Origin of the sequence: Clostridium polyendosporum (assembly GCF_018332455.1) — a bacterium.
Taxonomy (GTDB): Bacteria; Bacillota; Clostridia; order Clostridiales; family Clostridiaceae; genus Clostridium_AY; species Clostridium_AY polyendosporum.
In genome coordinates this window covers 1-43,767 of record NZ_BOPZ01000028.1, presented here as the reverse complement: position 1 = coordinate 43,767, position 43,767 = coordinate 1, and the positions used below count along the sequence as shown (strand labels likewise).

The 43,767-nt window shown below is 31.3% G+C and carries 39 protein-coding genes, 1 tRNA gene and 2 rRNA genes; 36 read left to right on the top strand and 6 right to left on the bottom strand.

The annotated features are described in order from the left end of the window. The 4 genes from CPJCM30710_RS14245 to CPJCM30710_RS14230 form a co-directional block, all read left to right on the top strand. A 23S ribosomal RNA gene (locus tag CPJCM30710_RS14245) occupies positions 1-105 on the top strand; the annotation flags it as partial. Positions 106-157: 52 nt separating this feature from the next. Next, positions 158-275 (top strand): 5S ribosomal RNA (gene rrf / locus CPJCM30710_RS14240). Positions 276-281: 6 nt separating this feature from the next. Next, positions 282-358 (top strand) — tRNA-Ile (locus tag CPJCM30710_RS14235). A gap of 464 nt (positions 359-822) precedes the next feature. Then, positions 823-1,896, top strand: a complete 1,074-nt coding sequence (locus tag CPJCM30710_RS14230) for an acyltransferase family protein (protein ID WP_212904842.1) — start codon at positions 823-825, stop codon at positions 1,894-1,896. A 197-nt stretch (positions 1,897-2,093) separates the two neighbouring features. On the opposite strand, the gene CPJCM30710_RS14225 is transcribed toward CPJCM30710_RS14230, so the two are convergent. Continuing rightward, positions 2,094-2,669 (bottom strand): DJ-1/PfpI family protein, encoded by a 576-nt coding sequence (locus CPJCM30710_RS14225; RefSeq protein WP_212904841.1) that lies wholly within the window; start codon positions 2,667-2,669, stop codon positions 2,094-2,096. A 280-nt stretch (positions 2,670-2,949) separates the two neighbouring features. Here CPJCM30710_RS14225 and CPJCM30710_RS14220 point away from each other — a divergent pair, with 280 nt between their 5' ends. The 4 genes from CPJCM30710_RS14220 to CPJCM30710_RS14205 all read left to right on the top strand — a co-directional run bounded on the left by CPJCM30710_RS14220 (position 2,950) and on the right by CPJCM30710_RS14205 (position 6,092). Next, complete coding sequence (locus CPJCM30710_RS14220; RefSeq protein ID WP_212904840.1) at positions 2,950-3,162, top strand: hypothetical protein; 213 nt, start codon at positions 2,950-2,952, stop codon at positions 3,160-3,162. 397 nt (positions 3,163-3,559) lie between these two features. Next, positions 3,560-4,093, top strand: coding sequence for a hypothetical protein (locus CPJCM30710_RS14215; RefSeq protein WP_212904839.1), 534 nt, complete (start codon positions 3,560-3,562; stop codon positions 4,091-4,093). Between the two features lie 392 nt (positions 4,094-4,485). Beyond that, positions 4,486-5,664, top strand: coding sequence for a trans-sulfuration enzyme family protein (locus CPJCM30710_RS14210; RefSeq protein WP_212904838.1), 1,179 nt, complete (start codon positions 4,486-4,488; stop codon positions 5,662-5,664). A 263-nt stretch (positions 5,665-5,927) separates the two neighbouring features. Next, the gene (locus CPJCM30710_RS14205; protein ID WP_212904837.1) at positions 5,928-6,092 is read left to right on the top strand and encodes a zinc-ribbon domain-containing protein; all 165 of its coding nucleotides are present in this window, start codon (positions 5,928-5,930) and stop codon (positions 6,090-6,092) included. Positions 6,093-6,249: 157 nt separating this feature from the next. On the opposite strand, the gene CPJCM30710_RS14200 is transcribed toward CPJCM30710_RS14205, so the two are convergent. Beyond that, entirely contained in the window at positions 6,250-6,804 is a 555-nt protein-coding gene (locus CPJCM30710_RS14200) for a helix-turn-helix domain-containing protein (RefSeq protein WP_212904836.1), read from the bottom strand. A gap of 259 nt (positions 6,805-7,063) precedes the next feature. Between CPJCM30710_RS14200 and CPJCM30710_RS14195 the strand changes: the two genes are divergently transcribed. The 19 genes from CPJCM30710_RS14195 to CPJCM30710_RS14105 all read left to right on the top strand — a co-directional run bounded on the left by CPJCM30710_RS14195 (position 7,064) and on the right by CPJCM30710_RS14105 (position 26,474). Further along, on the top strand, positions 7,064-8,005 hold the full coding sequence (locus tag CPJCM30710_RS14195) for a DMT family transporter (protein ID WP_212904835.1): 942 nt from the start codon (positions 7,064-7,066) through the stop codon (positions 8,003-8,005). A 96-nt stretch (positions 8,006-8,101) separates the two neighbouring features. Beyond that, entirely contained in the window at positions 8,102-8,650 is a 549-nt protein-coding gene (locus tag CPJCM30710_RS14190; protein ID WP_212904834.1) for a pyruvate kinase alpha/beta domain-containing protein, read from the top strand. Positions 8,651-8,820: 170 nt separating this feature from the next. Then, on the top strand, positions 8,821-10,776 hold the full coding sequence (locus CPJCM30710_RS14185; protein WP_212904833.1) for a GTP-binding protein: 1,956 nt from the start codon (positions 8,821-8,823) through the stop codon (positions 10,774-10,776). A gap of 336 nt (positions 10,777-11,112) precedes the next feature. Beyond that, a complete protein-coding gene (gene cysK / locus CPJCM30710_RS14180) occupies positions 11,113-12,051 on the top strand; it encodes a cysteine synthase A (protein ID WP_212904832.1) in 939 nt (312 codons plus the stop codon). A 50-nt stretch (positions 12,052-12,101) separates the two neighbouring features. Then, on the top strand, positions 12,102-12,755 hold the full coding sequence (locus CPJCM30710_RS14175; protein ID WP_212904831.1) for a corrinoid protein: 654 nt from the start codon (positions 12,102-12,104) through the stop codon (positions 12,753-12,755). Continuing rightward, on the top strand, positions 12,755-13,810 hold the full coding sequence (locus CPJCM30710_RS14170) for a uroporphyrinogen decarboxylase family protein (protein ID WP_212904830.1): 1,056 nt from the start codon (positions 12,755-12,757) through the stop codon (positions 13,808-13,810). The genes CPJCM30710_RS14175 and CPJCM30710_RS14170 overlap by 1 nt, the downstream gene beginning before the upstream one ends. A 13-nt stretch (positions 13,811-13,823) precedes the next feature. Continuing rightward, positions 13,824-14,855: a uroporphyrinogen decarboxylase family protein gene (locus tag CPJCM30710_RS14165; RefSeq protein ID WP_212904829.1), complete on the top strand. Its 1,032-nt coding sequence runs from the start codon at positions 13,824-13,826 to the stop codon at positions 14,853-14,855. Next, a complete protein-coding gene (locus CPJCM30710_RS14160; RefSeq protein WP_212904828.1) occupies positions 14,848-16,521 on the top strand; it encodes an ASKHA domain-containing protein in 1,674 nt (557 codons plus the stop codon). Before CPJCM30710_RS14165 ends, CPJCM30710_RS14160 begins: the two co-directional genes overlap by 8 nt. A 12-nt stretch (positions 16,522-16,533) precedes the next feature. Continuing rightward, a complete protein-coding gene (locus CPJCM30710_RS14155) occupies positions 16,534-17,184 on the top strand; it encodes a DUF1847 domain-containing protein (RefSeq protein ID WP_212904827.1) in 651 nt (216 codons plus the stop codon). A 46-nt stretch (positions 17,185-17,230) separates the two neighbouring features. Continuing rightward, positions 17,231-18,253: an ABC transporter permease gene (locus tag CPJCM30710_RS14150; RefSeq protein WP_212904826.1), complete on the top strand. Its 1,023-nt coding sequence runs from the start codon at positions 17,231-17,233 to the stop codon at positions 18,251-18,253. Continuing rightward, the gene (locus tag CPJCM30710_RS14145; RefSeq protein ID WP_212904825.1) at positions 18,247-19,047 is read left to right on the top strand and encodes an ABC transporter ATP-binding protein; all 801 of its coding nucleotides are present in this window, start codon (positions 18,247-18,249) and stop codon (positions 19,045-19,047) included. The genes CPJCM30710_RS14150 and CPJCM30710_RS14145 overlap by 7 nt, the downstream gene beginning before the upstream one ends. Positions 19,048-19,061: 14 nt before the next feature. Beyond that, the gene (locus CPJCM30710_RS14140; RefSeq protein WP_212904824.1) at positions 19,062-19,271 is read left to right on the top strand and encodes a hypothetical protein; all 210 of its coding nucleotides are present in this window, start codon (positions 19,062-19,064) and stop codon (positions 19,269-19,271) included. Positions 19,272-19,297: 26 nt separating this feature from the next. Continuing rightward, complete coding sequence (locus CPJCM30710_RS14135; protein ID WP_212904823.1) at positions 19,298-20,194, top strand: radical SAM protein; 897 nt, start codon at positions 19,298-19,300, stop codon at positions 20,192-20,194. A gap of 18 nt (positions 20,195-20,212) precedes the next feature. Next, positions 20,213-20,581, top strand: a complete 369-nt coding sequence (locus CPJCM30710_RS14130; RefSeq protein WP_212904822.1) for a NifB/NifX family molybdenum-iron cluster-binding protein — start codon at positions 20,213-20,215, stop codon at positions 20,579-20,581. Between the two features lie 80 nt (positions 20,582-20,661). Next, the gene (gene nifH, locus CPJCM30710_RS14125; RefSeq protein ID WP_212904821.1) at positions 20,662-21,540 is read left to right on the top strand and encodes a nitrogenase iron protein; all 879 of its coding nucleotides are present in this window, start codon (positions 20,662-20,664) and stop codon (positions 21,538-21,540) included. A gap of 31 nt (positions 21,541-21,571) precedes the next feature. Then, positions 21,572-22,573: an ABC transporter substrate-binding protein gene (locus tag CPJCM30710_RS14120; protein WP_212904820.1), complete on the top strand. Its 1,002-nt coding sequence runs from the start codon at positions 21,572-21,574 to the stop codon at positions 22,571-22,573. Between the two features lie 17 nt (positions 22,574-22,590). Next, complete coding sequence (locus tag CPJCM30710_RS14115) at positions 22,591-23,625, top strand: uroporphyrinogen decarboxylase family protein (RefSeq protein WP_212904819.1); 1,035 nt, start codon at positions 22,591-22,593, stop codon at positions 23,623-23,625. Positions 23,626-23,629: 4 nt separating this feature from the next. Then, positions 23,630-25,141 carry a nitrogenase component 1 gene (locus CPJCM30710_RS14110; protein WP_212904818.1) on the top strand — a complete coding sequence of 504 codons (1,512 nt, stop codon included), beginning with the start codon at positions 23,630-23,632 and terminating at the stop codon, positions 25,139-25,141. Next, the gene (locus tag CPJCM30710_RS14105) at positions 25,134-26,474 is read left to right on the top strand and encodes a nitrogenase component 1 (protein WP_212904817.1); all 1,341 of its coding nucleotides are present in this window, start codon (positions 25,134-25,136) and stop codon (positions 26,472-26,474) included. The genes CPJCM30710_RS14110 and CPJCM30710_RS14105 overlap by 8 nt, the downstream gene beginning before the upstream one ends. A 127-nt stretch (positions 26,475-26,601) precedes the next feature. Here the strand turns inward: CPJCM30710_RS14105 and CPJCM30710_RS14100 are convergent, their stop codons facing one another. From CPJCM30710_RS14100 to CPJCM30710_RS14090, 3 genes are read right to left on the bottom strand one after another with little or no spacing between them, the layout of a single operon-like run. Beyond that, positions 26,602-26,841: a hypothetical protein gene (locus CPJCM30710_RS14100; RefSeq protein WP_212904816.1), complete on the bottom strand. Its 240-nt coding sequence runs from the start codon at positions 26,839-26,841 to the stop codon at positions 26,602-26,604. 31 nt (positions 26,842-26,872) lie between these two features. Further along, positions 26,873-27,763 carry a 4Fe-4S binding protein gene (locus CPJCM30710_RS14095; protein ID WP_212904815.1) on the bottom strand — a complete coding sequence of 297 codons (891 nt, stop codon included), beginning with the start codon at positions 27,761-27,763 and terminating at the stop codon, positions 26,873-26,875. Between the two features lie 26 nt (positions 27,764-27,789). Next, a complete protein-coding gene (locus tag CPJCM30710_RS14090; RefSeq protein WP_212904814.1) occupies positions 27,790-28,344 on the bottom strand; it encodes a hypothetical protein in 555 nt (184 codons plus the stop codon). A gap of 433 nt (positions 28,345-28,777) precedes the next feature. Here CPJCM30710_RS14090 and CPJCM30710_RS14085 point away from each other — a divergent pair, with 433 nt between their 5' ends. The 9 genes from CPJCM30710_RS14085 to CPJCM30710_RS14045 all read left to right on the top strand — a co-directional run bounded on the left by CPJCM30710_RS14085 (position 28,778) and on the right by CPJCM30710_RS14045 (position 42,488). After that, the gene (locus CPJCM30710_RS14085; RefSeq protein WP_212904813.1) at positions 28,778-29,932 is read left to right on the top strand and encodes a pyridoxal phosphate-dependent aminotransferase; all 1,155 of its coding nucleotides are present in this window, start codon (positions 28,778-28,780) and stop codon (positions 29,930-29,932) included. Positions 29,933-29,955: 23 nt separating this feature from the next. After that, entirely contained in the window at positions 29,956-30,795 is an 840-nt protein-coding gene (locus tag CPJCM30710_RS14080) for a MetQ/NlpA family ABC transporter substrate-binding protein (protein WP_212904812.1), read from the top strand. A gap of 31 nt (positions 30,796-30,826) precedes the next feature. After that, complete coding sequence (locus tag CPJCM30710_RS14075; protein ID WP_212904811.1) at positions 30,827-31,864, top strand: methionine ABC transporter ATP-binding protein; 1,038 nt, start codon at positions 30,827-30,829, stop codon at positions 31,862-31,864. Beyond that, complete coding sequence (locus CPJCM30710_RS14070; RefSeq protein WP_212904810.1) at positions 31,857-32,519, top strand: methionine ABC transporter permease; 663 nt, start codon at positions 31,857-31,859, stop codon at positions 32,517-32,519. Before CPJCM30710_RS14075 ends, CPJCM30710_RS14070 begins: the two co-directional genes overlap by 8 nt. A gap of 102 nt (positions 32,520-32,621) precedes the next feature. Then, positions 32,622-33,995: an FAD-binding oxidoreductase gene (locus CPJCM30710_RS14065; RefSeq protein WP_212904809.1), complete on the top strand. Its 1,374-nt coding sequence runs from the start codon at positions 32,622-32,624 to the stop codon at positions 33,993-33,995. A 408-nt stretch (positions 33,996-34,403) separates the two neighbouring features. Continuing rightward, a complete protein-coding gene (gene pulA, locus CPJCM30710_RS14060; RefSeq protein ID WP_212904808.1) occupies positions 34,404-37,985 on the top strand; it encodes a type I pullulanase in 3,582 nt (1,193 codons plus the stop codon). A gap of 800 nt (positions 37,986-38,785) precedes the next feature. Further along, positions 38,786-39,310, top strand: coding sequence for a DUF6241 domain-containing protein (locus tag CPJCM30710_RS14055; RefSeq protein WP_212904807.1), 525 nt, complete (start codon positions 38,786-38,788; stop codon positions 39,308-39,310). Between the two features lie 347 nt (positions 39,311-39,657). Next, positions 39,658-40,800, top strand: a complete 1,143-nt coding sequence (locus CPJCM30710_RS14050; protein WP_212904806.1) for a hypothetical protein — start codon at positions 39,658-39,660, stop codon at positions 40,798-40,800. A 701-nt stretch (positions 40,801-41,501) separates the two neighbouring features. Beyond that, positions 41,502-42,488 carry a tyrosine recombinase XerC gene (locus CPJCM30710_RS14045; protein WP_212904805.1) on the top strand — a complete coding sequence of 329 codons (987 nt, stop codon included), beginning with the start codon at positions 41,502-41,504 and terminating at the stop codon, positions 42,486-42,488. A 65-nt stretch (positions 42,489-42,553) separates the two neighbouring features. Here CPJCM30710_RS14045 and CPJCM30710_RS14040 read toward each other — a convergent pair whose 3' ends face one another. Then, complete coding sequence (locus CPJCM30710_RS14040; protein ID WP_212904804.1) at positions 42,554-43,465, bottom strand: coiled-coil domain-containing protein; 912 nt, start codon at positions 43,463-43,465, stop codon at positions 42,554-42,556. Positions 43,466-43,767 lie beyond the last annotated feature (302 nt).

Genomic DNA, 43,767 nt, shown 5'->3' with positions numbered 1-43,767 from the left:
ATAAGCTAGTAAGACCCCTTGAAGAACACAAGGTTGATAGGTCAGAGGTGTAAGCATGGTAACATGTTGAGCTGACTGATACTAATAGGTCGAGGGCTTGACCAATAAAAAAGCTAAAACTTATGTGCAATTTTGATGGAATAAAATTCATCAACAATCTGGTGATGATGCTTTTAGAGGATACACCCGTTCCCATACCGAACACGATGGTTAAGCTCTAAGAGGCCGATGGTACTGCACGGGCGACTGTGTGGGAGAGTAGGAGGTTGCCAGGTTTATATGGATCTTTAGCTCAGTTGGTTAGAGCAACCGGCTCATAACCGGTTGGTCCGGGGTTCGAGTCCCTGAAGGTCCACCATTTAAGATTACGAAATAAGGAAGCCAAAATTTTGGCTTCCTTATTTTTTTATTGAAGGGCTACATACTATTAATTATAAACATTTACTGCCTTCACCCTTACACTTAAAGAATGTAAAGTATTATTCTCAATAGAAATTCCAGTTAATTTCCTTTTTCTTATTGGCTTGTTTCATTCTATGCATTTTTTGAAAAATATAAGTCTCACAGTCTTATTAAATTTTATTTTTAATAGGTATATGGTATAATTATTAATATAAAAAATTATGTAAATTTTAAGCAGAACTAGATTTAAATTGTTGAAAATTAACATTGAATTTCATGTGTGTCAAATTTTTCATCAACAAGTAAACGTTTAATTTAGAAGATATAGCTTTTTTCTTATAGAAATAGTTTACGCTGTAATATAAGAAATACATAAGTTTTAGTAGCAGAAATAATTTATATAGAATAAGGGGAAAGATTATGCAGACACAAAGATTAGACTGGATAGATATGGCCAAGGGTTTAGGCATGATACTAGTAATGATTACTCATGCTCCAATTCCAGATCAATTTAAACAAATAATATATACTTTTCATATGCCACTATTTTTCTTTTTATCAGGTTATTTATTTTCGATATCAAAGTATAATAGTTTTTTAGCTTTTTTCAAAAGAAAATTTAAATCATTAGTTATACCTTACTTTACATTATCATTTATAAATTATATGTATTGGATAAGTACAAATGGTCCCTATAATTATAGTACTAGTATATACAAACCTTTTGTTGGAACTTTTTACGCTTTAAGACGTAGTGAGTGGAGTTTGCATAATGGAACAATGTGGTTTGTTACATGTTTGTTTATTACAGAGATATTATTCTATATTATTATAAAGTCCAGTAAAAATAATAATATTATTATTACAATTTGTTTAATTATAAGCTCAGTTGCAGGGCATTTATATAGCGCGTATATAGGACAGGCATTTCCTTGGAGTATTGATGTTTCTATAACTGCAGTTGTATTCTTTGGTGCAGCATATTTAATTAGATGTAAAGGTATTCTATTAAATGTGAATGTTGGGTACTTAGTACTGTTTATAGTTGTTAATGCAGTTGCAGGATATTTAAATTTTAAGCATATTGGAAAACCTACAGATATGTTTTTTAATAGATATGGAAATTATTTTTTATTTTATATAGGTGCGTTTAGTGGGGTTTTAGCTTATATAATGTTAATTAAATTGCTGCCTAAAATAAATTTCTTAGAGTATATTGGTAAAAATAGCATTATATTTTTAGCTTTTCATCAGTTTATACTATTTCCAAACATAGAAATAGTACTTAAGCATATAAATATATTTAGTGGCAAAGATTACTACAGTTATATTTTATTGGGGACAACCTATGCTTTAGTTTCATCAGTAATTTTAATTCCAGTATCATTTATAATAACAAAATATATGCCTTACTTATTAGGTAAAGCATATCAAATTAATGGAACTGCTGAAAGGAGAATTAAAGTATTTGAGGTAAAAATACGAGAGCTATAACAATTTTTTATTTCTTAGAAGGTAATACTATATTAATGGAGAAACAATAAAGATTAAATCTTAAAAATCAAATACCTAATAGTGGATTAACCAACTTAAAATAATAAGTAGAAAAAGACTATATTTTGATTTTTTACACAAATCAAAATATAGTCTTTTAAAGTATGAGATTATATAAATCTATTGTTATTTTAAAGTTAAACACTCTTTCTTAATACTTCTAATAATTTATTTAACCAATCCGGGTGTGCTGGCCAAGCTGGTGCAGTTACTAGATTGCCATCTACATAGGCCTTATCCATTGGTATATCTACGTAACTTCCACCGACACAGTTAATATCTGGTGCTATAGCAGGATATGCAGAACATTTTCTTTCTTTTAATATGTCAGCAGTTATTAACACTTGAATGCCATGACAAATTGAAGCAATCGGTTTATTTTTAGTATCAAAGTATTTTACAATTTCTAGGACACGTTTATTTAAACGAATGTATTCAGGTGCTCTTCCACCAGGAATTATCAAAGCATCATAATCCTCTGGAGTTATATCTTCAAATGTACTGTTTAATTGAAAATTATGACCTCTTTTCTCACTATAGGTTTGATCACCTTCAAAATCATGAATTGCTGTTCTAATAAATTCACCAGATTTCTTATCAGGGCAAGCAGCATGAACAGTATATCCAACTACTTGTAAACACTGAAAAGGTACCATTACTTCGTAGTCTTCCACATAATCTCCAACAAGCATCAATACTTTTTTTTGAGACATATTTAACAACTCCTTTTAAAAGATCTATTTATTTGAAACACGATTTATATCTATTAAATCTAATATTATTTTATTCCGTTATCTTTAAAAATTATGAAAGAATGAAGTCAAACGTTAGTAAGTGAGTATTATAATTTTAAATGACTCAGATATATAGATGAAAAACAACAATATATATCCCTAGCTTTTCTTATGTAACAGAAAAGAATTTTAATTAGGCCAAAGTATAACATAAATTTATTTCTTTTTGCGAATAATTATAAGAAAAGGAGTGACAGTTATGGACGACCGTTCAATACAAAAAGTAGCTGATATTATGAGTATATACTCTTATAAAGTTGACGCTTTAATAAGGTTACTTACTGAGAAGAATCTTTTTTCAAAGGATGAACTTAATCATATGCTAAATGAAGTTATGAATGAAGCAGAAGAAGAACCTATTACAGATGAATATGTAATAGAAGCATTAAAAGATAAAGTACTACTAAAATAATTAGTATATTCTACGAGTTGTCCTAAAAGTTTATAGGACAGCTCTCTTTTTTATAACTAAAAAGAGGCGGTAGATGATACTTTCAGTCACTCTATGATAAATATGAAAAACATAAAGAGTAGAAATTATTTATTTTATATGAAAATTTTACGTGTAGGATTAAATAAAAATTAATGCAGAATCAATTGTACTTACTATCAGATGTAGAGAAAGAATTAGAAGAGTAATAATGATATCAGGAAGGAGGCCTGCAGGCATTATGACTACAATGCTGATAAAATGCAGGTACTAGTACAACTGTTAGCTATGTCTCTAGAATTAATCTAAACAATAAACTAATGTCATTTTGTAATAGCAAGCATATTATGTAAGTATAGATTTTTTTGGAGAGAAGTAAATGCAAAATAATAACAGATTCTATCAATGCCCATATACAACGTGGTTATATTACAATTATCCTATTATAGCTCAAGATTCATATAGATATCATCAGCGAGTATATAACGATTTTTATAACCAGCCAGAAGATTATGAGGAAGAAACTAACTTATTTGAAGAACCAATAGATGAGGATACAGTTAAAGAAGATATTGTTAGAGTAATCAGGTTAATAGAAGAGAGATTACAAGATGAATATACCGAAATTATATCAACTGGTTTAGATAAAAGGGTTCTAAGATATATAGCGGAAACCATAGTAGAATATATTGATAAAAATTATGATAAATATGAAGGAGCAGGTACTGCAGATGAGAAAACGGCAGCTGCAATTCGTGACTTAAGGAAAGAACTTCCATGGATATTCAAAGTTATGGACATGTTTGGTGTTTTACCAGCAACAGTTACTAGGTTTATAAGTCGTTCTATACTGATTGCTTTTGGAAATCTTAGACCACAAGTATCAACTTTAACTCCACCAATTCGCAGATAATGTTACAAAAATGAGAATATTGAACTATCTCTACATTTATTTGTTGTCATCTCATAGTGAAATATATAGGCTAAAACTGAGTAGACATCTATCCTGCTCAGTTTTAGCCTATATATTTAAGTATACATATCTACAATATTAGATTATCTTATTATTACTAGAATTAAGAAAAGATACTAGTTTTATGTAATCTATACAATTCTGCAGATCTATATCTTAAATAAGATTATTGTAAATAAAGAAAATCATTAAAAATAACATAATAAAATTTTAAATGAACATAATTATGCTTCAGATAAAGCTATTTAGGTTCATATTCACAATATTTTCATATAAACGTATAATTTTTATAAAGTAATTTCTATTAAACCTATAGGAAAAAGGTGATTTGAATGATTAATAAAACAAAGATAGGTTTTTCAACTAAATGTATCCATGTGGGGAATGACATTGATAAAGAAACAGGTGCAATAAGGCGTCCTATTACTATGGCAAATAGCTATAGGCTTCCTGAAGATTCATCTGAACTTAATTGGAGTGACCCAAATCAGTTAATTTATACTAGAACTACCTCAGCTAATCAGATATATCTTCAGGAAAAATTGGCTTCTCTTGAAGGCGGAGAAGACTGCGTAGTGTTAAGTAGTGGTGTTTCAGCACTAGCTGGTGTGTTTTTCACATTTTTAAATCAAGATGCTCATATCATTTGCTCTAACGTCTCATACATAGCAGTTTACAGACTGTTAAATGAATATTTTCCCGAGAAATATGGAATAGAGACAAGTCTTGTAGATACTTCAAATTTAGATGAGATAAAGAAAGCACTAAGACCAAACACTAAGCTTATTCATATTGAAACACCTGGAAATCCTACTACAAGAATAAGTGATATTGCTGAAATATCTAAAATTGCAAAATCTGTTGGAGCTCTACTTAGTGTTGATAGTACTTTTGCCTCTCCATTTTTACAACAACCTCTTTCATTAGGAGCAGATCTGGTTATTCATAGTTTAACAAAGTATATAAATGGACATGGAGATTCAATGGGGGGAGCTGTAATTGGCAAGAAAGAACTTATTGATAAGATAAAGAGTCAAGCAATGGTCAATATTGGAGGAGTCATAAGTCCATTTAATGCATGGTTAATTATGCGTGGCGTTGTAACACTTAATCTTAGGATGAAGCAGCATAGTGAAAATGGGCTTAAAGTTGCTCAGTTTCTTGAAGAATATCCATCAGTAGAATTTGTTGCATACCCAGGTCTTAAAAGCCATCCTCAGCATGAGATTGCAAAGAAACAGATGACTATGTTCTCAGGAGTAATGTCTTTTGGTCTAAAGGCTGACGTAGACACTCATAATAAGTTTGTTAACTCACTTGAACTAATAGTTCCTGCAGTTTCAATTGGTCATGATGAAAGCTTAATTGTTTATACTGGCCCAAATGATGAACGAAATCATTTTTATCCACCAGAATTTAAAAATGGTCATCTTAGATTTAGCGTAGGACTAGAAGATGCTGAGGATATAATTGCTGATTTGAAACAGGCATTTAAAAAGTGTAGTCTATAGTAATTATGAATAAAGTTTTGGTTATGTTTAGCACTAAGGAAGAAGTTGAAAAAATAAAAGATAGCATGATTAATTAATTTTTATTAAAAAAAGTTTTAAAATACTATTGCATATTAATTAAGAGTATGTTATGCTTAATAAGCGTTAGAGGTTAAAGAACATTTAATGCTAAGATTTAATTAGATAAACAACATATCCTCTTTTTGAAGATTATTGTTAGTTGACTCTTAGATCTTAAAATTTTAAAAAGGAGGAATGTTTAAATGGCAGATAAAACTTTAGTTTGTAAAGACTGTGGAAAAGAATTCGTATTCACTGAAGGTGAACAAGCGTTCTACAAGGAAAAAGGATTCGATAACGAACCACAAAGATGTGTTGATTGCAGAAGAGCAAGAAAACAACAAAACAATAGAGACTTCAGAAGATAGTTAATTGTTAACTATAAAACCTATAGATTTTAAATCTATAGGTTTTTTTATTACTGTCATTTCACAAAGTGAAGTCTAACTAAACCTGTATAATTCACTAGAAGTAAACTGCCACTTATATAAGCAACAGTAACTTTGTGAGAGGTTTGATATTAAATTACTTGTAATATAAAATTATATTTTGAAAAACTGATTTGCTTTGATTTGCGTTTTTGTAGGAATGGGGCTTATTACCCTTAAATTTGATTGAATTACCCTTTTGTAACATAAAGATTTTATCATTTATACATAGCTCTATTTGACCTTCAGTAACTATAACATATTCTTCAACACCATCATCATGAGGAGTAGATATGTGATTGCAGTTTGGTTCTAATTCTATAGTGAATATTTCAAAACCCTTCTGGGCATCGAATGGGAATATCGGATATAATCTCATTTTATCATTATCTTCTAATATTGGAGTAATATTATCTTGATCCATTATCTTCAAATTTTCATCCTCTTCATCGATAAAAGATGAAAAAGACACCTTTAATCCAGTTGCAATTTTCCATAGTGTAGATACTGTTGGATTTGATTCTCCTCTTTCTATTTGACCTAACATTGCTTTACTTACGTTTGTTAACTTAGCTACATCGTCTAAACTTAAACTTCTTTTAATTCTTATATCTTTTAAATTTTTACCAATGATTGGTGTTAAATTTTTCATGAATTTATCTCCTTCTTAATTTAGAAAGTTTTGTATGTTATAACATATACTATTTTATGCTACGTTCTCTATTAAGTAAATAAATAATAAGAATGAAAGGTTATCGACCCAATTCATTTTTAGTCAGATTTCACATGATGAAAAAAACAACACATAAACTTTCTCTTGTGCAATTTAACGCATAAATTTATAATATAATATACATATGTGTGTTCATTGTTTTAATTTAGTAGATTAGAAAGACATGAAGGAGGACAAAATGAAAAAATCAATTTTTTTAGGGATAGGGGCATCATTTTTTTTCGCATTTACTTTTATACTCAACCGTCAGATGAATCTTTCAGGCGGCAGTTGGATTTGGAGTGCATCTTTGAGATATATTTTTATGTTACCAATTTTATTTATAATTGTAGCATTAAAAAATGATTTGAAAGATGTTATAACTGATATAATAAAACAACCTATTAAATGGATTGCCTGGAGTACTATTGGATTTGGACTTTTTTATGCTCCATTAAGCTTTTCGTCTGTATATGGTGCATCGTGGATTGTTGCCGGTACTTGGCAAATTACAATTGTTGCAGGTGCACTTTTGTCTCCTCTATTTTATAAAACTATAGAAACTGAAAATGGTATTTTGAAAAAGAGAAATGAGATACCTAAAAAATCTTTATTTATGTCATTAATAATTTTAATAGGTATATTTTTAATTCAATTTCAACAAGCAAAAAGTATGTCTATTTTAACAATATTAATGGGAGTAACTCCTGTGATTATTGCTTCCTTCGCCTATCCTCTTGGAAATCGTAAGATGATGGAAATTTGTGATGGTAAATTTAGTACATTTCAAAGAGTATTTGGTATGACCTTATCAAGTATGCCATTTTGGATAATTTTATCATTAATAGGGATATCAAAAGTTGGACTACCAGATAAAGATCAGATTTTTCAATCAATGATTGTAGCTATTTTTTCTGGTATAATTGCTACAATATTGTTTTTTAAGGCTACGGAGATGGTTAAAGGTGATTCTTATAAGTTAGCAGTTGTAGAATCAACTCAATCTGGCGAGGTGATATTTACTTTAATAGGAGGAATTCTAATATCATATGATAAAATACCTACACTAGTTGGATTAATAGGAATATTACTTGTAGTATTAGGAATGATTCTAAATAGTCTAGCATCTTATAATAAATAAATAAATTAATATGTAGCGAAGCGTACGACGTAATGGTTGAGGTATATTTTTTTATGTTATAATTATGTAAAATTGATTTTATAGAGGGGAATTGTCATGTATTTTAATGAAAAAGGAAAGATCAATACAAAAAAATGTGTGGAGCTTGCAATTAAAGCAGCAAAAGATAGAAATATAAAGCATATAGTTGTTGCTACTAGCAGTGGGAATACTGCTAAGCTATTTAAGGATGTTAAAGACATAAATATTGTTTGTGTTACTCATGCCTATGGTTTTGGAAATCCTGGGGAAAATGAAATTTCTGCTGAAACAATAGACGAGCTTAAGAGTGCAGGATTTAAAGTTGTTACAACTACTCATGTATTAAGTGGTGCTGAGAGAGGGATAAGTAGAAAATTTGGAGGAGTAAATCCTGTTGAAATTATGGCTCATACCTTAAGAATGTTTGGACAAGGAACTAAGGTATGTGTGGAAATAGCTGTTATGGCTTTAGATTCAGGGTGTATACCTTATGGCGAAGAGATAATAGCAGTTGGGGGAAGTGCAGAGGGAGTAGATACTGCTGTGGTTATAAGACCAGCTCATGCAAATAACATATTAGATACAAAAGTAAATGAGATAATATGTAAACCTAGGAACTTTTAAATAAGGGGTCAGCCACTGAATAAAAGTAGTGATTTTAAAGACCAGTATACTAGTCTTTATTTGCTGTCATTTTACAAAGTGAAATCTGACTTAAACTGAGCAAGCTTAATACCTGCTCAGTTTAATTTTGTGCTCATAAACAATATAATTATTTTGCAGAGGTGCTCAAGATGAATAAGACAATTGGGATATTAGCTCATGTGGATGCTGGTAAGACTACATTTGCTGAGCAAATACTGTATCATACAAAAAGTATCAGAAATAGAGGTAGGGTGGATCATAAGAATTCTTTTTTAGATAGTCATAGTATAGAGAAGGAAAGAGGAATTACAGTATTTTCAGATCAGGGTATTTTTCATTATAACTCTTCAGTTTATTATTTAATAGATACTCCTGGACATATAGATTTTTCTCCAGAAATGGAGAGATCAATTCAAGTGATGGATTACGCTATTATTATAATAAGCGGAGTTGAAGGGGTTCAAGGGCATACAGAAACAGTATGGCAGCTGCTTAGAAAATATGGAATACCAACATTTTTCTTTATTAATAAAACTGATAGAGTTGGTGCAAGTATTGAAGACACACTTAATGAAATTCGATTGAATTTAACTAAAGATGTTTGTTTTATTACAGAGTCTTTTGATAAGGGGAGTATGAGTCAGGAACTTATAGAGTTTATAGCAGAGCGAGATGATGTACTCTTTGAAAAATACATAGAAGAGGGCTATGAAAAAGATATATGGCTAAATTATATGAAGAACATGATTAAAGAAAATAAAGTCTTTCCATGCCTTAGCGGTTCAGCATTACAGGATATTGGTATAGATAGCTTTTTAGAAAAGTTAGATATACTAACTTATACGAAATATTGTGATGAAGAAGAATTTAGTGGACGTGTATATAAAATACGTTATGATGAGCAAGGAAGTAGAGTAACTTATATAAAGGCACTAAGTGGTACTTTAAAGGTTAGAGAAGAAATATGCCTAGAAATCGATAAAAATAGTTGTTATGAAAAAGTTAGTCAAATAAGAATTTATAACGGAAGTAAATTTAAAACTGTAGATAAGGCTTCAGCAGGGGAGCTTTTTGCAGTAACAGGATTATCAAGTGCAGCTATAGGAGATGGAATTGGAGCTTTAAGGGAAAAAGTTAATTATGAAATGGTTCCAATATTAAAATCAAAAGTTATATTTGATAAGACTTTGAATTCAAAAGACGTTTTAAGATGTTTTAAGATTTTAGAATCAGAAGACCCTGCTTTAAATATAATTTGGGATGAAAAGCTTCAGGAAATACAGGTTCATATTATGGGAATTATCCAACTAGAGGTTTTAAAACAATTAGTGAAAGAAAGGTTTGATTTATCAGTAGACTTTGGCCCTTGTGAAATTCTTTATAAAGAGACTATTTTGACAGGAGTAAATGGATACGGTCATTTTGAACCTTTAGGTCATTATGCAGAGGTACATCTTAGATTAGAACCAGCAGAAAGAAATAGCGGGATTATATTTGAGAATGTATGTCATACTGATGATTTAACAATTGGTAATCAAAACTTAGTTCGTACACACATTTTTGAAAGAGAGCATCATGGCATAGTAACAGGCTCTTCCATAACTGATTTAAAGATTACTCTATTAACAGGAAGGGCACATAATAAGCACACTAGCGGAGGAGATTTTAGAGAGGCAACTCTTAGAGCATTAAGACAAGGGTTAGAAAAGGCAAAAAATGTGTTACTAGAACCATATTATCGTTTTAAAATGGAAGTGGAGCTAGATTATATGGGAAGAGTTTTATCAGATATACAAAAATTAAATGGTTCTTTTGAATCACCACAGACATTTTATAATAAAGCTGTTATAACAGGAAGAGGACCTGTTGCTACCTTTATGGACTATGGTATCGAATTTATTTCATTAACAAGAGGTAAGGGGAAAATTAATTTCATATTCGATGGATATGATATCTGTCATAATGAAGAAGAGGTTATTAAAAAAAGAGGGTACGATAAAAATGCTGATGTTCAGTATACATCTACTTCAATTTTCTGTTCAAAAGGGCAAGCGTTTTTAGTAAATGGAGATGAGGCAAAGGCTTATATGCATTGCTTAAGATAAATGAAACATACTTTGATTAAGGCACCTGCAATTATGTAGGTGTTTTTTATCAATTTAAATTTAATATATTTTTACATATTAACCCAAATATCTTTAAAACAATTAATTGTACACGTATACATTTAATTGTTTGTTTTTAATGAAAAAAATAATATAAAAAATATAAAAACATATATTGACATATTTGGAGAACAGAATTAATATATTAATCATATAATAAATTATAGTAAACATACATGATTACTTGGTTATTAAAAACCTTATTTAAAAATTATTAAATTAACTTTATATAAGACTTGATAATAATATATGAAAAATGTAAGGGGGATTTTTATTATGACAAAGATAGCTACAAATTTAACAGAACTTATAGGGAATACTCCATTATTAGAGTTAAAAAATTTTAATGAGAGTAATAAATTAGAAGCAAGGGTCATAGCAAAACTTGAGTACTTTAATCCAGGCGGTAGTGTTAAAGATAGAATAGGATATTCAATGATTAAGGATGCAGAAGAAAAAGGTCTTTTATCAAAGGATAGTGTTATTATAGAACCAACCAGTGGGAATACGGGCATCGCATTAGCTTTCATTGCAGCAGCAAAAGGATACAAGATTATACTCACAATGCCAGATACAATGAGTATAGAAAGAAGGAATCTACTAAAGGCACTAGGTGCACAATTAGTTTTAACTCCTGGATCACAGGGTATGAAGGGTGCAATAATAAAAGCACAAGAGTTAGCTGAGGAAATTGGGAATGCAGTAATACTTCAGCAATTTAAAAATCCGGCTAATCCAAAAATTCATAGAGAAACAACTGCTGAAGAGATATGGAGAGATACAGATGGAAAAATAGATATTTTTGTAGGCGGAGTTGGAACTGGAGGAACAATTACTGGAGTAGGAGAAGCGTTAAAAGTGAAAAATCCTAATATCAAAATAGTTGCTGTTGAACCAAATGATTCACCGGTACTATCAGGAGGTAATCCAGGCCCACATAAAATTCAAGGTATAGGTGCAGGGTTTGTTCCAGATATTTTAAATAAAGACGTTATTGATGAGGTATTTAGGGTTAAAAATGAAGACGCTTTTGAAACTTCAAGAGCTTTGGCAAGAATAGAAGGTTTGATAGTTGGAATTTCTGCTGGTGCAGCAGTTTTTGCAGCAAAGGAAATAGCAAAAAGACCCGAAAATAAAGGTAAAAATATAGTTGTATTATTACCTGATACAGGTGAAAGATACCTATCAACTGTTTTATATCAATTTGAAGAATAATATTATAGGTAAACCTATTTTTCATATATGTTTAGTTGGAGGATGAAAAAATGGCAAGTGAACAGGAATTATACAGTAATTTATCTCAAGCTGTTGTAGATATGGATGAGGATTTAGTTATTGAACTTTCAAATCAGGTTGTAGAGGAAAAACATGATGCCTATGAGGCTATTGATAAGGGGCTTTCTGATGGTATGGAAAGAGCTGGACAGCTTTTTGAAGAAGAGGAGTATTTTATACCAGAGCTGCTAATGTGCTCTGATGCTATGTATGCCGGTATGGAGGTTTTAAAGCCTAATATAAAAGTTGATAATCATACAGAAAAGCACAAGGTAGTCATTGGAGTAGTTGAAGGGGATACCCATGATATAGGAAAGAACTTAGTAAAAATAATGCTTGAAACCTCTGGTTTTGATGTTGTCGATTTAGGAAGAGATGTACCACCTATAACTTTCGTAGAGGAGGCCATTAATAATAAAGCTGATATAATAGCTCTCTCCACTCTTATGACAACAACTATGGATGGTATGGATAAAGTTATAAAAATATTAAATGAATTAGGTGTTAGAGATAAGTTTAAGGTGATGATAGGCGGAGGCCCTATTTCTCAGAGTTTTGCAGATAAAATTGGTGCAGATGGCTATTCTGTAAATGCAGCTGAAGCAGTAAGATTAGCAAGAAATTTGGTGGGAGTTGAAAAATAATGAGCCATGATAAAATGACAGCTTTAGAAAGAATAAAAGCTTACAATAAAGGAGAAGAAATAGATAGACTTCCATGTGTTCCAATAGTAGGCAACACAGCTGCTAGGGTCATAGGGGTTAAGGTTTCAGACTTTAGAGGGAATGGAAAGTTGTTAGCAAAAGCTCAAATAGAAGCCTATAAGTTATTTAAGTATGACTCAATAAGAATATTTACAGACCTTTATACTCAAGCAGAAGCTATGGGAGCTAAAATCTTTTATCCTTATGACGAAACTGCCTATTTAGAGGAACCTGCTTTAAGTGGTATCAATGAAATAGATACATTACAGCCTTTAAACCCTTATAAGGATGGAAATATACCTCAACATCTAGAGGCAATGAAAATAGCTTTAGATAATGTAGGAAAAGAAGTTTCTATAACAGGAGCATTAGTAGGCCCGTTCACTAATGCCTCCTTTCTTATAGGAGCGGAAAGTTTAGTTAGATTAACTATAAGAAATCCGGAGGTGGTACATAAGCTTTGTGAGGTTTCGTTAGAATCTGCCTTAAGATATGCGAAAGCCATTATTGATATTGGATGTACTCCAAGTCTTACGGATGCTATGTCCTCCTGTACAGTAATAAGCCCGAGACAATTTAAAGAATTCTCCTTACCTTATTTAAAAAAGCTTATTGAATATATTCATTCAAGGGGAAAATCGGTAACCCTTCATATATGCGGTAAAACAAATAAGATATGGGACTACATGGTTGAAGCAGGTGCCGATTGTATAAGTATTGATAATGATGCAAGTTTATTAGAAGCAAAACTAAAGGTTGGTGATAAGGTAAGACTTATGGGGAATGTTAGACCTTCTGAGGTAATGCTTCAGGGTACTCCTGAGGATGTAAAAAAGGCTAGTATTGATTGTATAAAGGAAGCCTATGACAATCCAAAGGGATTTATACTTGCTTCAGGGTGCAGCTTACCAACAGAAACACCACTGGAGAATATTAAAGCAATGATGGATACGGTAAGAGAAATAGGTTATCCAATTAATATACAAAATCTTTAAAGGAGGATTTGAAATGAGTATATTTACTCCGAAGGAAAGACTGTTACGAGTATTAAATAAAGAAAAGGTGGAGCGTCCTCCTGTAATATGTCCTGGCGGAATGATGAATGCAGCAATAGTTGATATTATGAAGAAAACTGGAAACACCCTTCCTGAAGCACATTTTGATTATAATTTAATGGCAAGTCTATCAAAAGATGTTCAAGAAAATACTGGTTTTGAAAACTTTGGTATACCTTTTTGTATGACAGTTGAGGCAGAAGTCCTTGGTAGTGATATTAACTTTGGTTCATTATCTTGCGAACCTAAGATAGAAAAAGAACTATTTCCATCTGTATCAAAGGTAATATATAAGGATATAAATACAATGATAAATTCTGGTCGTATAGGGACAGTGATAGAAGCGGGAAATTTAATCTCAAAGAAATATCCAGATGTTCCCTTAATAGGTAATCTAACAGGGCCTATTAGTACTGCTGCTTCAATAGTTGATCCAATGACTTTTTTAAAGGAACTAAGAAAAGATAAAGAAAATTCTCATATGCTTTTAGATTATGTCACTGATTTTCTTATAGAGTATGCTGCTTATATGATTGATAATGGTGCTACAGCAATATCTATTGGAGATCCAACAGCAACAGGAGAAATACTAGGACCAAAGCTATTTCAAGAATATGCACTTTTCTACTTAAACAAATTAATTGATGGAATTCACGCCTTAAAGGTACCTGCAATTGTTCATATTTGTGGAAAAATGAATGCAGTTAGGCACTTAATACCTAACATAAAATCTGATGCAATAAGCACTGATGCTGTAGTAAATTTAAAATTATTAAAAGAAGACTATCCTTTTTTAACTACAATGGGTAATTTAAGCACTTTTTTATTAGAATTTGGGACTCCAGACAAGGTTGCTCAGCAAAGTGAAAGACTAGTTAAGGATGGAATAGACATAATTTCCCCAGCGTGTGGGTTAAGTACCTCTTCTTCTCTAGCAAATATTACAGCAATGACCAATGGGGTAAAAGAGGTGCAAAATGTATAAGGTAATTTTTTATCCTAATAATGTATCTGTTTTTATAGAAGAGGGAGCAACAATTTTAGAAGCCGCACGAAAGGTAAAGGTTGAAATAGAGGCGCCTTGTAATGGGGCTACAGTTTGCGGAAAGTGCAAAGTTAAATTAGATAGTTCTTCATTAAAAAAGGTTCAGTATAATAATTCATCTCATATTTCAAGAGAAGAAATAGAGCATGGAATAGTATTATCCTGCGAAACTAGAGTTTTGGGTGATATAAATGTATTTTTGCAAGCTCCAAACAAAGAAGAAGATTTAAAGATTTTAAGTCAAGGTAAAGCTCTAGACGTAGAAATACATCCATATATAAAGAAAAAATATTATGAAGATAGGAATATAACAGAGGTCTTAGCGGGTTCTGATATATTATTTTACGAGTCAGGTGATACCAGGAATCAGGCCTTTGGAATAGTAATCGATATTGGAACTACTACCTTAGTAGCTTCTTTAATAAATCTTACTAATGGAAAAGAGTTGGGAAATACTTCAGAACTTAACCCTCAAGCAATTCATGGTCAAGATGTATTATCAAGAATAAAGATTGCATCAGAGAAAGAGGGAAGAGAGCTAATGCATTCTCTAATAATAAATAAGATTAATAATATGATCGATGAGCTTTTGGCTGTGACGCAGGTTAATAGAGAAAAAATATATGAGATTATATTTAGTGGCAACACCTGTATGCTACATCTAGCTGGAAATGTAAACCCGTATTCCTTGGGTAAATATCCATATATACCAGAACTTTCAGGACATTTGCATATGAAGGCTAAGACCCTAGGATTAACCATTGCACAGGAGGGGGTTGTTTATTTTCCACCTATAATCTCTGCTTATGTAGGTGCAGATATTACTTCTGGTATATTGGCAGCAGAGCTTTATAAAAGCAAAGGAACAATACTTTTTGTTGACATTGGTACTAATGGGGAAATGGTGATAGCTCGTGATGGAAGATTATCTGCTACCTCTACAGCAGCAGGACCAGCCTTTGAGGGAATGAATATAACGTGCGGAATGAGAGCAGCCAAAGGTGCTATAGAGTACTTTAATGTAGAAGAAAATAAGGAAGTCACTACAAAAACTATTGGAGATGAAGAACCTATTGGAATATGTGGAAGTGGATTATTAGATATTGTAGGAGAATTGGTGTATCACAAAGTAATAGATAAAAATGGTAAGTTCTCAAATAAAATAATTGATAATGAATCAACTGTTTTAAGAGAAAGGTTAGTTGATTTGAATGGTAAAAAAGTATTTCAATTATCTGAAAAGGTACATTTAACTCAAAAAGATATTAGGCAAGTTCAACTTGCTAAGGGAGCAGTAAGAGCAGGAATAGAATTTTTACTAAAAAGTAAAGAAATAGAGGCTAAAGATGTAGATACTGTTTTGATTGCAGGGTCCTTTGGATACCATTTAAGAGCTAAGAGTTTGATTAATATTGGATTACTTCCAAAGGAATTTGAAGGTAAGATTCAGTTTGTTGGAAATACCTCAAAGACTGGTGGAAAAGCAATATTATTAAATAATGACTCAAGAAATGAAATTTATGAAGTTGTGAATCAAGTAGAGGTTGTCGAGTTATCAAAGTATAAAGATTTCGATAAGGTATTTGTGAAACATCTTGTGTTTTAAGGAGGATTTTATATGAGTAATGAATGCAAAGCTTTAAGTTGCACTAATTGTGGAGTTTTTAATTGCTACAGAAGGGAAAAAGATTATCCCTACTTTTGCTTAACAACTAGACTAAGTCAAGAAGAACTAGAAGATGTAAAAGAGCTTTATAAAAATGATGAATTTGTCTCTAAGATAAGCGGAGCAGCAGCGGAAATAGAGGGAACTTTTTATGGGAAGCTCACTAGAGTAGAAGAAATAATAGAATTTGCAAAAAGAATTGATGCAAAGAAAATTGGTATTGCTACCTGCGTTGGACTTATGGAAGAAGCAAAGATTTTTGCAAAGATATTAAAGGTTAGAGGATTGGAGGCCTATAGTGTAATTTGTAAGGTAGGGTCAATTGATAAAACTGAGGTAGGAATACCTGAAGAATTAAAGGTTCAGAAAGGATGTCATGAAGCATTATGTAATCCAGTGTTACAGGCAGAAATTCTTAATAAGGAAAAAACAGACTTAAATGTAATAGTGGGATTATGTGTTGGTCATGACTCAATCTTTATAAAATATTCTGAGGCGCCTGTAACTACATTGATTACTAAAGATAGAGTATTAGGTCATAATCCAGCGGCAGCATTGTATACTAGTGGTTTTTATTATAAAAAATTGTTTAATGATAAATAAAAACCAAGTATTCATATTTGAAAAATATAAATAAGAGGTGATCTATATGGCTAGTCAAATTACTACAGTTGATAAGAGTTTAGATAGGGTTGAACTAAACAATAGCACATTAAAGAAATCCAATGTAATACCAATTCTTATCTCATTATTACCCCTTATAGTATTAATAGTTGATCTTTCATTACACCTGATAATACCTAATAAACAAAAGTTTTCAACTACAAAATATTATCCGGTATTGTTGGAAAGCTTCATAGGAATTTATCTTACATTATTTATTAGTTCTTTAAAGATTAAAAAGTTATCAAATGCGTTGTATGAAAAGGCACCATTTATTTCAGTGGCATTTTTAGTCCTAGAACTATGGGATATTATAACAGAAAAGTTCAAACTGCTACCTCTACCATACTATCCAAGTCCAGATAAGGTTTTAAACTCTTTAATTTCTGATTGGAACATATTGGGCATAAGTACTCTTTACTCCCTTCGTCTTCTTTTTACTGGATATATTATAGGGGTCTCTCTTGGGTTAGTTACAGGAATTCTTATTGGATGGAATAAAAGGTGCAATTATTGGATAGGACCATTATTAAAGATTATAGGACCAATACCAGCAACCGCTTGGATACCTATTGCTTTAACTATATTTCCTACAAGCTTTTGGGCTAGTGTATTTCTCATTGTTTTAGCAGTATGGTTCCCGGTTACTGTTATGACTAGTTCTGGAATAAGTAATGTTAGAAATGCCTTCTTCGAAGTTGCTAAAACTTTGGGAGCAAATCAAAGGTATCTAATTTTTAAAGTTGCAATTCCTGCTGCATTTCCAATGATCTTTATTGGATTATTTATGGGAATGGGAGCATCTTTTCTTACCTTAATAGTTTCTGAAATGCTGGGAGTAAAGGCAGGTCTTGGATGGTATATTACTTGGGCTCAAGGATGGGCTGAATATAGTAAAGTTTATGCAAGTCTTATAGTTATTGCAGTGATTTTCTCAAGCATAATTACACTTATCTTTAAAATTAAGGACAGAGTATTGAGCTGGCAAAGGGGGTTAATTAAATGGTAGATAAGGCTAAGAGTGTAGGCGGTCATATAAAAATAAGAAATGTCAGAAGGATCTTTTTAGATTCTACTAATAATGAAATAGTAGCTTTAGAGAATGTAAATTTAGATATAAGACCAGGAGAATTTGTATCTCTCATTGGACCAAGCGGATGTGGAAAATCTACACTTCTAAGGATCATTACAGGGCTCGATAACTCTAATGAAGGAGAGCTTTTTCTTGATAATGTAAGAATTAATGGACCTCATTTTGAAAGAGGACTTGTGTTTCAGGATCCAACTCTGTTTCCATGGTTAAGCGTATATGAGAATGTAGCATCAGGTCTAGTTGCTAGAAAGATTTTTCGTGAAAAGAAGGAGGATGTAGGGGAATATATAAAACTTGTTGGTCTTGAAGGTTTTGAAAGTTCATACCCTCATCAGCTTTCAGGTGGTATGGCACAGAGAGTTGCGCTTGCAAGAGCATTAGTTAATCATCCAAAGGTATTATTGCTAGATGAACCTTTAGGAGCTCTCGATGCATTTACAAGAATGCAAATGCAAGATGAGATACTAAGAATATGGAAAGAACGTGGAACCACAATGGTTTTGGTTACTCATGATGTTGATGAAGCAATATATCTCAGTGATAGGATTGTAATCATGTCCTCAAGACCAGGAAAAATTCAAGAAATAATTGATGTTAAAATTTGCCGTCCTAGAGAAAGAAACCATGCAGAATTCTTTAGATTAAGATCAAAGATACTTGAGATTCTTCACTTTGCAAAAGAAGGGGAACCACTAAGTTATTACTTATAGTAGGAGGGTAACTAATGAAAGGATTCAAAAAGACAATAATTATATTTTTAATAATTATTGCTATTTCGGGGGTATCAGTTACGATTTTTGTCATATCGCGAAATAATAAAGTCAGCTCTACTATAAAGTCTTCAGAGCAATTAAAAAACACTAATAAAGAAACAACTAATATTAAGTCAATAGAAAATCCATCTAATAATGGAGACTGCTGTATTAGTCAATAGAAAATAAGAATTTAGGAGTGTTAGAAATGAGTATTTCAATAAACAAATGTAAAAATGACCTGTCTTATTCAAAGAGCCTTGAGTTACATCCGTGCTTTAGTAGAGAAGCTCATTTTAAACATGGAAGAATACATTTACCAGTCAGCCCTACTTGCAATATTCAATGCAAGTTTTGTAAGAGAAGTTTAAATAAAAGTGAAGTAAGACCAGGGGTTAGTAATGTAATACTTTCTCCTAAAAAAGCTATTGAGACTTTAGACAAGGCACTACAGTTATGTCCAGAAATAACTGTAGTGGGTGTTGCAGGACCAGGGGATACCTTAGCAACAGAATATGCATTAGAAACCTTTGCTTTGGTACATCAAAAATATCCTCATCTTATAAAGTGTTTAAGTACAAATGGGCTTTTATTATCAAAATATGCTCATAGAATTGTTGAAGTAGGAGTAAAAACCATAACTGTTACTGTTAATGCTGTTGATGCAGATATTCTTAAAAATATATGTTCTCACATTGTAGATGATGGAGAAATCCTATATGGAAGGAAAGCATCATCGAAGCTCATTTCACGTCAATTAGATGGAATTAAAAAGATAGTAGAGTTAGGAGTTATAGTGAAAATAAATACCGTACTTATACCAGGGATAAATGATGAACATATTGAGGAAATTGTAAGAACTGTTGAGGAAGCAGGTGCTTCGCTTATAAATATAATCCCATTAATACCCCAGGGAGATATGATTCACCTTAAAGCGCCCTCATCTTTAGAGTTAGAGTTTGCAAGAGAAACTGCAGAAAAATATCTTCCTGTTTTTAGACATTGCAGACAGTGTAGAGCAGATGCTTGTGGAATACCAGGTTCAAAGATAGATCTATCTTCAATTCTATATGGGGAATCAACCCATACCTTTTCCCATGGATAAATTTGAGAGGTGAATAGTATGAAGCCTAGAATAGCTGTGGCTAGCAGTGATGGAAAAGTAGTAAATAAACATTTTGGTAATACAAATAAGTTTCTCGTGTTTGAGGTGGATAATAAGGGGGTTAACTTTATAGAAGTAAGAGATGCTACTCCTTGTTGTAGTTTTGGGGAACATTCTGAAATATCACTTAAAAAGACTATTGAGCTTATAAGTGATTGCAAGGCTGTAGTAGCATCTCAAATTGGCGGGGGTGCAGCAGAAATGCTAGCACAAAAAGGTATAAGAGCATTTATTGAAAGAGATTTTATCCCTGAGGCATTAAATAGAGTTATCTCATCAAATAGATTTAAATATCTCTTAAAAAAACTGGAGAAAGAAATTACTTAAATATCAGCCAGATAGTTTCATTAATAAAATATTAATAATCATATAAATCAGTTTAAAATTTAGAAGCAGGAGTGATTGAATTGACAAGTAAAAAAGTAAAACAAATTGCTATCTACGGTAAAGGAGGTATCGGTAAATCAACAACAACATCTAACATAAGTGCTGCCTTAGCCAAGGCTGGGTATAAAGTAATGCAATTTGGATGTGACCCAAAAAGTGACTCTACTAATACCTTAAGAGGTGGAAAGTATATTCCTACTGTTCTTGATACTTTAAGAGAAAAGAAAACAGTAAAAGCACATGAGGTGATTTTTGAGGGCTTTAGTGGTGTTTACTGCGTTGAAGCTGGTGGCCCAGCTCCAGGAGTTGGGTGTGCTGGTAGAGGAATTATAACTGCAGTACAACTGTTTAAGCAGCAAAGAATCTTCGAAGAGCTTGATTTAGATTACGTAATATATGATGTTTTAGGAGATGTTGTATGCGGAGGTTTTGCAGTTCCAATTCGTGAAGGTATAGCGGAACATGTTTTTACAGTATCTTCAGCAGATTTTATGGCTATTTACGCAGCTAATAACTTATTTAAGGGAATACAAAAATATTCAAATTCAGGAGGAGCACTTCTAGGGGGGGTTATAGCAAATTCAATAAATGCCCCTTATGCAACAGAAATCATAGATGACTTTGTAAAGCAAACCAATACTCAGGTGGTTGAGTATGTACCAAGATCTGTAACTGTTACACAAAGTGAATTGCAAGGTAAGACAACTATAGAAGCAGCACCAAATTCTGAACAAGCAAAGGTCTATACTAGGCTAGCACAAAAAATTGCGAATCACACAGAATCAAAGGCTCCATCTCCACTAGGAGTGAAGGAACTAAGGGAATGGGCATCTAAGTGGGCAGATTATCTACTTGCCTTAGAGACAGGTGAAGTAAAAAGCAATGCACTTGGACTTTAAAGGCAATTTAAAAATAAGGAGGATATAGAAATTGAAAAAATCTAGAATATTTATTTCTTCAATTTTAACTGTTGCTTTAGCATTTTCATTAACGGGATGCAATAGTCAAGATAAAATATCAAGTAAAGATAGCACTAATAAAGTTAAAAAAATTAATGTTGGTTATTTCGGAAATACATGTGAAGCTCCTATTTTTGCTGCTTATGAAAAGGGATTTTTCAAAGAAGAGGGTCTTGAAGTTGAAATGGTAAAAGGAGATGCAAATACCCTTAAAGATGGATTAGCTACAGGTAAAGTTGATATAACAGATGGTCTTGTTATGCAGTGGTTAAAGCCTATTGAATCAGGATTAGATATTAAGTTTACAGCCGGACTTCATACAGGTTGTATCCAAGTTCTAATACCTACAAATTCAAATATTAAATCCTTTAAGGAACTTAAAGGTAAGAAAATAGGTGTAAGTGCCATTGGTGGCGGTGCAATGATATTAGCTGCTAGACTTTTAACCTTAGAAGGAATTGATTCACAAAAAGATGTTGAATGGAAGGTTTTTCCTAACTCAGAGTTGCCTATTGCCCTAGAAAAAGGTGAAGTGGATGTTATTTCTGTATCAGATCCATTTGCACAAATTCAGATTAATTCAGGAAAGGCAAAGAGTGTATATAATTCAGCAACAGATGCACCGTTCAAGGATGAATACTGCTGCCTTACAGTAGTAAATGGAAAGTTAATTGAAAAGGATCCAGAAGCCGCTGCAGCTGCAACTAGAGCTATTATGAAAGGTGCAAAATATGTTAGCGAAAATCCAAAGGAAGTAGCTAAGATTGAAGTAGAAAAGAAGTACGTACCAGGGGATATTGATGTCAACGCAAGTATTCTTGCAAGTTACAACTATATTCCATCAGTAAATGGAGGCGTTGATGCAGTAAATGCATTATCAAAGGAAATGAAAAAACTAGGTCTTTTAGATAATAATACAGATGCAGAAGCACTTGCTAAGAGCAGCTTTGCAAAACTAAAGGGAGTAAATTAATAATAGGATGTGGTTTTATGAATCCAAAGGAAACCATTTTAAATGTAGCTAATTTGAAAAAGACATCTAGAATTCCCGTTTCACTATTATCTGGCGGAATATGGACCTTTAACAACAGAGGGCTATCGCTTCAAGATGCTTTAAAACTAGGAGCCGAAAATTGTAGTGAAATAATAACAGAAACAAATGAACGATTTTGTTCGGATATAGTTTGGGTTAGTTCTGGTTACCACAATTTAGCTATAAGAGCTATAGGGGGGAAAATAAAGTTTAGAGCAAAGGGATCGCCAGATGTGCAGGAGACTCTTTTAAAAAGTGCTTCAGATGCAGATAAGATAGATGTGTCTCTCTTAAAAAATGATATTGATATCAATACTTTGTGGAAAACCACAGAACTTGTTGCAAGAAATGTAGGGGAAAAGAACCTTGTTGGCGCAAGCCAATGGGGTCCCTTCACTCTTGCTGGGTTGATATATGGGGTAGAGAATTTAATGCGTAATATTTACCGTGATAAACAAGCAGTTCATAGAGTATTAGAATTCACTACAGAATTATGTTATCAGTATCTTGAACCTTATATAGAAGCTGGCGCTGGAATTGTATCTGTTGCTGATCCAACTTCATCCGGTGATATGATTTCAAGGGAACAATTTAGAGAATTTTCTTTACCTTATCTTTCAAAGGTAATTAAGAAATTACGTGATAAAGGTGCTATTGGATTTATTCATATTTGTGGAAACATCACAAATAGACTGGATCTTATACCTGAAACGGGTGCTAGTATTATTTCACTTGATTATAAAGTACCACTATCTAAAGCCAAGGAAATTCTTAGAGGCAAAATGGCTTTTGCAGGAAATATGAATCCAGTTGGAGTTATGCAAAATCTTAAGGCTAATGAGGTTTCAGAGATTTGTAGTAGGTGCATAGAAGAGGCTGGAACTGAAAGCAGTTATATATTAATGCCAGGCTGCGATATTCCACCAGGTGTTCCAATTGAAAATATAAAAGCTATGGTAAATACAGCACATAATTATAATTTGGGGGTGTAAAAAAGTGGGTTATTTAGACAATAAAGAACCACCTAAGCGTGAGGATAGACTTAAAGCATGTATTTCTTTTGGAGGTACAGTATGCGGTATCGCAAAGAAAAATAGAGGATGCTGCATGGATGACGGTGATAGAAGTTTTTCACAAGGATCTATATGTCTTTTATTGCCGGGACTTGCTATGCTTAATAGTCTTCCTGATAATGTAGTACTTTTACATGGAGCTATAGGGTGCGGTTCATGTACACATTCACAGAATGCTAATGTAAGGACTGGTGGAAGTGTTCGTTTTGGCAAAGTAAAGGACGCTCTTTGGCTTTCTACTGCATTAGATGAAGCTGATGTTATTAGTGGTGGCGAATTAAAGTTAGAAGAGGCTATTATTGAGGCTGATGAAAGATATAGTCCTAAGTCAATAACAGTGGTAGCAGCTTGTGTACCAGGTATTATAGGGGATGATGTTGATGGTGTTATTGATAGAGTACAACCGAAGGTGAAAGCAAGACTAATCCCTGTTCATTGTGAGGGCTTTAAAACAAAAATTTGGGCTACAGCCTACGATGCTGTATATCATGGAATTGGACGTAAGCTTCTTGAAAAAACAGAGGATAATAACCCTCAATCAATTGATGAAGATAAGAATAAAGAAAAGAAAACTACTGTGAATTTACTTAATGTTTCATCTATGGGAAGGGTTGATGAAGTAGAACTAACTAGACTATTGAATGCAATTGGTATTGAGGTAAATGTATTCCCTATATTTGCAAAGCCTGAAGAGATGTATAAGGTAACAGAGGCCTCTCTTTCAATAAGCACCTGCCCTACTCATGATGATTATTTTGTGAAGTTTCTTCATGAAGAATTTGGAGTTCCATATATATTAAAGCATATGCCTATAGGTATTGAAAATACTAACTCTTGGCTTCGTGATATTGGAGCGTTCTTTGGACTTGAAGCTAAGGTGGAAAAGCTTATTCAACAGGAAAGTGAAGAATTAAAGAAAGCTTTAGAAGAATATTTACCATTTTTTAAAGGTAAAACAGCCTTTATAGGTGCAGGTGAATTTAGAGCTCTTGCTACTGCAGGCCTGCTGCAAGAACTAGGATTTGAAATAGTAGGAATTCGTTCATACCATCATGATGAGTTTGCAAATGGTGAATATGATAAGCTTATAAAGGCTTCTAGTAAAGATTTTCCAATTAACATTGCTAATGCACAACCATTTGAAGAAGCCAATTTACTAAAGAGACTTCAACCAGATATTTTCCTAGGCCATGCTAATTGTAATGGTACTGCGGCAAAACTAGGGGTTCCAACTCATGTAATATATAATACTGGATTAAACTATATTGGCTACAAAGGTGTATATGAATTGACTAGAAGGTTATATAGGCAGTTAATCAATACTGCGTTTAATAAGAACTTAAGTAAAAACTTAAGATTACCTTATACAGAGGAATGGTACAAATCAGAACCATTTAAACACATAAAGGTATCAGGAGGTGAATTTGATGAGTAGTTTTATTGAAAGACCAAGGTATTTATGTTCTCTTGGGGGTGCATTATCAACAGTAACAGCTTTACCAGATACAATCCCAATATTACATGCTGCTTCTGGTTGTGCTGGTAACATTACTTGGACACAAAATGGTGGTAGCGGTCTTCAGGTTGGAGGGTATTGTGGAGGTCTGAGTGTGCCAAGTTCTAATGTACAGGAAAGGGAAGTCGTTTTTGGTGGAGACTCAAGGCTTAGAGAACAAGTAGAAAATACCCTAGAGATAATGGATGGAAAACTATATATAGTTGTTACTGGCTGTGTTACAGAGGTTATTGGTGATGATGTAAGAGCAGTAGTAAGTGAATTTAAGGATGAAGGATTTAATATTATTTCTGCTGAAACAGGCGGTTTCAAAGGTAATTCTTATTATGGATATGACCTTGTTTTACAAGCCTTAATAAAAGATTTTCTAGTGAAAAATACTCCAAAAGTTAAACATAGAGTCAATATTTTTGGAATAGTACCATATATGGATGTATTTTGGAGAGGAAATTTAGAAGGAATAAGACAATTGCTGGAGAAGTTTGGTTTGGAAGTAAATACCTTTTTTACGGTGCATGATAACTTAGAGAACATAAAAGATGCTGGTAGTGCGGAACTTAATATAATTGTTTCTGATGTGTATGGAGTAGAAGCGGCAGAGACCTTTAAAGAAGTACATGGTACACCGTATATAACAACACAGCTGCCTATAGGTCCTTCAGCAACTAACAAATTTCTTAGAGTTATCGCAAATGCTCTTTCCATAAGTGAAGAGGTAATTGAAAAGTTTATAAATAAAGAAAATAAAATTTACTATAGATATTTAGAACCTCTTACGGAAATTTATAATGATTTAGACCTCCAAAGATATGCAATTATTATAGGAGATGCAAATTATTCTCCTGCTATTACAAAATTTCTATTCGATGACCTTGGTTGGATACCTAAATTAGTAGTGATAACGGATCAACTAGATGAGGAGGAAAAAGAGAAGCTTATTAATATACCTAAAAATTTAGAGATTCCATTAAACCCTAAAGTAGTATTTGAAACAGATACAAGTGAAGTTTTAAAGCATTTTAATACTATTTATTTATCCAATGAAAATAAAAAATATAAAAACACCTTTAGTCCAGGCTTTGTTATAGGTAGCTCCCTTGATAGAGGGTTTGCACAACAAGTTGGAGCAGCACATTTAAGTATAAGTTTTCCTGTTTCTAACAGAGCGGTTATTGATCGTGGATATACAGGATATAGCGGTGGATTAAGACTTATTGAAGATTTACTAAGTTCAATAATCTCAGGAAGATAACATTTTTTTATATTTGTTTTTGATGCTCCTTTTATTTTATTATAGAGAATTATATTTTAGAGACAGTTAAGCTCACGGTTTTACCGTGAGCTTTTTACATTTTCTTAAAATTTATTAAGGATTGAACTTATATATCTTTGGAAAGATTAATTTTGTCAGTAGAAATTTTTTTTCTCTTTAATTTATACCTTGCCAAAGCTGTAAGTCCTATTGCAGTTACTCCAATTAACGGAGCAACACAATTCATACCGCAAGCACCACAAGCACCGGTACATGCTGGTACTCTTGAAAAAATATTAGTAGAAGAAAGTATATTAATACCAGCAGTTCCTAGCCCTAATCCCCAATATTTAAAGTTTTTATTCATTTAACTATCTCACTCCTTAACAGGAATTCCTTTAATTTTCAATTGCTTTATTTTCTACTTCAACTTGCTTATTAGGAGCTTCTTTCCATAAACCTTTGCCAGTGCCATAAGAAATTGCTCCTTTTGGGCACACCGCTGTGCACTGATGGCAAGTTATACAATTATGTATTCGATAAGTAATTCCTTCTGTACTATTTTGAAGAGATCCCATAGAGCATTCTTTAACACAAATTCCGCAAGAAACACATTTTTCTTTAGAAAAATGTAGTTTATAAGTGAATGGTAATTTTACTCCTATGCTATAGATTAAATTTTGTGCTGCACCTATTGGGCAAAGAAAATTACAATAACCTCTTCCACCTTTAGAAAAAATACCAAAAAGGATCAGCCATAAAAATGCTGTAAGGATTGTTGTTGAACCTAAGTAACCTAATTCCCCCCAAAAACCTCCAGTTAATAATCTCTGTGCAAATGAATAATTACATAAAGAGCACACAATAGAACCGGATACAATAGGAGCTATTATAAATCCTGCTAAAAATCCATATCTCACTGGAGCTGGATTAATTGCTTTATACCAATTAATCTTAAATTTATCTGGAACTATGCGGCTTAGGTATTCTGGTAGTGCTCCCGCAAAACATAATTTTCCGCAAAAAAATGGTCCCCAAATAAAAGCTGATAGAAAAAGTAATATTATAGATATTCCACCTATAGTTAAAATTTGAAGCCCTTTTCCACTAAGTAGACTTAACAGAGGCATACGAAGACATAATGCATGCCAGTCTTGCTCACGGCCATTTCCGTTTTTAAGTATTAACAATAGACCTTTTTGATATAAGGCGAATGGTGCATAAAATAATATAAGTCCTAAAACATACCAAATGCCGCGGCGTATTAGAGAAGTATTTGATTTTTTCATTAATTTTGACCTCCTTTAAAATCAACCTAATGCTTCATATCGTTAACTGCAACTGTTGTAGAGTTAATTACTTGAACTGGTACTGTGCCTAATAAGCTGCCATCCTTTGTATTAATAAATTTAATAGCTGCATTATTGATTATTTCAGAATGTTTGATTTTTTCACTAGGTATGTCCAATTCAACATCAAGTGTAACTGATTTTCTAGGTAAAAGTGGTTTTGTAAAAATACCTGTTGAAGGATCGAAACCTGGTGTAGTAGATGAAAGTTTAACCGTTCCTATAAAGTCTTCAGTCTCTACTTTTATAGATAATGGCTCTTTTCCTACATTAGTTATACCTCCGCCATGACCAGTTGCTATACTTATCTTTTTGGGTTGTACTAGCTTTTTAGGTAATCCTTGATTTGAAAAATTATAAACAACCTTTGAATTAGTTTTTTCAGCGGGTAAATTAATCTTAAAACTTGGCTTCTCTGTTGATAATGAATTTTTGTAATATCCGGCTCCAATAGCTATTAATACCGTAGCAATAAATAGAAAAATAGAAATTGGCAGTGAATACTTTAACTGTTTTTTCATAAAAAACCTCCTTGTTTATGAATAAGATACCTTTCCATAGGGTTTATTTTGGTTCTCATGATGATAATGAAATTGATAATAACAATAAAACTATAAATGGAATTAAGTTCACCTCCTTACTTTTATACAATTTTTATAAAAATTAATTTAGGGATATACGTTCTTTTATTTTCTATAACTTTCCTAGTATATAATATTCTTTCATTATTCCCAGTATTCATATTGTTTTAGTATATATTAGTGTGTTTTTTTACCTTTGTCAACAACATAATTGTGAAGTTATTATGTAGAAATTATAAATAATATATAAATTATAAAATTATTAGATATACAAGAAATAGTTGACAAAAGATACAAACCATTTATAATTAAACACATAGGAATAGTAGGAAAAGCTTAATATGTTTTATATAAGGATAAGGGGGAGTGCAATTTGCAACAACTAAGTAATAGGTTGGACTGGTTTACAGAGTCTATAATTAGAAAAATGACAAGAATAGCGAATAAATATGAAGCTATAAATCTATCTCAAGGTTTTCCAGATTTTGATCCACCTAAGGAGTTAATAGAGAATCTACAAAAAGTAGCAGTTGAAGGACCACACCAATATGAAATAACCTGGGGATCAAAAGAATTTAGAAAAAAGTTAGCAGAGAAACAAAAGAAATTTATGGGCATTGATATTAACCCAGAAGAGAATATTGTGGTTACCTGTGGTAGTACCGAAGCTATGATAGTTGCTATGATGTCAGTTTGCAATCCTGGAGATAAGGTAATTGTATTTTCACCATTTTATGAAAATTATACTGCAGATGCTATTTTAGCAGGGGCTGAGCCTATATATGTGCCTTTAATACCTCCAGAATTTAATTATGATAAGGAAGCATTAAGAAGAGCCTTTGAACAAAGGCCTAAGGCTTTGATATTATGTAACCCATCAAATCCAGTAGGTAAGGTATTTACTAAGGAGGAACTTCTATATATTGGTGAGCTTGCAAATGAGTATGATACCTATGTAATTACTGATGAGGTTTATGAACATATAGTATTTAAACCAAATAAACATACTTACTTAGCATCATTGCCAGGAATATTTGAAAGAACAATATCTTGCAGTTCCTTATCTAAGACCTATTCCATAACAGGTTGGAGATTGGGGTATGTTATAGCAAATAAAGATGTTATTGAAAATTGTAAAAAAGTACATGATTTTTTAACAGTAGGGGCAGCTGCACCATTACAAAAGGCAGCTATTGTGGGATTAGACTTCGAGGAAGAGTATTATGAGGAATTAGTAAACACTTATGAAAGAAAAAAGAAATTATTTTTAGACGGACTTGATCAAATTGGATTAAAATACTTTGAACCTCAAGGAGCTTATTATGTTCTAGTTGATATATCAGAATTTGGAGAAAAAGATGATTATAAATTTTGTGAATGGTTAGCAAAAGAAATTGGAGTTGCAGCGGTTCCGGGATCAGGCTTCTTTAGAGAAGAAGTAAACAATTATATTAGGCTTCACTTTGCAAAAAAAGATGAAACTCTAATTGAAGCATTAAATAGATTGAAAAAATTAAAAAGAAAATAATTAGATTTAAGGGGGAAAAATAAATGAGTAAAATTAAAAAAGTTCTAGGAGTTGCATTAGTACTAACTTTATCTTTAGGAGTAGTAGCTTGTGGTAGTAATACAAAAAAAGTAGATGAGAAAAATATAGTAATTGGCGTATGCCCAGGACCTTATGGAGACATGGTAAAACAATCAATAGCACCAATACTTGAAAAAAAGGGATATAAGGTATCAACAAAAGAGTTTAGTGATTATGTTCAACCAAATAAAGCATTAGCTAATAAAGAAATTGATGCTAATCTATTTCAACATACTATTTACCTACAAAAATTCTCAAAGGATAATAACTTGAATTTATCACCAGTAATAAGTGTACCAACTGCAGGGATGGGGATATTCTCAAATAAAATAAAATCTTTAGATAACCTTCCAGATGGGGCACAAGTAGCAATCCCAAATGATGCATCAAATTTATCTAGAGCATTATCATTTTTACAAAAAGAAGGTCTAGTTAATATTAAAGATAACATTGATCAAACTAAAGCATCTGAAAAGGATATTGTAGAAAATAAAAAAGGATTAAAAATTGTTCCGATTGAAGCAGCTCAATTACCAAGAAGTCTAGATAGTGTAGATATTGCAGTTGTTACTGGAAACTATGCAATTGCATCAGGATTAGACTTATCAAATGCCTTAAAACTAGAGAAATTAGGAGAAAACTATAAAAATGTTGTAGCAGTTAGAACAGAAGACTTAGATAAGGAATTCGCAAAGGATATAAAAGAGGCTGTTGAATCTAAGGAATTTAGAGATTCTATTGAAAGTCCAAAGGGAATATTTAAAGCTTTCCAAAAGCCAGAATGGTATGAAAGTAAAAAATAGCGGATAAACAAAAAATTGGAGGTGAGTGTATTTGATAGAATTAAAAGATGTTAGCGTAGTTTTTAGTGAAAAGGGACATAAAGTCGAAGCAATTAAAGATATAAATCTTAAAATAAACAAGGGTGAAGTTTTTGGTATAGTAGGTTTAAGTGGAGCAGGGAAAAGTACCTTAATTAGAACAATAAACTTACTTCAGAAACCAACTAAAGGACAAATAATTATTAACGGACAAGATATAACCAAATTAAAAGGTGAAGCACTTAGAAAAGTTAGATTAAAAATCGGAATGATATTTCAACATTTTAACTTAATAAGTGGTAAAACAATTTATGAAAATGTGGAATTTGTTTTAAAGGCTAATAATTATCCAAAAGAAAAGAGAAAAGAAAAAGTAGAGGAATTGTTAAAACTCGTTTATTTAGAAGATAAAGCAAATTTTTACCCTTCAAATTTAAGTGGTGGACAAAAGCAAAGGGTTGGTATAGCAAGAGCTTTAGCAAATAATCCAGAAATACTTTTATGTGATGAAGCTACTTCAGCCTTAGATTTAGAGAACACTGAGGAGATATTAAATCTACTCAAAGATATAAATAAAAAATATGGAATAACCATTGTTTTTATAACTCATGAAATGGAGGTAGCAAAAAAGCTATTTCATAAGGTTGCAGTTATGAATTATGGGAAAATAATTGAGTTAAATGATGTATATTCTATTTTCTCTAATCCAGAAGAAGAAGTAACAAAGTCTTTAATTAATAAAAACTTAAATATTGAATTACCTAGGTCAGTAGGAAGTTTAATCCATGAAGGAGATTTAATTAAAATATATTATAAGGGAGATAGAAGTATCGATCCTATAATATCAACAGTATCTAAAAATTTTAAGGTTTATATTAGTATAATTCATGGAAAGATTGACTATATCAATGAAAAACCTCTTGGGATTTTACTTGTAAATATCACAGGAAAAACAGATCAAATAAATAAGGCAAAAGAATATATAAGAAAAAATGTATCTGATATAGAAGAGATTTATGATTTTCAGAAAGGGGTGAAGAAGATTGTCTAATACTTTTGAAATATTAAAAAATGAATTAGGCAAAGCTATTATTGACTCTCTAAGCATGATAGGGATATCAATGTTTTTATCAATTATATTTGGTGGATTAATAGGTTTAATACTATATCTAACATCTAATCAGTTATTTTTTAAAAATAGACTTATTAATGCCATTGCAGGAATATTTGTAAATGTAGTTCGTTCTTTACCCTTTGTAATACTATTAGTACTTTTAATACCTTTAACTAAGAGGTTGGTTGGTACTAGTATAGGACCGACAGCAGCAGCAGTACCTCTTTCCGTTGCTGCAGTTGTCTTCTTTGCTAGGTTAGCAGAAGGAGCTTTTAGCGAAGTTGATAAAGGTGTTTTAGAAGCTGCAATTGCCTCAGGAGCAAAGTTAAGATTAATATTAACGGATGTATTGATTGTAGAAGCTCTTCCAAGTTTAATTAGAGGGGTTACTGTCACTCTAGTAAGTCTAGTTGGATACTCTGCTATGGCTGGAATTGTAGGCGGAGGGGGTATAGGAGACTTAGCTATTAGATTTGGATATTATAGATATGAAACAGGTGTAATGATAACTACAGTATTAATATTAGTATTAGTAGTACAAGGGATACAATTTATAGGAGATAAGCTATCTATGGTATTTTCAAAAAGGTAGATATTTACATTTATTTTAGCCAGATTTCACTTTGTGAGATTAAAGTAAACAAATATGAATTAGTATATAGTGCTATTTATAGGTATAAAGGGAGGTGCTTTTTTGAATTACGAGTATTTATTTAATATTATACATGATAAGGATAGAGTGAGGTTTGGGAAAAATATAGAGGAAAAGTATTTAAGTGATGGGTTAAAGAGAGTTAAAGGAGTAGCAGATATACTTGTTTTCCCATTGACTACTGAAGAAGTAAGTGACGTTATGAAATTTGCTTATGAAAATAATATTTCAGTAACACCACGAGGCGCTGGGACAGGATTGGTAGGAGCGACAATTTCAACTACATGTGGAATTATATTAGATTTATCTTTAATGAATAAGATAGTAGAATTAGATGAGGATAATTTAACTATTACAGTAGAACCAGGCATATTACTTAAAAATCTTCAAGCCTATGTTGAGGAAAGAGAACTTTTTTACCCTCCTGATCCAGGTGAGAAAGATGCTTCTATAGGAGGAAATATAAGTACTAACGCTGGAGGAATGAGAGCTGTAAAATATGGAGTAACTAGAGATTATGTTAGAGGATTAGAAGTAGTTCTAGCTAATGGAGACATAATGAATCTTGGAGGAAAGGTAATAAAAGATAGTTCAGGCTTAGATTTAAAAGATTTAATAATTGGTTCAGAGGGCACCTTGGCAATTGTAACTAAGGCTATTTTAAAACTAATACCTAAACCTAAAAAAAGTATTAGCGCATTGATTTCTTTTGAATCCTTACATAAGGGTATAGATGCTGTTATTAAGATAATTAAGAAAAATGCAAACCCTACAGCTATTGAATTTGTTGAAAAAGATGTTATTCAGAATGCAGAAAAGTATTTGAATCTTAAGTTTCCAGATATCAAAGGACAAGCCTTTTTACTTCTAACTTTTGATGGAGATGAAGAATTAGAAATAGAATCAAACTACAATAAAGTTAGAGAAGTAACTTTAGAAAGTGGAGCTATTGATTTTATTTTATTAAATAAAAAAGAAGATATAGATAGGACTTGGCAAATAAGAGGAGCTCTAGTCACTGCTATTGAAGCTGTATCCGAGCAAGAACCAATAGACATTGTTGTACCAATAAATAAAACGGCAGATTTTATTAGTTATACTAAGGTTGCTGAGAAGAAATTTGGAATTAAAATAAAAAGCTTTGGGCATGCTGGTGATGGTAATGTACATTTATGTGTTATAAGAGATGGAATGGAAGAAGAGGAATGGAATGAAAAATCTCATCTTCTGTTAAAAGCTCTATATAATAAAGGTAAGGAGCTCCAAGGATTACCTTCAGGGGAGCATGGTATAGGATTGAATAAAAAGCCATATTTCCTTGAGGTAACAGATAGAGTTAATATTGAATATATGAGGAAAATAAAAAAAGTTTTTGATGAAAAAGGTATTTTAAATCCTAATAAGTTATACGAATAAAAAATAGAGTAAAAAAAGATATTTATTTAAGTGTATGTAAAGTCTGTGAAACTTCAAAATGGAGATACTATGAATAGATATCTCAAAGAAGTCACTTTATAAGGACAGTTTAAACTAAAAACTGTCCGTACATGAATAGATATATTTAACATAAGTTGTCGACATTTATTTGTGAATTATTACAATAAAATAGATTCTTATTGATAGATTGGAGTAAAGTGTATATAATGTAATTATGTACCATGAACGTTATAAGTATGTAAACTTAAACGTTTTATTTTTTTCGACTTTGAGCAAACGGTTGCATCGACTATTTGCAACTATGATCTTAAATAAAAAGGGGGTGGAAAGAGAAAAACGTATTTTTTTTGTACAACCTATTACTAAGAAAAAAATGGGAGGAAATTTATGAAAAACAAACAAACAAAGATTTTATCAATTCTAATTTCTTTTGTAATGATAATAAGTATTTTTACAGGTACAATAACTGCTAAAGCAATTCCAAGTGGAACAACTACAGTAAAAATTCACTACTTAAGAGCAGATGGTGACTACTCGAAGTGGAATTTGTGGGTTTGGGACGCTGGAAATAATGGCAATGGCTCTAAATATGTATTTACAGGAAAAGATGAGGATGGTGTATTTACAGCAGTAAACTTTACACCCAGTACAAAAAGTGTAGGATTTATAGTAAGAACAGATAATTGGGAAAAAGATACCGATAATATAATTGTTGATACATCTAAAGGGGATATGGATGTATATGTTACGGCTGGTGATAAGCAAGGAAATGCTAAAAACATTCAAAAGCCTCTTGAATTTAACTTTGATAAGGTTGATGTAAACGTTCACTACTGTAGATTTGATGGAACTTATACAGGGTGGGATCTTTGGATGTGGCCTGAAAAAGGAAATGGGGCTGCATATGCATTTGATAAAGAAGATTCTTATGGTAAATTAGCTAGTTGCAATTTTGATAATATGAAAGGTATAGGTAGAGTAGGTTTTGTTGTAAGACAGGATGGATGGAATGGCGATAAAGAGCCAGGTGGAGATAGATATATTAATTTAGCATATGTAGATAAACATGGTAAAGTAGATGTCTATTTACTTGAAAAAGAACCTAATATTTTTTATGCAGAAAATCAAGTTGATAGATCTAAAAAAGTTACTTTAGCCAAAATGGATTCTCTCCATGACATATATTTTCAAGTTAATATTCCAGTAGATACAGCTGAAAGTGTGAAGATAAAAAATGATGACAAGATTCTTGATTCAAAAGTTACCTTATCCGCTGATAAAAGAAGTGGCCAAATTAAGACTGTTGATAGTTTGGATTTAAACAAGAAATACACTGTAAATATTGATAACTATAAAGAGTGTGATGTATCGCTAGGACAAGTATATGGCAGTGATGATTTTAAAAATATTTATCATTTTAGCGGAGAACTTGGTGCACTATATTCAAAGAAAAAGACTATTTTTAGGGTTTGGTCTCCAACTGCTACAAAGGTATCCTTAAAGCTTTATAGTCAAGGAAGCGGTAATAACTTATTAGATACTGTTCCAATGACAAAGGGAGATAGAGGGGTTTGGAGCGTAGAAAAAAATGGAGATTTAGTTGGTAAATTCTACACCTATGAAATAACAGCTAATGGTAAAACTAATGAAACTGAAGACCTTTATTCCAAATCAGTAGGTGTCAATGGGGATAGATCAATGGTTGTTGATCTTTCAAAAACTAATCCTACTAATTGGAACAAAGATAAAGGACCAAAAATTAAGCATCAGACAGATGCTATAATATATGAAGTTCATATTAGAGATATATCAATGGATCCAAATTCAGGTATAAAAATGAAGGGAAAATTTCTTGGTGTTACAGAAACTGGAACGAAGAGTAAAGAAGGAGAAGCTACAGGAATTGACCATTTGAAAGAAATGGGAGTAACTCATGTTCAAATACTTCCGATGTTTGACTATGCTAGCATAGATGAAACAAAGTTAGGTGAAAACAAGTTTAACTGGGGATATGATCCTAAAAACTATCAAACGCCAGAGGGAAGTTACTCTACAGACCCATATTCGGGTACTCTTAAAATTGAGGAAGTGAAGGCTATGATAAAAGCTCTTCATGATGCTGGTATTGGTGTTGTAATGGATAGTGTATATAACCACACTTATAGTTGGGAAAATTCATGTTTTGATAAAACAGTGCCTGATTATTATTACCGTCATAGGCCAGATGGGTCAGTTATAGGCACTTCCGGCTGTGGAAATGACACGGCTTCAGAGAGATCTATGTTTAGAAAATATATGATAGATTCAGTAAATTATTGGGCTAAGGAATATCATATAGATGGATTTAGATTTGACCTTATGGGGATACACGATGTAGATACTATGAATCAAATCAGAGCAAACTTAGATAAGATTAATCCTCAAATCTTAATGTATGGTGAGCCTTGGGACCTTGGAGATGGAGGGTTACCACAAGATGAGAAAGCTATTAAGGATAATGTAAAGAAACTTGATACAAGAATAGGCGCTTTTAGTGACGATATAAGAGATGGAGTAAAAGGACATGTATTTACAAATACCTCTGGTGGATTTGTAAACTATAATGGTACGTGGAAGAGAGATATTAATGGAAAACAGGTAGCATATTCTATTGGAGATTTAAAGGAGCTTGTAAAGTTTGGTATAGTTGCATCAACTAAACATGAAGGTGTAGATTACAGCAAGATCACGTATTCACCAGGTCCTTGGGCAAAAGAACCAACTCAGACAGTAAATTTTGTTTCTTGCCATGATAATAATACCCTTTGGGATAGAATGTCATTGTCTCAACCTAATGCAACAGAAGAAGAAAGAGTAAAGATGGACAAAATGGCAAATTTCTTAGTATTAACTTCACAGGGTATAGCATTTTTAAATTCAGGAGAGGAAATGCTTAGAACTAAACCGAACCCAAATGGAGATGGATATATTAGTGACAGTTATAATTCTCCAGATTCAGTAAATAGTCTTGATTGGACTAGAAAACACACTTATAAAAATGTCGTTAATTATTATGAAGGCCTAATTAAGCTAAGGAAAGATCATCCTGCTTTTAGAATGGCAACAAATGCTGAAATTCAACAAAACTTAAAATTCATTAACACTAACGATAGTACAATTGCGTATACTATTTCCAATAATGCAAATGGTGATAAGTGGAGTGATATAGCTGTACTTGTGAACGCTGGTAAGGAAGATACAGAAGTTACTCTCCCAAAGTCAAATTGGACTGTAATAGTTAATGGCGAAAAAGCAGGTACAGATGCTCTTGCTACAGTATCAGAAAATAAGGTTGTTGTTCCAGCTGGGACTTCAATGGTACTTGCTGATACAGAAAGCTTTAATAAAAAAGATACTAGAAATAAGAGCAATGTGAAGAATAACGATACAAATAATAGTGGAAATAGTATTTATAAGAATAACAATAATTTTAATAATAGTGCTGTAAATGATAATAAGGAAGATAATAATGCAGTAAATAATATTGATGGAAAAAATAATGATTTAAACAGCAATAATAATAAAAACAATAGTAGCGTAGATAGTAATAGCAGAGATAAGGATGTTATTAATGGATCAAGCAACGTAAAGAATAATATCGAAGAAATTAAAGCAAAAATAAACGATCCATCTATTAATAGTTTTATTGTGGATGTAAAGGAAAATTGTATAATATCAAAGGACGTATTTACTGCACTTAAAGGTAAAAATAATGATGTAGCAACAGATATAGATTTTTCATTAAAAAGTGTGGATAATAATTTAAAGGACAAAGAAGCTAGAAAGATGAAATCTGTATTAGGAAAAGAGGTAGCATTAGCTCCATTCTCCTTTAAATATGATGGATTTCTTCCAAGTAACGCTAAAGTCTCTATATTATTTGATGATAGTTATAAAAATAAAACAGTAAATGTATGTAAGTATTTTTGAGACGAGAATACTTATGAATTTATAGCTGAAGCTACTGCTAGCTAACACAGATGGATACATTATAATTGAACTTAATCACTGTAGTGATTACTTTGCAGTTGAAAAATCAGTATTATCAAATCTTCCTAAAACAGGGTCAATAGTAGATGGTACTGTACTCGGCACCTTAGGATTTCTAATAATTTTAGCAGGTGTAGTAACTATACTATTATCTAAGAAGAGTGCTGCAAACTATAAATAGTTTATATAACAAACACATTAATGAATTAGTATGGCTTTTGAAAGTGCTATACTAATTCTTATTTTTACTACGATAAATATAATACATACTCTTTAGCAGTTTATGTTTAGAGAGGGAAGGTTTCCTTAGATTAGTGAAAAGCATTTTAAGTACCATACTTGGTAGTAAAATCTTGCTTACTCCATAGTGAGTCTTAGTAACATTGCTAAGGCATATACTTTGAAAAATATTACAGTTTTTTGATTTTGTCAATTTTAATAACATATAAATGTCGAAAATATTTAATAATAAATAATAAGATAGAGTAGTGCACCAACAAAAAATTATTCTAACTCTAGTAAAGGAAATTTGACTTACATACACTATAATCAGAATTATAATAAAATTTATATTGGTTAACTCAAACGCACCTTCGTTCAATACAATAATTTTTCTGGATATTATTGTATTAGTTGTTAATATATTCATAATATTGTAAAATGTAAATAGCAATATTAATACAAAGATTATAAACTAGCATCAACTAAACAACTTGTTAAACAGGGGAGGGTGTATTGACATGAACATAACTTTAAAGAATATCACTTTAAAAAAGAAAATATTAGCTATTTGTGTAGGTATATTAGTTTTAAGTGTTTTATTAATTGTAGGTATAAGGATGAAATATATTAAAAGTGGAATAGGACAACAAAACCTGATTACATCAGAAACACCTAATAATAAAGTAGATGAAGCTATAAAATCAGGAGATCCAATTAAAAAGGATGTAGCTGTGGAATATAAAACAGATATAAATAAGGCTAGAGATCACTACATCAATCTAATACACAAAATGGCAAATACTAAAATAATAGCAGAGGATAATCAAGTATGGGGTATGGTTGATATTAATAATGAGAATATTGATAAGTGCATAGCCTACTTAGAAATAGATGTTAGTGTAAAAAAACTTGATAGGGATATTCTAATAGCGGGTTTGAAGGAATGGAAAGAAGGTAACTTTAACAGTTCAGTAGCAGTTCATAATCAAGTATGGAGTTATCTCGGAGGAACAGTAGGTAAGGCTAAAAGTGTAAGAAATTAAACTGTGTTTAAAGCAGCTCTTTCTACCAACATTTATTATAGTTTAATTATTTTATACTTTATTATTTATATACAAAAGCAAGGAATAACCTGAAAACCTCTTCATTGTATTTTTATATAATGAAGAGGTTTTCAGGTTTATACAGTTTATTAAAGTGTTAAGATTAATTCTATGCTGATGTGAAAGATCACTATATAAATAAAGCTAAGCAGGTATAGAACCTATTAAATTTTAGCCACATTTCACTTTATTAAATGACAGTAAATCAGTATGCATTAAAAGTAAAAAGCATATTTATATAACAATCTCTCTATATAAGAGAAAGAATTAAAGGTGGTTAAGTAGTTATGAAGAAATCATTTATTATTTGTTTAGTAATAGTAATTATAGTGGTAGCATCAATTCTAAGTTGTTTATATTATAAAAATATAAATAATGCTCAAACAACTACGAAAATATCAACCATAGAAGAGAACATAAAAACAAAAGTATATGGGATATTAAATGTGCCAATGGAAAAGAACAATATGATCTGGTGTGGAACTCTACAATTAGCCTGGAATGAACTTAGAGATAACATAATAAAAGAGGATATACAACTTATTAGTGAAAATAAGATATCTGGTGAACTAAATAAAAAGGCATTTACTAAAGAGTACCTAAATGACAAAGATTATATAGTCATGGTAGGGTACAATAAAGATGGTATAGTTGAAAAGATAAATAAATTATTAAAGAAAAAGTTTAATGAAGAGGGCAATTGGGAGGTCCAGACAAACTTGCAAAGACCAGATGATATTTTAGCATATAGTTTCTTAAAGAAGAACTTAGAATTTGAGTATGCCTTTGAGGATATAAAAGATGGGTTAGAATTTAATAGTGTTAAGGTAAAAATAAAAGCTTTTGGGATATACGAAACTAAAGATGAAGAAATTAAGAATAAGTTAGCTAAACAGGTAAAAATCCTATACTATAATAACGATAATGACTTCATAATATCTTTAAAGGGTAAAGCAACAAATAACGATAATGACTTCATAATATCTTTAAAGGGTAAAGCAACAAATGATGAAGTAATATTAGCAAAGATACTGCCTAAAAACACCTTAGACAGTACATTGAATTATGCTTTATCTAATAGTGGTAAAGAAAGAGCATTTTCCACCAGTGATATATTAGAAGTACCTATGTTTCAATTTAATATAAACAAGAAATTTAAAGAACTTCAAAATAAATCTATAGCTAATGCAGGGTTTGAGGATTATATATTAGCTTCGGCTATTCAAAGGATTGACTTTTCTTTAACAGAAAAAGGAGCACAACTAAAATCAAAGGCTGAAATTAGTTTAACAAAATCAGCGCATATACTTGAAGCTCCAAAGAAATTGATTTTTGATAAACCATTCTTATTATATATGAAGGAAAAAGATAATACTAAGCCATACTTTGTGATGTGGGTTGATAACCCTGAAATTATGCTGCATAAATAGATGTTGTGTTAATTGAAAATAATTATCAATAATTTCAAAAGGGGATATATTGATCATCTCCGCAAAAACAATTAGATAACTAATACTAAAAAACCAAACAGAGAAACCCCAATACATAAGTATTACATTAAAATACATATGTATTACTATATAATGCAATAAATAAAATTATGATTGTATTAGAATTTAAATTAAGTGTAAAAATGACACTAAATTAAATAAAAAAATAAAAGACGTTATACAATATACAATGCTTATTGTAATTAAGAATAAATAACTTGAAATCCTAAATTATAAATTCAATCGCAAAGTTATTTATTTATATTTATTGAAAATTAAATTAGTTAAGAGTGTTTAATTTACATACGCACATATCAAAATGTATAAAAAATCATAATTTAAAATTTAATCAACATAGATTTCTACATATTAACAAACGTTGAATCCTGTTATTTTATACAAATCCATATGCATGTTTTTTAATGGAATCATATTCTTTAAGGTTGGATGAAAGAAAAATCAATATTTGTATTTAAGATAAATAGGAATATATCGTAATTCTAATATTCCTTAAAATAACTTCGCTAAATGTATATTTAGCGAAGTTATTGTTCTATTTTTATTGAAAAATATATATAATCTATAATAAAATTATATATATGGTAAGTTTAATAAATTTTAGAGTTTCTATGGAGGTACAAATGAGATATAAAATTCAAGCTATAAGTAATAATACCTTACCTGAATGTGTTAATGATTTTCTGAACTATCTACAAACTATAAAAGGTAAATCTGAGAACACTTTAGATGGATATAAAATTGATTTAACTATGTTTTTTAGATTTTTAAAGATATATAAAGAACTTTCTAATTCAGATATATCTTTTGAGGAAATACCTATAAACGATATAGATAATAAATTTTTAAGATCTATAAGATTATCTGATTTATATGCATTTATTTCTTTTGCTGAAAAATTCAGAAATAACGGAAGTTACGCCAGAGCTAGAAAAGTAGCTACATTAAAGTCTTTTTTTAAGTTTTTATATGGCAAAGCTAAGGTTTTAGATGAGAACCCAACTACAGAGTTAGAATCGCCTAAAATTAACAAAAGACATCCTATTTACCTTACTTTAGAAGAAAGTCTAAAGCTTTTAAATTCTATGAATAAAAAAGATAAATTATATCCTAGGGACTATTGTGTCTTAACCCTATTTTTAAATTGTGGATTACGTTTATCTGAGTTATGCAGCATAAACATTTCAAAAATCAAAGGTGATACTCTAACTATTATTGGTAAAGGAAATAAAGAAAGGACTGTTTATTTAAATGTTGCTTGCACAAAAGCTATAAATGATTATTTATCAGTTAGAGATCATTCCAAGGTCGCTACAGAAGAAAAAGATGCTTTATTTATAAGTGCCAAAAATAACAGAATAAATAAAAGAACCGTAGAACTTCTAGTAAAAAAATATATTAAAAACGCTGGATTAACAAAGGAAAAATACACTCCTCATAAATTAAGGCATACAGCTGCTACTTTGATGTATAAACATGGAAATGTTGATATTAGAAGTCTTCAAAGAATATTAGGTCACGAAAATATATCTACCACTCAAATTTATACTCACGTAGATGACGAAAAACTTAGGGATGCTGTTAATTCTAATCCTCTTTCAAATATATAATATATAGAAATATATAAAGTTAAGTTTGATTGTTTCAATAAAAAAACTCAAACTTAACTTCTATTTTAACTTTTTTGTTTTAAATTTTTAATCTCTTCATCATATCTTTTGATTAATTCGTAGATTTCTCTTTCTTTTTCTATACGGAGTTTTTCTAATTCTAAGGAGAATTTTTCTTTTGTTCTCTCCTCTACTTCACTAAATAAATTTTGAATTTCCTCTTTATGGGTAGCTTTTATTGATTTTATATCATTTTTATGTTCTATTTTCAATAACTCCAATTCGTTTTTATGTTCTTTCTTCACATCTTTTAAACTTTCTCTACACTCCTCTATTACACCATTTAAATAATCTATCCTTTCTTTTTCGTTTGATACTCTAAGTTCAAGTTGTATAATGTTATTTTCCGATGCATTCAGATACTCTAATAATCTTTCTTTTTCCTTTTCTAGTACACTATACGCCTCTGTAAGCTGCTCAAAATGTTCTGATTGAGTTATGACACTCTCCTTCTCTTCTTGAGCTTTCTCCAACAATATTTTATTTTGTTTATTTAATTCTTCCAAATTGAAAATACTTTTCTCTAATCCTTTTATTTTTTCATCTGATTTATTATTTGCAGTACTCAATATAGCTATTCTATTAACTAAATCTTGCTTTTGTTTTTGTAATTCATTTATTATATCTTCTTTAACAACTAATTGTTTTTTCAACTCTTCTCTTATGCGCTGCTCTGCATTTTTATTCATTTCTAGACTGTTTAAATACAAAGAAACCAGTTTATTTGCATAATCCTCAAAGGTTTCTATTTCTTTTTTTCTATCACCCAATATTATTTTAGTATTCTGTAACTCAAAATTATTTATCAAAGCTGCCAAACACTGCTCTTGAGTGAAACCCTCCTTTGAAGCTATTTCTTTAAATGTTTTTATAGTTTCTTCTGATAACCTCATAGTTGTTGTTTTTACATCTGCCATAATTATTACCACCTTGTTGATAGTATTATATTGTAATACATATGTATTACAACATAATACTATCATAATAAAGTTAATAAAATCAACTTTTAAATATAAATTGCTTATATATTACCAACACTTAGATTTATTAATGTTTTTCATAGTGTATAAAGAGATTTATAATAAATAAAACTGAGTAGATTTAATGTTCTGCTGTTGCATCAAAGTAAAACTTACTTGTTGACACGGCGCGTAGCAGTTATTGGTAAAAATTAATAGTAAAAAAATAAACCTCCTTGTGTTTTAATGGTTTTGTCCAG

Coding starts and splice junctions, on each gene's coding strand:
- CPJCM30710_RS14230 (WP_212904842.1), top strand. CDS start 823: ATGCAGACACAAAGATTAGACTGGATAGATATGGCCAAGGGTTTAGGC.
- CPJCM30710_RS14225 (WP_212904841.1), bottom strand. CDS start 2,669: ATGTCTCAAAAAAAAGTATTGATGCTTGTTGGAGATTATGTGGAAGAC.
- CPJCM30710_RS14220 (WP_212904840.1), top strand. CDS start 2,950: ATGGACGACCGTTCAATACAAAAAGTAGCTGATATTATGAGTATATAC.
- CPJCM30710_RS14215 (WP_212904839.1), top strand. CDS start 3,560: ATGCAAAATAATAACAGATTCTATCAATGCCCATATACAACGTGGTTA.
- CPJCM30710_RS14210 (WP_212904838.1), top strand. CDS start 4,486: ATGATTAATAAAACAAAGATAGGTTTTTCAACTAAATGTATCCATGTG.
- CPJCM30710_RS14205 (WP_212904837.1), top strand. CDS start 5,928: ATGGCAGATAAAACTTTAGTTTGTAAAGACTGTGGAAAAGAATTCGTA.
- CPJCM30710_RS14200 (WP_212904836.1), bottom strand. CDS start 6,804: ATGAAAAATTTAACACCAATCATTGGTAAAAATTTAAAAGATATAAGA.
- CPJCM30710_RS14195 (WP_212904835.1), top strand. CDS start 7,064: ATGAAAAAATCAATTTTTTTAGGGATAGGGGCATCATTTTTTTTCGCA.
- CPJCM30710_RS14190 (WP_212904834.1), top strand. CDS start 8,102: ATGTATTTTAATGAAAAAGGAAAGATCAATACAAAAAAATGTGTGGAG.
- CPJCM30710_RS14185 (WP_212904833.1), top strand. CDS start 8,821: ATGAATAAGACAATTGGGATATTAGCTCATGTGGATGCTGGTAAGACT.
- cysK (WP_212904832.1), top strand. CDS start 11,113: ATGACAAAGATAGCTACAAATTTAACAGAACTTATAGGGAATACTCCA.
- CPJCM30710_RS14175 (WP_212904831.1), top strand. CDS start 12,102: ATGGCAAGTGAACAGGAATTATACAGTAATTTATCTCAAGCTGTTGTA.
- CPJCM30710_RS14170 (WP_212904830.1), top strand. CDS start 12,755: ATGAGCCATGATAAAATGACAGCTTTAGAAAGAATAAAAGCTTACAAT.
- CPJCM30710_RS14165 (WP_212904829.1), top strand. CDS start 13,824: ATGAGTATATTTACTCCGAAGGAAAGACTGTTACGAGTATTAAATAAA.
- CPJCM30710_RS14160 (WP_212904828.1), top strand. CDS start 14,848: ATGTATAAGGTAATTTTTTATCCTAATAATGTATCTGTTTTTATAGAA.
- CPJCM30710_RS14155 (WP_212904827.1), top strand. CDS start 16,534: ATGAGTAATGAATGCAAAGCTTTAAGTTGCACTAATTGTGGAGTTTTT.
- CPJCM30710_RS14150 (WP_212904826.1), top strand. CDS start 17,231: ATGGCTAGTCAAATTACTACAGTTGATAAGAGTTTAGATAGGGTTGAA.
- CPJCM30710_RS14145 (WP_212904825.1), top strand. CDS start 18,247: ATGGTAGATAAGGCTAAGAGTGTAGGCGGTCATATAAAAATAAGAAAT.
- CPJCM30710_RS14140 (WP_212904824.1), top strand. CDS start 19,062: ATGAAAGGATTCAAAAAGACAATAATTATATTTTTAATAATTATTGCT.
- CPJCM30710_RS14135 (WP_212904823.1), top strand. CDS start 19,298: ATGAGTATTTCAATAAACAAATGTAAAAATGACCTGTCTTATTCAAAG.
- CPJCM30710_RS14130 (WP_212904822.1), top strand. CDS start 20,213: ATGAAGCCTAGAATAGCTGTGGCTAGCAGTGATGGAAAAGTAGTAAAT.
- CPJCM30710_RS14115 (WP_212904819.1), top strand. CDS start 22,591: ATGAATCCAAAGGAAACCATTTTAAATGTAGCTAATTTGAAAAAGACA.
- CPJCM30710_RS14105 (WP_212904817.1), top strand. CDS start 25,134: ATGAGTAGTTTTATTGAAAGACCAAGGTATTTATGTTCTCTTGGGGGT.
- CPJCM30710_RS14100 (WP_212904816.1), bottom strand. CDS start 26,841: ATGAATAAAAACTTTAAATATTGGGGATTAGGGCTAGGAACTGCTGGT.
- CPJCM30710_RS14095 (WP_212904815.1), bottom strand. CDS start 27,763: ATGAAAAAATCAAATACTTCTCTAATACGCCGCGGCATTTGGTATGTT.
- CPJCM30710_RS14090 (WP_212904814.1), bottom strand. CDS start 28,344: ATGAAAAAACAGTTAAAGTATTCACTGCCAATTTCTATTTTTCTATTT.
- CPJCM30710_RS14080 (WP_212904812.1), top strand. CDS start 29,956: ATGAGTAAAATTAAAAAAGTTCTAGGAGTTGCATTAGTACTAACTTTA.
- pulA (WP_212904808.1), top strand. CDS start 34,404: ATGAAAAACAAACAAACAAAGATTTTATCAATTCTAATTTCTTTTGTA.
- CPJCM30710_RS14055 (WP_212904807.1), top strand. CDS start 38,786: ATGAACATAACTTTAAAGAATATCACTTTAAAAAAGAAAATATTAGCT.
- CPJCM30710_RS14050 (WP_212904806.1), top strand. CDS start 39,658: ATGAAGAAATCATTTATTATTTGTTTAGTAATAGTAATTATAGTGGTA.
- CPJCM30710_RS14045 (WP_212904805.1), top strand. CDS start 41,502: ATGAGATATAAAATTCAAGCTATAAGTAATAATACCTTACCTGAATGT.
- CPJCM30710_RS14040 (WP_212904804.1), bottom strand. CDS start 43,465: ATGGCAGATGTAAAAACAACAACTATGAGGTTATCAGAAGAAACTATA.